This window comes from Paraburkholderia bonniea, assembly GCF_009455625.1.
Lineage (GTDB): Bacteria > Pseudomonadota > Gammaproteobacteria > Burkholderiales > Burkholderiaceae > Paraburkholderia > Paraburkholderia bonniea.
This window is the reverse complement of sequence record NZ_QPEQ01000001.1, coordinates 2,817,410-2,874,279: the sequence shown is the minus strand read 5'-3', so window position 1 is coordinate 2,874,279 and position 56,870 is coordinate 2,817,410. Positions and strand designations below refer to the sequence as shown.

Below are 56,870 nucleotides of genomic sequence, written 5' to 3'. Positions count from 1 at the left end.
TGTGAGGTGGAACTAGCCGCGTGCGGCACCGGCCTGAAGCCGGTCGAGCGCGAATTCCAGTGCGTACAGATAACCCTTCCAGCCAAAACCACAAATCACGCCTTCAGCCTGGTCAGATAAATACGAGTGATGCCGGAATGCCTCGCGGCGATGCACGTTCGACAGGTGAATTTCGACGAATGGAATGCCTACGCCAGCGAGTGCATCGCGGATCGCTACGCTGGTGTGCGTATAGGCGGCAGGATTAATCAGAATGAAGTGGGTTTGTTCGAGGCGGGCAGCTTGAATCCGGTCGACTAGTGCGCCTTCGTGATTGCTCTGGAAGGTGGTGAGCTCGACCCCGGCGTCGCCAGCCCGGTCAGAGAGCGCCTGATCGATTTGCGGCAATGTCACATGGCCATAGACCTCTGGTTCCCGGGTGCCGAGAAGATTGAGATTCGGGCCATGCAGTACCAGCAATCGCGTCATGGTGCTTCTGTTTTCGTGGAATTGGCCGCACTTTAGCGCTGTTTAGAGAAATTTGTCTAGTTTCACCGACGCTCCGCCCGGGTTTGGACGGGCGGAGCGGAGGCTAAAACTTTCCAACTTCTGGTAATGCCAGGTAAATTGCATCTAATTTATGCCGTTCAGCGGCCAATCTGGCTTGAAGTCACGATAAACAACTACAGCGCATCAAGGGTCTGTCTCAACTCTTTTTGCTGAATTTGTCCTAGTTTTGTTGAGCGAACGACGCCGTTGGCGTCGATTACGACGGTAAAGGGCAGGCCGCCGGCCTGATTGCCGAATGCCCGTGCCAGTTCAGCGCCGCCAAACCCTGTCACATACACCGGGTAATCCACGTTGACTTTTTGCAGGAAGGCTTTGACGTTTTGTTCTGAGTCGACGCCAAGCCCAATGAACTGCACGCCTTTTTTCGCGTACTCGTGATGTAGCGCGACCAGTTCGGGCATTTCCTCAACGCAGGGAGCGCACCACGAAGCCCAGAAGTTGACCACGACCGCGTGCCCTTTGAAGCGGCTCAATGACTGGCTGGCGCCATCAGGGTTGGTGACGGCGGCGGTCCATAACTGTTCGACCGCATTGGGTTGCGCCGGGGCGGTGGCCAGGTGTGCGCTGCGATTGAAGAACATATGGCTGGCGTAGCCACCGGCCAGGGTGGCGAGTACAGCGATGGCTGCTGCGGCCAGAATCCGTTTGGTTTTCATGGGGTTCGATGGATAGAAGTGCTAGTGGGAAGCCGGGTGGGCCAAGGGCTGGCTGGCATCCAGCAGAGCCTGCACTGCGCGCGCGTCGGCTCGGGCCTGGCGGCCACGGGCGTTGGCCCGGACTGCGCCGCGCAGATCGTCGGTGGTGTAAAGCGCAAGGTGGATGCCGACCGGTTCAGCGCCTGGTTCCGTTTGATTGGGTGTGCTGGCGGGACGCCAAAGGAAGCTCAGGGTTTCGACGTCGCCGCGCCCGGCGAAATGACGGGTTTCGGTGACGTCGTATTGAATTCTGGCGTTGAGAAGATAAATCGCAATTTCTTTGCTGTTGTCGTGAAACATCTGCAGATGCACATCCGAATGCACGCCCGCTGTGCCGCTTAACACCGCGCCGGTCAGATAGGGGTTGAAGGGCGCAAGCCGCTGCATCCAGTCGAGTGCGGCTTCGCGCAGCCGTCGCAGCAGCAAGGGCTGGCTCTCGCTTTGGAATAGCGCCTGATATTCGCGTATTTCTTCTTCAATCTGGTCGTTGCCGGGCAGCCATTCACCCGCTAGGCGGGCTTCTCCGGTTATCTGCCGGGCTGCTTTGCGTTTGGCTGTGGAGTAGTCGAGACCGTCTTCAGCGATCAGACGGGCCGCGGCGATGGCGATTTCTTCGCGCACGCGCTGGGGATCGAAATGTGATTTGCGCACCATCGGGCAATCATACTAGATCGCCCATCTGGCCCATGCGGTGCCCTTTCATCCCAGACGGTCGCCGCAGGGCCGTCAGTTACAATAGCGACCTTTGCGAAACGGCCACTCTGGGCCGCGCTGGCGTCGCCGCTGCTGTGTTTTTGCGGCGGCGCTTTTCCATGTCATCCCCCAATCTCAACGGCCCCCGTGGCATCACTGGCTTATGCATATTCACATCCTCGGCATCTGCGGCACGTTCATGGGCGGTTTGGCGGTTTTGGCGCGGGAGGCGGGGCACACCGTGACCGGATGCGACGCCGGGGTCTACCCACCCATGAGCACCCAACTGGAGGCCCAGGGCATTCGTCTGATAGAAGGCTATGGCGCGGAACAGCTTGAGCTGCAGCCGGATCTGTTTGTGGTGGGGAATGTGGTTTCGCGCGGCAATCCGCTGATGGAGGCGATTCTTGATCGCGGTCTGCCGTATACGTCGGGGCCGCAATGGCTCGGCGAACATGTTTTGAACGGCAAATGGGTGCTGGCAGTGGCGGGCACGCATGGCAAAACCACCACGAGTTCGATGCTGGCCTGGCTGCTGGACGATGCCGGGCTGAATCCGGGCTTTCTGATCGGTGGCGTGCCGCTGAATTTCGGCGTATCGGCACGGCTGACTGATTCGAGCTTCTTCGTGATCGAGGCCGACGAATACGACACCGCGTTTTTCGACAAGCGTTCGAAATTCGTGCATTACCGGCCACGCACCGTCGTGCTGAACAACCTTGAATTCGATCACGCCGATATCTTTGCCGATCTCGCTGCCATCGAAACCCAGTTTCATCATCTGGTTCGCACCGTGCCGGGCGTTGGCCGCATTGTCACAAATGGGCAACAGGATGCGTTAGAGCGGGTGCTTACGCGTGGCTGCTGGAGCGAGGTCGAGCGCTTTGGGGTGGCGGGTGGCTGGCAGGCGCTGGCGGCTGAAGATGGCGTGCCGGTCGACCAGCGTTTCGCGGTGTACTGGCAAAGCCAGCGTGTGGGCCACGTCGAGTGGCAGGTGCAGGGAGAACATAACCGGATGAATGCGCTAGCCGCGCTGGCGGCTGCCCGTCATGTCGGTGTGCCGCCAGCGCAGGCTGCGCAGTCGCTGGGCGCTTTTCGCAACGTGAAGCGGCGGATGGAGATTCGCGGCAGCGTGGATGGCGTGACGGTCTATGACGATTTCGCGCATCACCCCAGTGCGATTGCGACCACTATCGCCGGGCTGCGCACGCGGGTCGGACGTGAGCGCACGCGGATTCTGGCGGTGCTGGAGCCGCGCTCAAATACGATGAAACTCGGCGTGATGAAGGCTCAGTTGCCAGCTAGCCTGGCTGACGCGGACAAGGTGTTTGGCTATGGCGCGTCAGCGGGACGCGACGCGCTGGGCTGGGATCTGGCGCAGGCGCTGGCCGCGCTGGGTGACAAGGCCCAGGCGTTTCATCAGCTTGATGAGCTGGTCCACGCAGTGGTTGCGCAAGCGCAGCCAGGCGACCAGATTCTGGTGATGAGCAACGGCGGGTTCGGCGGCGTACACCAGAAGCTGCTCGATGCGCTTTCCGCGCGGCGTATCGGGAGAGAGCGAGGTGTCGCGTGATTCTGTATCTGCATGGCTTTCGCTCGTCGCCTGATTCATTCAAGGCGCGCGTGCTGGCCGCCCGGCTCGCTGCGCTGGGGCGCAGTGACGAATGGTGCTGCCCAATGCTGCCGGTGTCCCCGCTGGCGGCGGTGGAGCTGGTCGAAACGCTGGTCAGCGCGGCACCGGCTGGGCCGGTTAGCGTGATTGGCAGCTCGCTGGGCGGCTACTTCGCCACGTATCTGGCGCAAAAACATGGCTGGCCCGCTGCGCTGCTCAATCCCGCGATCGTGCCGCAACGCGATCTCACTGCATATCTGGGCGAACAGCCGCTGTGGCATGGCGGCGGCAGTATCGTCGTCGAGCCGCATCATCTGGATGAATTGCGCTCGCTTGAGGTCACCGCTATCACGCATCCAGAACGCTATTTTTTGCTGGCCGCCAAAGGCGATGAAGTGCTTGATTATCGAGATATGCTCGCGCGTTATCCGGGGGCGCATACCCGAGTGCTAGAGGGCAGCAATCACGCCATCAGCGAGTTCGGGCAATACGCTGACGAGGTGCTCGCGTTTTGCGATGCGGCTCCGCGCGTGCCGGGCGGGTAACGCTCGCGCGCTTGCGCCACGCTCGGCGAAATCCTTTTTATTTACCACCATCACGATCATCTGCGAGCTGCATGAGCTAAACCAGTGCAGCCGCCGATGGGCGTCAGAACGAGAGTATTTGAGTGAACGTTTTTTTTGAGGAATCGGGCAGTTTCAAGGCAGGTAGCGTCCTGTCGCGTCAAGGCGACGCGCTTCAGGTCGAGCTGCCGGGCGGTCGCCGCACCAAAGTGCGCACTAAAGACGTGCTGATCGAATTCGACCGGCCAGCTGCGGCCGAGCTGATGGAGCAAGCCGATGCGCTGGCTCAAGGGATCGACCTGGGTTTTTTATGGGAATGCGCCCCCGAAGAAGAGTTTCCGTTTGCCACGCTAGGTGCTGAATATTTTGGTGAAGCTTTTGGCCCAGTTGAACGCGCTGGGCTGATTTTGCGCATGCATGGCGCGCCAGTGTATTTCCGCCGGAAGGGGCGCGGCCAGTATCAACGCGCACCGCATGAGCAGTTGCAGATGGCGTTGGCGTCGCTCGAACGCAAGCGTCAGCAGGCGCTGGTTCAGGCTGAATACGAAAACGAAATGAAGGCTGGCCGGTTGCCAGAGGCATTCACAGGCAAGGTGCTGGGCTTGCTGACCAAGCCTGACAAAAACACGATCGAATACAAGGCACTGGAAGCCGCGGCGGCGGCGCGCGGGATGTCGATGGCGCGCCTGATGCTGGAATGCGGTGGCATCGCCTCGCCGCGCGCGTTGCACGAAGCGCGTTTTTTATCAGAGCAGTTTCCGCATGGCACGGCTTTCCCGCCAGTAACTGTTGGCCCGGTTCCCGACGATTTGCCGCAGGCCGCCATCGAAGCCTTCTCGATTGACGACATCACCACGACCGAGATCGACGATGCGTTTTCGGTTGAGCATCTGGCGGATGGCCGCGTGCGTATCGGCGTGCATATCGCCGCGCCAGCGCTGGGCATTGAGCGTGGTGATCCGGTGGATGCGATTGCGCGCGCGCGTCTGTCCACTGTGTATATGCCGGGCGACAAAATCACGATGCTGCCCGATGCCGTGGTCGAAGCTTTCACGCTGGCCGAAGGCGGCTTGCGCCCCGCGTTGTCGCTGTATGTGATCGTGAACCGTGAGACTCAGGAGATCGTGGCCAGCGAAACCCGTGCCGAGCGCGTATTCGTTAAACACAACTTGCGCCACAACACGCTTGATGAACTGGTGAGTGAAGAAAGCCTCGCAGCAGGCACTGGCGAGTATCCGCACAAGGACGACATCGCAGTGCTCTGGCCGTTTGCTCAGGCGTTGTTCGAAAAGCGCCAGCAGGCTCGGGCCGGTTATGGCTTGCGGCGCGAAGTGCAGCGCAATACCGATTTCAATTTTTATGTCGAAGGCGAGCACGTGACGATCACGCCACGGCGGCGCGGCTCGCCGCTCGATACGATCGTCGCTGAGCTGGCGATCCTGGCGAATTCATCCTGGGGGGCGTTGCTGAACGATCACGGTGTGCCCGGCATCTACCGCTCGCAACGTGCGTTTGGTGCGCCCAGCGGCCCGAAGCGCACGCGCATGCAGACCAGCGCGGCACCGCACGAAGGCTTGGGGGTCGAGCAGTACGCGTGGAGCACCTCACCGTTGCGCCGTTATGTTGATCTGGTGAACCAGTGGCAGTTGCTGGCCTGCGTACGCCACGGCGTGACGGCCAAGCTCGTGGCCCCCTTCAAGCCTAAGGATGCGGATCTGTTTGCCGTGGTTCAGGGCTTTGACGATACGTATTCGGCGTATGCCGATTACCAGCGGCGCATGGAGTACTTCTGGTGTCTGCGCTGGCTTAAGCAGGAAAACAAAAAGCAGGTGGCGGCTGCTGTGGTGAAGGATGACCTGGTGCGTCTCGAAGAGATTCCACTGCTGCTGCACGTGCCCGGACTTGGCGTGCATGCGCGCGGCACGCGGGTGCTGCTGGAAGTGATGGGGCTTGATGAGCTGACGATTGAAGCCTCCGTGCGCTTGCTGAACGTGATTGCCGCGCCAGCAGCCGTGACAGAGCATGACGCAGCCGATGAAGCCGCAGACGCAGACGCAGACGCAGACGCAGCCGATGAAGCCGATGAAGCCGATGAAGCCGATGAAAGCGCTGAGCGCGGCGAAGATGAGCCGGACCTCGCGGATGAATCAACTGAAAGCGAAGCGGAAGCCCAAGCCGAGGCCCAGACCGGCGTGGCATCAGCCGCAACAACAGCAATGGACGAAGCCACACCAGATCAGGCGGCTAGCACCTTGATACCTTCGACGCCAGGAAGCTGAAGCATGAGCCAGACGCATTTGCCTGACCGTTATGTGGTGATGGGGAATCCGGTGGAGCACAGCAAATCGCCGCGTATCCACGCTTTGTTCGCACAACAAACAGGTGAGCCGCTGGAATATGGCCGGTTGTGCCCCGCAGTCGAAGCTTTCGAGCAGGAGGCCCTGGCGTTTTTCGCTGATGGCGGGCGGGGGGCGAATGTCACTGTGCCGTTCAAACTGCGGGCTTTCGCGCTGGCCAGCAAGCTGTCGCCGCGGGCGATGGCAGCCGGTGCGGTGAATACCTTGCGTCAGGATGCCAGCGGCATTTATGGCGACAACACGGATGGCGTGGGTCTGGTCCGCGATATCGAAGTTAATCTGCAGCGGCCGCTTGGCGGGCAGCGGATTTTGCTGCTGGGCGCAGGCGGCGCGGCGCAAGGCGTGGTGCTGCCTCTGCTGGAGCGGGGCCCTGCGCAACTGACGATTGCCAACCGCACGGCAGCCACCGCGCAGGCGCTGGCCAGCCGTTTTGCCGCAGCGGCGGCTTCTGCAGCGCTTGCTGGAACAGCCGCAGCCGTTGCCGCTTGCACGCTGACCGGTGGCGGCCCGCAACAGATTGAGCCGCAAGCCTACGACATCATCATCAACGCGACAGCGGGTAGTTTGGATGGTGCTTTGCCGGAATGCGACGAGCGCGCGTTTGGTCCCGGCACGCTGGCTTACGACATGATGTACAGCGCCCAGCCAACGGTGTTTATGCAGCATGCGCGCGCGCTGGGTGCCCGGGCTGAAGATGGCTTGGGCATGCTGGTTGAGCAGGCGGCTGAAGCATTTTTTGTCTGGCGCGACAAACGGCCTGATAGCGCACCTGTGCTGAAGCTGTTGCGCGATGAGATGCGGGCCTCAGGCGGCGCTGTCTGAACGCACAGCATGTGGCCGCAGGCCACGCTTGACGCGTTTGAAGGTGGTCACGGTGGCCACGATGGTTACGGTGAATAGCCAACCGAATCCAGATACCAATCCAGATTGAACAGACTGAAACAACCATGACAGCAACCAAGCGTAGCCATCAGCCGGGTCTGGTGCGCTGGAGCTTCTACGTCGGCGCGGTGGTGGCCAGCGCATGGCTGGCGACTCAGGCGTTTTATTTCATCCAGATCGGCGTATGGAATTACGTCAATCCGCATTCGAGCGCGTTCATGCGCGCAGACGCATGGCGTCTCTCGGCCGACCGTCCTGATCTGGCGTTGCAGCACCAATGGGTGCCTTATGAGCAAATCTCACGCAATTTGAAGCGGGCGATTATTGCTTCGGAAGATGCCAATTTCGCCAATAACAACGGCTATGAAACCGACGCCATCCTGCAAGCTTGGGAAAAAAACAAGGCGCGCGGCAAGATTGTTTCAGGTGGTTCAACCATTACTCAGCAACTGGCGCGCAATCTGTTCTTGTCGCGCGAAAAGAGCTACATCCGCAAAGGCCAGGAACTCATCATCACGTGGATGCTTGAGACCCTGCTCGATAAAGAACGCATCTTTGAGATCTATCTGAATTCGGTTGAATGGGGCAATGGCGTCTATGGCGCGCAAGCCGCCGCAGGCTATTACTACAAGAGTTCGGCGGCAAAGCTCAGCAGTTGGCAGGCGGCGCGGCTGGCAGTGATGTTGCCGCGGCCGAAGTATTTTGATGCGCATCGCAACTCGCCGTATCTGGCATCACGCGCTGGCGTGATCGCACGGCGCATGGGCGCGGCCGAATTGCCACAGTAAATTGCCGCAGTAATATGCGCCACGTGCCAGGCCATGGTGGACGAGGAACTCCAGTGGCCGGGCGGGTGCTGCCAGCGTGTAAACTACGCGCCTTCCCGCTCACTGGCTCGCTGCGAGCTTCCCCCATGTCTTCATTCATCCAGATGTTGCGTCAGTCATGGCAGCAAACGAACTCCCTGTTGTGCGTCGGTCTTGACCCCGATCCGGCTAAATTCCCGGGCGCATTGGCTAATCGCACCGAAGCGATTTTTGCTTTTTGCCGCGATATCGTTGACGCCACTGCACCTTACGCGTCGGCATTCAAACCGCAAATCGCGTACTTTGCCGCGCATCGCGCTGAAGATCAGCTAGAGCAATTGATCGCGCATATTCATTTGCACCATCCTGGGTTGCCGGTGATTCTCGACGCCAAGCGTGGCGACATTGGCAGCACTGCGCAACAATATGCCCGCGAAGCCTTTGAGCGCTATCGTGCCGATGCCGTGACGGTGAATCCCTATATGGGTTTTGATTCGCTTGAGCCGTATCTCGAGCACGCTGGCAAAGGGGTGATTGTGTTGTGCCGCACCTCGAACCCGGGTGGTTCTGATCTGCAGTTTCTGGATGCCGGTGGCCGGCCGCTGTATCAGGTCGTGGCGCAACTGGCTGCGCAGCAATGGAACGCGAGTGGCGAGCTGGGGCTGGTGGTGGGCGCGACGTTTCCGCAGGAAATCGAAATCGTGCGGCAGATTACCGGCGACATGCCGTTACTGATTCCTGGAATTGGCGCTCAGGGCGGCGACGTCGAAGCCACCGTGCGGGCAGGACGCACGACGTCAGGGGCAGGCATGCTGATTAATTCATCGCGGGCGATTATTTATGCTGGCAAGGGCGATGATTTCGCTCAGGCCGCAGCGCTTGCCGCACAGAAAACCCGAGATCAGATCAACGCTTATCGCTGAAAGCGCTGAATAGCGTGGAGTGGTTTTTCAGCGCATGGCCGTTGTTTGTTGCGGCCATGCGTGGCCATGCCGGCCATGTTCTACCGGCGCAGCAGCCGTTCAGGCGCGCCGGGTTTCTCCGTCAATAGCCAAAGCCAATAGCACCAGCAGCTCACGCAATGCGTGCTCAGCGGCTTGCTGCCGAACCTGCTGCCGGTTGCCATCAAAGCGCACGGTTGCCACGCGTGTGTGGCGGCCGTAGCTCCAGCCAAATGACACCGTGCCAACGGGCTTTGCCTCACTACCACCCGAAGGCCCGGCAATTCCAGTAATAGCCAGCGAAGCCTGCGCCTTGCTGTGCCGTAAGGCTCCTTCGGCCATCGCCTGCGCCACCGGCTCGCTGACCGCCCCATGCGCTTCGATCAAACGGGCGGGCACGCCAAGCATCTCGCTTTTAGCCTGATTCGAATACGTTACGAAGCCGCGCTCAAACCAGCCGCTGCTACCGGCAATTCCGGTGATTGCGCTGGCGACCATGCCACCGGTGCAGGATTCGGCAGTAGCAAGCGTCGCGTGAGCGTCGAGCAAACGCTCGCCGACCTGTTGCGCGAGTTGATGCAGTGTGGCGTCAGTGGACATGGCGGGCTCTGGCGGTGGTAATGCGGAAAAACGCGGGGGAAAACGCAGAAAGAACAGATCACGCAGCGCGGCGTCACACCGGCACGCGCGTGCTCAGGTGTCAGGCCCACATGCGCCACAGCGCAATCACCAGCAGCGTGAAGAACGCCGCCACCAGATCGTCGAACATGATGCCGAAGCCACCTTTGAGCTTGCGGTCGAAATAGCGGATTGGGGGCGGCTTCAGCGCATCGAAGAAACGGAACACCAGGAACGCCCCCAACTGACCACTAAAGCTGACCGGCGACACCAGCAGCAACACGAGCCACATGGCGACGATTTCATCCCAGACGACAGGCGATGGATCGTCTGTGCCGAGCTTTTTCGCTGTAAAGCCGCAAATCACGATACCGGCAAAAAAACCAACTGCGATCAGCACACCCCATTCGATCACCGTCAGATAGTGGCTGAAGGCAGCGAAAGAGGCCCAGCCAAGCAGGGTGCCGAAAGTGCCCGGCGCAAAGGGGGCGAGCCCGCTGCCAAACCCCAGTGAAATCAGATGCAGCGGATGCGACAGCATGAAACGTGCGGTGGCGCGACGCGGTGCTCCAGGGGTGTTGGGCGATACGCTGGCTGGGTCGAGTGAGGGGTTAGTCGGCATGGAAATGATCGAAGCCTTGCAAGGTCAGGTTGAGTGGCGTGCCTGCTGCGTCCGTCCAGGTGATTCGGGAGGCAGGCGGCGTAATTTTGGCAGCGCGTATTGTACTGGCGGCATTGGCGCTGTTTCCGGTGCTATTGAGCGTGCCGATACGGGTGACGGGCACATTCACCTGGCGGCTTGCCGCCTCGATTTTTGCGCGTGCTGTGACAGGGGCGGTGAAGCACAGTTCGTAATCGTCACCGCCTGCCAGCGTGACCTGACGTTGAACCTCAAGCGGCAAGCGGCGCAGCGCAGAGGAGCGCGGCACGGCATCGACATCCACCTGGGCCCAAAGTTGTGAGCGCAGCAGGATATGGTTCAGATCACCCGCGAGCCCATCCGATAGATCCAGCGCTGCGTGAGCCAACCCGCGTAACGCCAGGCCCAGCGCAATGCGCGGCTCGGGCTGCTCAAGTGCATGGCGAAAGAGCAACGCATCGGCGGGCGCGGCTGACCATTCGCCGCGTAGCACGCCAAGACCCGCACGGGCATCGCCTAGCGTGCCGGAGATCCAGATATCGTCACCCGCTTGCGCCGCATCGCGCCGCATGGCCTGCTGTGGCGCGACGCTGCCGAACACCGTCAGGCACAGGTTGAGCGGCCCCGCCGTGGTATCGCCACCTATCAGCTCACAGCCATGGCGTTCAGCGAGTTCGAACAAGCCCGCGCTAAATGCCGCCAGCCAGCTTTCGCGCGCCTCGGGTAGCGCCAGCGCGAGCGTGAACGCCAGCGGGCGGGCACCCATCGCGGCGAGATCGGACAAATTAACCGCTAGCGCTTTATGACCCAGCGCGTGTGGCTCGGCATTGGCGAAAAAGTGCCGTCCTTCGACCAGCATGTCGGTTGAGACCGCGAGCACCTCGCCGCTTGGCGGCGCAAGCAACGCGCAGTCATCGCCGATTCCTAACAGCGCGTGACGGCTGGTTTGATGGCGGCGGGCAAAAAAACGCTCAATTAGCGAGAACTCGGAAAGCATGGTGGCGGCAGGTTCGTTAGAGGTTAAGTGAGCTGAATAAGCGGGGTGAATAAGCAGATTTAAGGCGGAGAGAAGCGCAAGCGGCGTCTGAATAGCGTGATGAACGGGGGCGAACGGGGCGAAGGAAAGTAGTCGGAACCGGGCCAGTTCGAGCGCTGTTTAAGGGTTTTACAAGGGCTTTGCAAGCGCTTCATCTGGCCCGGCAAAGTGTGCTTCTGGCGTGGTTTTGGCGCGATTTTTGTTGCAACAGTTGCACCTTGACCGGACGAATCTACGAGGGGATTGGGGCTACAATGCGGCCGAACGTCTATTCTAATCCGCACTTCCAAGCCCGCCTTATGTCGAATTCGTCTAACTCCAGCAATACCGATACCAAAAACAAGCTCCGCGACGCCGCGCTCGATTATCACGAGTTTCCTACTCCCGGGAAAATTGCGATTGCGCCGACCAAGCAGATGATTAACCAGCGCGATCTGGCGCTGGCGTATTCGCCAGGCGTCGCGTTTGCCTGCGAAGCGATCGTCGAAAACCCGTTGAACGCCGCCCGCTTCACGGCGCGCAGCAACCTGGTTGGCGTGGTGACCAATGGCACGGCGGTGCTTGGGCTAGGCAACATTGGGCCGCTGGCATCGAAGCCGGTGATGGAAGGCAAGGCGGTGCTATTCAAGAAATTCGCTGGCATCGACGTGTTCGATATTGAGCTGAACGAATCCGATCCGCACAAGCTGGTCGAGGTGATTGCCGCGCTTGAACCGACTTTCGGCGGCATTAATCTGGAAGATATCAAGGCACCAGACTGCTTCATCGTCGAGCGTGAATGCCGCAAGCGCATGAAGATCCCGGTGTTTCACGATGACCAGCACGGCACGGCAATTGTGGTGGCGGCGGCGGTCACCAATGGCTTGAAGGTCGTCAATAAAGATATCCGGCAAGTGAAGCTGGTCGCGTCCGGAGCGGGCGCTGCGGCGCTCGCCTGCCTGGATTTGCTGGTTGACCTGGGCTTGCCACTCGAAAATATTCTGGTCACCGATCTGGCTGGCGTGGTCTACAAGGGCCGCACGGAATTGATGGATCCGGACAAAGAGCGTTTCGCGCGGGAAACCAGCGCTCGCACACTGCTGGAAGCGATTGATGGCGCGGATATTTTCCTCGGTCTGTCGGCTGGCGGTGTGCTGAAGCAGGAGATGGTCATCAAGATGGCGGATAAGCCGCTGATTCTCGCGCTGGCCAACCCAACCCCCGAAATCTTGCCGGAACTGGCACTCGCCGTGCGTCCGGATGCAGTGCTCGCCACGGGCCGCACGGATTACCCGAATCAGGTCAACAACGTGCTGTGCTTCCCGTTCATTTTCCGTGGCGCGCTGGATGCGGGCGCGACGACGGTGACACGCGAAATGGAAATTGCCGCGGTCAACGCCATTGCTGAGCTGGCGCGCCAGGAGCAAAGCGACATCGTGGCTACGGCGTATGGCATTCAGGATTTGTCGTTTGGCCCGGAGTATCTGATTCCGAAGCCGTTTGATCCGCGCCTGATCGTGAAGATCGCGCCTGCGGTGGCGAAGGCAGCCATGGATTCTGGCGTGGCCACTCGCCCGATCGAAGATATGGAAGCCTACGAACAGCATTTGCAGCAGTTCGTGTATCACAGCGGCACGACGATGAAGCCGATCTTCCAGTTGGCGCGCAGCGTGGAAGCGGACAAAAAGCGCATTGTGTTTGCCGAGGGCGAAGAAGAGCGGGTGTTGCGTGCGGTGCAGATTGTGGTGGATGAAAAGCTGGCCAAGCCGATCTTGATTGGACGCCCCGCCGTTATTGAGGAGCGCATTGCCCGTTATGGCTTGCGCTTGGTGGCGGGCCAGGATTACAGCGTGGTCAATCCCGATCGGGACGAGCGTTACCGTGATTTCTGGCAGAGCTATTACAAATTGATGTCGCGCAAGGGCATCAGCGAGCAAATGGCGCGACTGGAAATGCGCCGCCGCACGACGCTGATTGGCTCGATGCTGGTTAGAAAGGGCGAAGCCGACGGGATGATCTGCGGCACGATTAGCACGACGCACCGTCATCTGCACTTTATCGACCAGGTGATTGGCAAGCGCGAAGGCTGCAGTGTTTATGCGGCGATGAACGCGCTGGTGCTGCCGGGGCGGCAGATTTTTCTGGTCGACACGCACGTGAACGTGGATCCGACGCCAGCCGAACTGGCCGAAATCACGATCATGGCGGCAGAAGAAGTGCGTCGCTTTGGCATTGAACCGAAGATCGCGCTAGTGTCGCATTCGAATTTTGGTACCAGCCATGCACCGTCCGCACAAAAGATGCGCGATGTGTTGGCCATTCTGAAAGAAAAGGCTCCCGATTTACAGGTTGATGGCGAGATGCATGGCGATGTTGCACTCGATGCGAACCTGCGCCGCGAGATACTGCCTGAATCGACGCTGGAAGGAGATGCCAATTTGCTCGTACTGCCGAACATCGACGCTGCGAATATCTCCTACAACCTGCTCAAAACCGCCGCTGGCAACAACATTGCGATTGGTCCGATGTTGCTGGGGGCCGCCAGGCCCGTGCACGTGCTGACCGCTTCGGCGACCGTGCGCCGGATTGTCAATATGACCGCGCTGCTGGTGGCGGATGTGATTGCTTCGCGCTAGGCACTGCTTGAACGCATAGCGCTGGCAAAAATCAGCGACGGCGAAAAAAAAGCGCACCCGGAGCCGGGTGCGCTTAGGGTGAGCAGGGGAGCGCCACCCTAAAGGCTGAATGGCGGTTTTTCAGGATGAAAGCGCTGGGGGACGGTAGGAGTATTTGCTGCCATGCCTGAATCTTCTTCGCCGGGATTATTTTATCTTGATCCAGATCAATAAATCTGTGCAAAGATTGTCAAGATTTGCTGCTGCTGCGCTATCCCTTGCCGGGAAAGCCTTTTGTCGGCAAGCCGACATTGATTCCCTGGGCCATTAGCGATACCCTTACGTCTTTCTGTGTCGTCAAACTCGTGGTCTGATAGTGGGAATGCTGATCCATGACACGCAACGGGTTACGCAATGGCGTATTGATGGTTGCTTTTGCCATTGCTAGTTTCGGTGCAAGTCACGTCACGGTTGGGTTTGCCCGGGATACGGGCACTGTAGGCCAGCTTCAGGATACGGTTACCACAGCGCAACTGCCGCGCGAAGCAATCAAGACATTGAGCCTGATTGAAGCGGGCGGGCCTTATCCGTATGAGAAGGACGGCATCGTATTCGGTAACCGGGAACGGTTACTACCACTGCGTCGGCGCGGCTTTTATCACGAGTACACCGTACCTACGCCCCGTGCCCGTAATCGGGGAGCAAGGCGTATCGTCTGCGGTGGTTCGTTACGGCAAACCAGCAATTGTTATTACTCGGATGACCACTACGCGAGTTTTAGGCACATTGCTGGATGACATCGGGATGAACGGTATGAGCGATAACATCTACGAGCACAACACCGGAGTCGCAGCAGACTTTTTCGCCGCCGGTGACGGCAATCTGTTCCGGCGCGTCATGCAAATGCGTGGCACCAGTCACGCTCAGGAAGTCCAAAACGAAGCCGGCACTGTGCTTTCATCGAACGAGGGGCCTATGAGTCTTTTCAGGACCGTACGACCAAACATCGTACAGTCGATTCGCGCGTTTCGCGTGCAGGATTTGGCCGATGAAGCGAATCGGCTGGGCCAGCATTTTCTCTATGCGCATTGCGCCAATGCGCAAACCAAAGTGGAAGTGCTGGAAACAATAGCGACATCGTTTCTGTTTCCCAAGCATTTCGGCAAGAATTACGACGCGCTTTACGACTGTTTGACCGATCTGGTGCAGAAGGCAGGCCCTCAGCCGGGGTTTGTGATCGTGCTGGATGCATTGCCGGTCGCGCAGAAGTTTGATAAGGAAGCCCGCGAAACCCTGCTCGATGTTTTCCGTGAAGCCGCTGAATTCTGGGCCGAACGCAAAATTGCATTCAGGGTGTTTTACTCATTTGCGTGATTGCATGTCTGGCTGATGGCGGCGTTGGGCGGCGCGGCGCTAACGCGCCAGGGTGCCGTGCCAGCCGGGTATGAAAAACTAAAGGCCTGCCAGTTAAATCTGGCAGGCCTTTAGTTTTGTGCAGCTAACTTGTTTTGTGTGCGCCGTAGTTATTGCGCGATGCGCTACCAGCCACCCCAGCGTGCGGCAAGCGCGGCAAGTACAGCGATACCGGCTGTTTCAGTGCGTAATACGCGCGGGCCGAGGCCAACTGCGGTGAAGCCGTGGTCGGTTGCCGCGGCTTCTTCGGCGGCAGAGAAGCCGCCTTCTGGCCCAACCAGTACGATGATGTGCCCTTGTGGCGGCGTGAATGGCAGCGCGGTAAAGCTAATGCTGGCGCGTGGTGACAGTAGCAGGCGCAACTCACCTTCAGCAGGCATTCTGGGCAGCGCACCTAGCCATGTGGCGATTTCTCTGACTGGTGCCACGTCGGGCAAGCGGTTGCGGCCGCATTGTTCGCACGAGGCGCGCACAATGCCTTGCCAGTGAGCATGCCGACGCTGCGCACGTTCCCCAGACAAACGCACGACACTTCGTGTTGTGGTCAGTGGAACAAAGTTTGATGCGCCCAGTTCGACGGATTTTTCGATCAGCCAATCCATCTTGTCGCCGCCCGCAATGCCTTGGGCCAGTGTTAGCCGGTACGGTGCTTCGGCGTCGATGTCGCGGAATTCATGAATATGAACGCTGGCGGCGCGGCGTTCGACCTCTATCAGCTCAGCGCTATATTCGCCGCCTGCGCCGTTGAACAACACGATGGAATCGCCAGCCTGCAAACGCAGGACGTGGATATGCCGCGTCACGTCATCTGGCAACTGAACGATGTCACCAGGCTGAAAGGGGATGCCGACGAAAAAACGAGGCATTAAAAAAATACTCATGGGCTCAGGAAATGTGGCGAGCGAGCGCCCAGCGATAGCCGTCCAGATCTTCTATCTGGGCAAACCGGTCGCCCCAGAACTGATCCTGAGGCTCACTCAGTGGTTTTGCGCCAGCGGTTAGCGAGCGCGCATATACCGCGTCAACATCATCGACATACAGATAAAACGACTGCGGTGCGGTTGCGCCTGCGCTTTGGGGTGTTTGTGCCGTTGAGCCGAACGCGCCTTCGGGGGCGAACATCACGATCAGCGAGTCTTGGTAAGTCATTTCGACGTGCATCACGACACCGTTATCCTGCACGCTATCGCGCACCTTAAAGCCGAACGCCGCCTCGAAAAAGGCAGTGGCCACGCGTGCATCACGCACAGTCAGATAAGGAGTGAGCCAGGGTACGCCAGTTGGACGGGAAGAGGCCATGGAAGTGTTCCGGATTGATACATCAGGATAGGTGGTGCACAGCCAGACGGCCATCATTCGTGCGGTGACCAGCGTCGGATTGTGCCAAATTGTTACTGCGATAGCTTTAAGAAAATACTTAGTTTGATCAGCCGAATTCAGGAACAAGCTTAAATATCAACGAAAATTGATGCAAATCGGCTCGGATAGGGCCGAATAATGAATCCAGGATAGAGGTGATTTGCATGAACACGTGGTTTTTAGCTTATGGCCTGGATGGTGCGGTACATCTGGCGAAGGGCTTGGGCCACGCCACAAGCTACGACGGCCGATGGGCCTTGAATGTGGCGGTTCATATGCGTTGCATGATCCGGGAGCCGTCAGGAACGAGGCCTTGATCTGCTAGAATGCCCCGCTTTGCAGCCGTTTCCGCTTAGGCTCTGCCCGTTTCGCGTCTACTGGCGCCGCATCGTGCGCCGGGGCGGCTGGTCGCAGTGCTTTTCCGGATGACGCCCGCTTTCTGCTTTTTGGCCCCGCTCTCCGGACTCGACATGACGATCCCGTCTACCTCACACCTTCCCGCTTCTACTTCCCTGATGGCCAATGCAATTCGTGCTTTGGCCATGGATGCTGTCCAGCAAGCTAACTCAGGCCATCCCGGCATGCCGATGGGCATGGCTGAGATTGGCGTTGCGCTCTGGTCACGGCATCTGCGTCATAACCCAGCCAATCCTCACTGGGCCGACCGCGACCGCTTCGTGCTGTCGAATGGTCATGGCTCGATGTTGCTGTACGCGTTGTTGCATCTGACTGGCTACGATTTGCCCATCGAAGAGCTGAAAAATTTCCGTCAATTGCATTCAAAAACGCCAGGCCATCCCGAATATGGCATTACGCCAGGCGTTGAAACCACCACCGGCCCGCTCGGGCAGGGCTTGGCCAATGCGGTGGGTATGGCACTGGCCGAAGCGCTGCTTGCCGCTGAATTCAACAAAGCTGAAGCCAAAATCGTCGATCACCATACCTATGTGTTTCTTGGCGATGGCTGCCTGATGGAAGGCATTTCGCATGAAGCGTGCTCGTTTGCCGGCACGCTGAAGCTGAACAAACTGATCGCGTTTTATGACGACAACGGCATCTCGATTGATGGCGAGGTCGTGAACTGGTTCCACGATGACACGCCAAAGCGTTTTGAAGCGTATGGCTGGAATGTGATTCCTGCGGTTAATGGTCACGACGTCGATGCTGTCGATGCGGCGATTGTGCAGGCCAAGCGCTCGGACCGGCCAACGCTGATCTGCTGCAAGACGGTGATTGGAGAAGGCGCACCCACCAAGGCGGGCAGCCATGATGCGCACGGCGCGCCGCTAGGCGATAAAGAAATCGCGGCGACGCGTGCTGCGCTAGGCTGGACATGGGGTCCGTTTGAGATTCCTGCTGAAGTCTACGCAGCGTGGGACGCCAAGCCGTCCGGCAAGCAAATCGAAGCGCAATGGAACGCCGCATTCGAGCAATACAAGGCGAAATACCCGCAGGAAGCTGCTGAGTTCGTGCGTCGCAGCACCGGCAAGCTGCCTGCTGACTGGGCGCAGCAGGCGCAGGAAATCATTGCTGGGGCGAATCAGCGGGCTGAAACCGTCGCCACCCGCAAAGCCTCGCAGCAAACGATTGAAGGGCTGGCCGCGGTGCTGCCCGAATTGCTGGGCGGCTCGGCCGACCTGACGGGTTCGAACCTTACCAACTGGAAGGCCTCGAAGCCGGTGCGCGCGGCGCATGATGGCGCGAGCGGCATTCAGTGGGGCAACCACATCAATTACGGCGTGCGCGAATTTGGCATGAGCGCGGCGATCAATGGCATTGCGCTGCATGGGGGCTATAAGGCTTTCGGCGGCACGTTCCTGACGTTTTCTGATTACAGCCGCAATGCGCTGCGCGTGGCCGCGCTGATGAAGTCACCGTCAATTTTTGTGTTCACGCATGATTCGATCGGTCTTGGCGAAGATGGTCCGACGCACCAGTCGATCGAGCATGTGTCGAGCTTGCGCCTGATTCCGCATCTGGATGTCTGGCGTCCAGCCGATACCGTCGAAACAGCCGTGGCGTGGACCCAATCGATTGAGCATCATGGTCCTTCGTGTCTGATCTTTAGCCGCCAGAACCTCGCGTTTTCGGCGCGCACCGATGCGCAGATTGCAAATGTCGCCAAGGGCGGCTACGTGCTGCGTGACTGGAACGATGAGATCGTTGCCCGCAAAGTTATCCTGATTGCCACCGGCTCAGAAGTCGAGCTGGCGCTGGGTGCCGTTGAAGCTCTCGCGAGCGAAGGCATTGCGGCCCGCGTGGTGTCGATGCCTTCAACCACGGTGTACGACCGCCAGGACGCTGAATACCGTGAACGTGTCTTGCCTAAAGGCGTGCGCCGGGTTGCGATCGAAGCCGGTGTGACCGATTTCTGGCACAAGTACGTTGGCCTTGAAGGCCGCGTGGTTGGGATCGACACCTTCGGTGAATCTGCTCCTGCTGGCGTGTTGTTCAAACACTTTGGCTTTACGGTTGAGCATGTTGTTGCCGCAGCTAAAGAGGCACTTGGTTAACTTGCGCCGTTTGCTTTGCCGGGTTGATGCCCGGCAAAGCTTGTCCGTCAGAACAGAATCGAACCTATTTTTTTCAGCTATCAGGAGATAGACCATGACGATTCGCGTCGCAATCAACGGCTACGGCCGGATCGGCCGCAACATCCTGCGCGCCCTGTATGAAAACGGCAAGAAACACGATATCGAAATCGTTGCGATCAATGATCTCGGTGATGCGAAGACCAACGCTCATCTGACGCAATACGACACCGCGCACGGCAAGTTTCCGGGTGAAGTGTCCGTGAATGGCGATTACCTCGTGGTCAATGGCGACCAGATCCGCGTACTGGCTGTCCGTAACCCGGCCGAATTGCCGTGGGCCGAACTGCGCGTCGATGTGGTGATGGAATGCACAGGTTTTTTCACCACTAAGGAAAAAGCGGGCGCGCACATCAAAGCCGGGGCGAAGAAGGTCATTATTTCGGCGCCGGGCGGCAAGGATGTCGATGCAACGATTGTTTATGGCGTGAACCATCACACGCTGAAGTCGGCGCACACCGTCATTTCAAACGCTTCATGCACGACGAACTGCCTGGCACCCCTGGTCAAGCCGCTGAACGACAAGATCGGCCTGGAAAATGGTTTGATGACCACAATCCATGCGTACACCAACGATCAGGTGTTGACCGACGTCTATCACGAGGACCTGCGCCGTGCGCGCTCGGCCACGCATAGCCAGATTCCGACCAAAACGGGTGCGGCTTCCGCAGTTGGCCTGGTGCTGCCTGAGCTGAATGGCAAGCTGGATGGCTATGCGATTCGCGTACCGACGATCAACGTGTCGATTGTCGATTTGTCGTTTATCGCCAAACGCGATACGACGGTAGACGAAGTGAACGCGATCATGAAGGAGGCCTCCGAGGGCTCGCTCAAGGGCATCCTGGGTTACAACACCGCACCGCTGGTTTCGATTGACTTCAACCACAATCCCGCTTCGTCGACCTTCGATGCCACGCTGACCAAGGTTTCGGGCCGCCTCGTGAAAGTATCGAGCTGGTACGACAACGAATGGGGTTTCTCGAACCGCATGCTGGATACAGCCATTGCGCTGGCGCATGCAGCTTAAGCTTTGATTGAATGCTGATTGAGCGCTGATTGAGCGTTAACTGAGCACGCCGGAAGTTGAACGGCGTTAAAAAGCCCCGCCTGGGTGTGCATTGCATGACTGCACTCAGGCGGGGCTTTTGTCTGGTTTGAAGCAGGGCGGGGCGGCTGATACTTCGCGCAGCACCAGGACTTACTTACTTGCGATGCGGGCAGTTCTCCTTGGTGCACATGCCATACAGTGCGAGTGCGTGTTCCTGCAGTTTGAAGCCGCGCTCTTTGGCAATTGCCTGCTGGCGGTTCTCGATCTCGATGTCGAAAAATTCTTCGACTCGGCCGCAGTCAAGGCACACCAGGTGATCGTGGTGTGAGCCTTCGTTTAGTTCGAATACGGCTTTGCCGGATTCGAAATTGCTGCGTGATAGCAAGCCTGCTTGTTCGAACTGCGTCAGCACGCGGTAAACCGTGGCCAGACCGATATCGAGTTCTTCGTGCAGCAGGTTGCGGTAGACGTCTTCGGCGGTCAGATGACGCACCGGACTATGCTGAAAAATCTCCAGAATTTTGAGGCGCGGTAGGGTCGCCTTGAGTCCGATATTCTTGAGATCGGCTGGGTTGGTCATGGCAAGGGATCCCTAGAGTACAATTCAGGGTTCTCATAGTAATGGCTTTTGGTTGGTCCAGGTCATCATTGTCAATCGACAAAACTCGCGCGGCTTGTCTGCAAGCCCGCATGGTGAGTGAAATGATTTCAAAATATCTATCGGTTTACTGGGGGCGTAGCGCCCTGTTCGCGGCGGTTGCCGTTGCGCTAGCGGGATGCGGCAGCTACGACAGCATCACGCAGCGTATCGCCCAGCGCATCACGCCTTATCGAATTACGGTGGTTCAGGGTAATTTCGTTTCGAGAGAGGCCGTGGCGCAGATGCGCGCTGGCATGTCTCGGGCACAGGTTCGCCAGGTGCTCGGCACGCCACTTCTGACTGACATGTTCCACGCGGATCGCTGGGACTACGTGTTTTATTTCAAACGTGGTTCGACCTCAATCGTGCAGCAGCGGGACTTCGTCGTGAATTTCTCCGGTGACGTGGTGACGAGCTGGAGCGGTGGCGAAGATCTCCCGTCCAATCTCGAACTGCTCGCTGAAATTGACGGCGACAAGAGCGGCAAAAAATCAGCACTCGCGGGTGGTGCCACTGCGAATCCCGCGCCGGTGCCTGAGCCTACGGTGCCAGATGTGGCCCGTTCGCCTGCAGACGATGCAGCAGGTGTGACTACGCTGCCGGTTACCGATGCCAACGCGCAGGCAGCTCAAGCGGCTAACCGTCTGACCAATGCGGTCCAGGCCCCGGCTCGCAATACCACGCCTTCGGTGCGCTCCAATACGCCAGCTTCCAATGGCGGCGTGCCTCAAGGATCAGCTTCACCAAGTCAGCCACAGTTTCAGTTCCATCGCTCGACGCCTCCGGTTGTCCAGGACAACAGCAGCGCGCCTCCGGTGGGGCCGACGGGCGAGTAACCGGTATCAAGGTGAACTCTTTGGTGTTCTATGCAATGACGGGCCGTATGGCCCGTCGTTTTTTCTAGTGGCTTGTGTCTGACGCTGCTCGGCACCGCCCGTTATTTTTCGAGTCGTTCCCATGAAAATTGCTATTACAGGCGCGTCTGGCCGGATGGGCCGCATGCTCATCGAAACCATTCTCAACGACAGCAGCGTGACACTTTCCGGTGCGCTCGACCGGGCGGGTACGCCCCAGCTCGGGCAGGATGCCGGAGCATTTCTGGGCAAACATACGGGCGTGATGCTGAGCGATGACATCGATCAGGTGTTCGCCGCAGCTGATTGCGTGATTGATTTCACCCGTCCAGAAGCCACGATGGCGCACGTGCAAGCGGCGCTGCGTCATCAGGTGAAGCTGGTGATCGGCACGACCGGGTTCGACGATGCGCAAAAAGCGCAGTTGCGTGAGGCGGCGGAACACACCGGTATCGTCTTCGCGCCGAACATGAGCGTTGGGGTCAACGTCACGTTGAAGTTGCTCGAATTCGCTGCACGCCAGTTCGCTCAGGGCTATGACATCGAAGTGATTGAGGCGCATCACCGGCATAAGGTCGATGCGCCCTCCGGCACCGCGCTAAAAATGGGCGAGGTGCTGGCCGGTGCACTGGGGCGCAATCTGGCTGACTGCGCGGTGTATAGCCGCGAAGGTGTGACCGGCGAGCGCGATCCGTCGACCATTGGCTTTTCGGCGATTCGCGGTGGTGACATCGTGGGCGATCACACAGTGCTGTTTGCTGGCACTGGCGAGCGTATCGAGATCACGCACAAGTCTTCCAGCCGTCTGTCGTATGCACAAGGTGCGCTGCGCGCAGCGCATTTTCTTGAGGGCCGGGCTAGCGGTCTCTTTGATATGCAAGACGTGCTTGGCTTGAACTGACGTTACGCCGGGCGATATTTTTCTTTAGTTTTTCTCGATCTAGATACACGGCGGGCTCAGATGGCAAGCACAGGCGTGATTCATTACCTGCAAACCGGCGATGCGGTTACGCATGGCGTCGCGTATGTGTTGCTGGCTATGTCGGTGGCGAGTTGGTGTTTTCTGCTGGCTAAAGGGTGGATGCTGGGCCGCGCAAAGCGTCAATCAGTGCGCGCCGTCGCTCAATTCTGGCAGACGGCGACGCTGACGGATGGCCTGGCCGTGTTGCGCCGGATAGACCGTGAGCGGGTCTTCGTGCCGCTCGCGCAAGCTGCACTGGATGCTGCTGAATCCGGCGCGCCTGGCATCTTGCTGGCGCGCGTCGAGCGTGGCGAAAGGGTGTTGCGCGCGTTGCGCCAGGCGCTCAGCACCTCACAGCGGCGGCTTGAGTTTGGTCAGGTGCTGCTGGCTTCGGTGGGCAGCACGGCACCGTTTGTTGGTTTGCTCGGCACTGTCTGGGGCATTTATCACGCGCTCGGCAGTATCGCTGCCAGCGGCCAGGCAATGATTGAAAACGTCGCGGGGCCGGTCGGAGAGGCGCTCATCATGACCGCGTTCGGGCTGGTGGTCGCCATCCCCGCCGTGCTGGCATACAACGTACTGGGCCGGCTGGCGCGGCAACTGAGCGAAGAGCTGGATGCGTTCGCTCATGATCTGCACGCTTACATCTGCGCTCAGGCAGATTGAGCCACGCGCGTACCGGAGGGCGAGATGGCATTTGGCGGACTTGAAAAAAAACCAGCAGCAGCACCGATGGCGGAGATCAACATGACGCCGCTAATCGACGTGATGCTGGTGTTGCTGGTGATTTTCATCATCACCGCGCCGCTGTTCACGCATGCCATCCGGCTGGAGTTACCCCGGGTGGCAGCCGCTCCGGCACCGCAGGAGCCGCACACCGTCACGCTTTCGATTGATGCCGCGAACCAGATTTACTGGGATGGCACGGCTATCACACTAGCTCAGATGCGCACCGATTTTGCGACTGCGGCACACAGCGACAGCCCGCCTGAGATCCAGTTACGAGCTGAACGTTCGACCCGGTACGAGGTGATTGCCCAGGTGATGGGTGCCGCGCAGCAAGCCGGGTTGGAGCGGATCGGATTTGTGACCGATCCGCCTGCCGCTACGGCTGATTCACATCAGATTCAATAACGTGGTTTATCGCTTTTGTTGGAAGGCGACGTTTCCTAAAAATCAGCCATATAAAAATCATCCACATTAAGTTCTTCTTTACCGATCATTTCAAAGTCCGCGTCTTCTTCTAGTGGGTTAATGCTGCTGTTTGTCTCAGCGTCATGCGTGGAAGATTCTGGCAGCAGGTCAGGGCACGAGTCGTCCACGGCCGTATTTTGAGGCGCTGATTCCGGGCTGGGAGCCTGGTTTTCCAGCGGAGAAGTAGGTGTGGCCGCGGTGTAGTTGTTGTCGATAGCGGCGTTGTCAGGGGCTTTATCAGCTTGGACTGCCAACTTGAGATCGACGATTGTTCCGATAATGGTTTTTTGTTCCGCTATTGGGTTGTTAACTCGCGGCTCTAATTCTGTCTGCGGAGTGCTAGCGGGTTTTTTCCCAAGCTGGCTTGTAGAGTCAGTTTTTTTATTTCCCTGCTTAGAGTGACTATGGAGACTATTTTTGTAGAGATTGTCGTTGGTGTATTTGGTTTTATTTCCTGGTGTTGCTGGGCGTGTCATAAAGTCTCTCAATATGAGTTTAAGAGTTATCCGTGCAGTCAGAATTCTGCGACGGGTTCGGTTTGCAGGCGCTCTCGCATTCTGTGCGCGTGTCCTGGCATGGTAAGTAACCGTCGCGCTCAAACGGTTCACTTTTTCGAAGCCCTCCTCAAGGCTCGTCGTCAGCCCTGTCAGGCGCATGTTTTGCCTACCTTCCGCGCTGTCGCGCAGCACGTACCAACACGCACTGGTGCGCGCGGCACCATGCGGCACAGGCCTGGCCGACCGGTATAATCTGCGTTTTGTTTTTCTCGCCTTCGGGGCAAACGTCCTCACTCATCAAGCAGCGCATCGGGCCCGCTCATCAGGCCTGGTCTGAGCGCATCACCCTCACCGACCCACCACACCATGCAAGAAAAATACGCTCCCTCCGACGTCGAAGCCGCCGTGCAAGGGCAATGGCGCGCCAGCGACGCTTACAAGGCGACGGAAACCAGCAGCAAGCCCAAATTTTTCTGCGTGTCGATGCTGCCCTACCCATCGGGCAAGCTGCACATGGGGCACGTGCGCAATTACACGATCAACGATGTGATGTACCGCTATCTGCGGATGAATGGTCACAACGTGCTGATGCCGATGGGTTGGGATGCGTTCGGTATGCCTGCCGAAAACGCGGCGATGGCCAACGGCGTGCCACCCGCTAAATGGACCTACGACAACATCGCCTACATGAAGCGCCAGATGCAGTCGATGGGCTTGGCGATCGACTGGTCACGCGAAATCGCTACCTGCGATCCGTCGTATTACAAATGGAATCAATGGCTGTTCCTGAAGATGCTCGAAAAAGGCATCGCATATAAAAAAACCGGCACGGTGAACTGGGATCCGGTTGACCAGACCGTTCTGGCCAACGAGCAGGTAATCGACGGGCGCGGCTGGCGCTCCGGCGCGCTGATCGAGAAGCGCGAAATTCCGATGTACTACATGCGCATCACGCAATACGCCGATGAACTGCTGAATGACCTCGAAGGCCTCGGCTGGCCCGAGCGCGTGAAAATCATGCAGCAAAACTGGATCGGCAAAAGCTTTGGTGTGAACTTCGGCTTTCCTTATGAAATCGATGGTGAGAAGAAGTTGCTGCGTGTTTTCACGACGCGCGCCGACACCATCATGGGCGTCACGTTCTGCGCGATTGCCGCTGAGCATCCGCTGGCCACGCGTCTCGCACAAGATCAGCCCGCGCTGGCAGCGTTCATCGACGAATGCAAGCGCGGCGGTGTCGCGGAAGCCGATGTCGCCACGATGGAAAAGAAGGGCATGGCAACCGGCTTCTACGTCACGCATCCACTGACGCAAGAGCAGGTCGAAGTCTGGATCGGCAACTACGTGCTGATGAGTTATGGCGAAGGTGCGGTGATGGGCGTGCCAGCGCACGACGAGCGCGATTTCGCCTTTGTGAAGAAATACGGTCTGCCGCTCAAGCAGGTGGTGGCGCATCCAGGCATGACCTTCTCGGCGGAGGCGTGGCACGAGTCATACGGCGACAAGACTAACGGCGTGTGCATTAACAGTGGCAAGTACGACGGTTTGGGGTTCGAGGCTGCTGTCGATGCCATTGCCGCTGATCTGAGTGCACTGGGTGTGGGTGAGCGTCAGGTCACCTGGCGCTTGCGCGACTGGGGCATTTCGCGTCAGCGCTACTGGGGCACGCCAATCCCGATCATTCATTGCCCGAGCTGCGGCGATGTGCCGGTGCCAGAAAAAGATCTGCCGGTGGTGCTGCCGGAAGATCTCGTGCCGGATGGCACGGGCAACCCGCTGGCGAAATCGGCGGCGTTCGTCAACTGCACCTGCCCAACCTGCGGTGCACCGGCCAAACGCGAAACCGACACGATGGACACCTTCGTTGATTCCTCGTGGTATTTCTCGCGCTACGCCGCGCCCGATGCCTCCACGATGGTTGATGCCCGCACTGATTACTGGATGCCAATGGACCAGTACATCGGCGGGATCGAACACGCGATTTTGCACCTGCTGTACTCACGTTTCTGGACCAAGGTGATGCGCGACATGGGGCTGATTAACTTCGGCGAACCAGCGAAGAACCTGCTGACGCAAGGCATGGTGCTCAACGAGACGTATTACCGCGAAAACGCGGCGGGCAAGAAAACCTGGTACAACCCGCTCGATGTCACCGTCACGCACGATGAGAAGGGCCGTCCGGTGGGCGCAACGCTCAATGCCGATGGTCAGCCGGTGGTGCTGGGCGGCATCGAGAAAATGTCGAAATCCAAGAACAACGGGGTTGATCCGCAATTGCTGATCGACCAGTACGGCGCTGATACCGCGCGTCTTTTCACGATGTTCGCCGCGCCGCCTGAGCAGCAGCTTGAGTGGTCGGGGGCGGGGGTTGAGGGCGCGAGCCGCTTTTTGCGCCGGGTCTGGGCCTTTGGCCAGGGCCATGAAGCGGCGCTTCGTGCCGCTGGCCGTATCGACCCGGCCCAGCTTGGCGAAGCCGACAAAGCGTTGCGCCGCGAGGTGTATCTGGTGCTGAAGCAGGCGGACTTTGATTACCAGCGTCTGCAATACAACACGGTGGTGTCCGCGACGATGAAGATGCTGAACGCGCTGGAAGCGGCAAAGGGCGCACAGCCCGCCGTGCTGCGCGAGACCTATGGGGTTTTGCTGCGGGTGCTGTATCCCGTGGTGCCGCATGCGACTTGCCAGTTATGGCAGGAGCTTGGGTACGTCGAAGAGTTCGGCCCATTGCTGGATGCGCCATGGCCGCAGGTGGACGCACAGGCGCTTGAGCAAGCCGAGATCGAACTGGTGCTGCAGGTGAATGGCCGTGTGCGCGGTGCGCTGACGCTGGCGAAAGACGCTTCGCGTGAAGTCATCGAGCAGGCCGCGCTAGCGCACGAGATGTGCGTGAAATTCAGCGAAGGCCGCGCGCCGAAAAAAATCATCGTCGTGCCGGGACGCCTTGTGAATGTGGTGGTTTAAGCGCGGATTGCAGTGCGAACCAGGAGCCAATGTGACTCGCAGATTCTTGTTGATGCTGGCCGGCAGTGTGTTGCTGCTGACGGCTTGTGGTTTTCAGTTGCGTGGCCAGCAGGACTACGCGTTCAAGCGGCTGGCGATCACCGGGGCCGGAGCGATGGTAGAGGCGCGCCTGACGCGCATCGTCGAGGGCGGCAGCGACACGGTGGTGGTGCAGCAGAGCGCCAACGCTGACGCCGTGCTGAACCTTTCCGAAACCAACAGCCGCAGCGTATTGACGCTGAATTCGCTGGGCGTGGTGGCGGAATACCAGATGAACTACGCGCTGGGTTACACGCTGGTTGGGGCGGACGGCACCGTGCTGATCCCGCCTAGCGCGATTGCGCTGAACCGGGCGATGACCTACAGCGACCAGTATTCGCAGGCCAAGGATGCGGAAGCCGACATTCTGAACGCCGATATGCAGCGCGACGCGGTGGATCAACTGGTTCGGCGGCTGGCGGTCGTGCGTTCGCTCCATCCGGCTCCGGGCGAGGAGGTGCCGCCGGTGGCACCGCGTGCGCCGTTACCGCCGCCGCCGCTGTGAGCGGGGTCCGGGCTATGTCTGCAGGGGCGGAGCGCTATGCAATTACGACCTGACGCGCTTGAGGCGCACCTGGCGAAGGGGCTCGCAGGGTTCTATGTGGTGTATGGCGATGAGCATCTGCTGGCCCAGGAGGCCTGCGACCGGATTCGTGCTGCGGCGCGCGGCGCGGGGTTTACCGACCGGGCGGTGTTTACAGTTGAACGGGGTTTCGACTGGAGCTCCATGCTGGGCGCGAGCCAGTCGATGTCGCTCTTTGGTGAGCGTCAGCTAGTCGATTTGCGGATTCCGTCGGGCAAGCCAGGCAAGGAAGGCGGCGAGGCGTTGAAGACGCTGGCTGGCGCGGCTAATCCTGATGTGCTGACGCTGGTGAGCTTGCCGCGTCTGGACGCCGCGACGCAAAAATCCGCGTGGTTTACCGCGTTAATCGGGGCGGGTGTCGCGCTGAAAATTGATCCGGTGGAACGGGCGCAATTGCCGAACTGGATTGGCCAGCGCCTGGCGCTGCAAAACCAGCGCACCGCGCCAGGCGAAGACGGGCGGCGTGCGTTGCAGTTTATTGCTGAGCGCGTCGAAGGCAATTTGCTGGCAGCACATCAGGAAATCCAGAAACTCGGTTTGCTTTATCCCGCAGGCGTGCTGACGTTTGAGCAAGTTCATGACGCAGTGCTCAATGTCGCGCGCTACGACGTGTTCAAGCTGAATGAAGCGATGCTGGCAGGTGACGTCGGCCGTTTGACGCGGATGCTCGATGGCCTGCAAGGCGAGGGCGAGGCGGCGGTGCTGGTGCTGTGGGCGGTGGTCGAAGAAGTGCGCACGCTGCTGCGGCTCAAACGCGGTGTGGCGGCGGGCAAACCGCTGGCGGTGCTGTTGCGCGAGAACCGGGTATGGGGGCCGCGTGAGCGGCTGGCTGGTCCAGCGCTGGCGCGTGTGAGCGAGGCTTCGCTGGAGCGGGCGCTGGCTTTCGCGGCGCGGCTTGATCGTCAGGTGAAGGGCTTATCGGGTGCCATGCCTGGTCAGCGGCACAACACGTTGCCGTCAGATGCCTGGCGCGGGCTGTTCGAACTGGCGATGACGGTGGCTTCGCCTGGCAGCGCAGTGAGCCCGGGTGTTGTGGCGTAGTGCGAAATGAGTGCGGAACGGGCGCAGAACAACGAGCACGGAATGAGGGCACTGGTGCTGCAAATTCCGCGCTCATTGCGTTGCAGCAGCAACGCATGGCGCTTCAAGCGTAAGCCGTACTGGCCTTGTTTATTTACGCCACATGACAAAGTTCAGAAGGCGGAGCAGAAAGCTAGTTGTCGCGGCTGACTGCTGAACGGTCTTTGGATTGCTCAATATTTCCCACGTGCCGATGCTTTCTTTGCGCGGCTGGATAAATGGCCGGCCGAGATCGATCGGTAGCGTGTCGCTGGGCGGAATGCCTTCGACGTTCCCGCCGACGTCTCCACTCTTCGCAGCCTGAGGTGCCGTCTCTGGGAGTGGCCGCTCTGGTTTGGTTTGGCCGGCGGTCTTGCCGACGGTTTTGCCGGCATTCGGCAGGCCAGGAAGGGCCCACAGCACCGCGAATCTCAGCAGGCGCGGGGGGGCCAGAATGATCTTTACCGTGTTTGTCACCGTGCTGGCGAGCGCATTGATCAGCGTATTTTTCTGCTGCTTCCATAGTTTGCCCAGCGGCGATTTGTTTTTGTACGCCGGTAAGGCAGCGGTGAGTTTCACCTCAACAGATTTTTCTGCTGGAGTTTGATCCTGCTGCGCTGGTGCTGGGGTTGAGGCAAGAGGCTTTCCTTGTGCCTTCACCTCGGCCTCTTTCAGTGCCGCAGTTTCCTGCCCGATCTGTTTGAGTTGCGCAATTTCAGTGAGTAAAAGCCGCCGTAGGTTAGCCGCGCCTTGCACTTCGTTCGCGTCACCCATTGAAATCAGGCCAAGCATGCGAGGCTTTCCGTACGCTCGGTCAGGCATGGGTATCCATGCTTGAGCGTCATCGGGTGCGTTATCCAGTTCCGGGCCGGGTTCCCGTTCCGGCATGGAGGCGGGCAGGCCGCCTTCGCTTTCGGATGCCTGCAAGGCCTGGCGTTCGATACCAGGGGCATCTTGCACATCGCGCTTGAGATTCAGTTCGCGTAATAAATCGGCAAATAACTGTTTGGCCTGGTTGATTCCGTCTTGATGCGGGCTGTTACTTGCGATCTGTTTCAGGTATTCGTCTGCGCCGAGCGCTCGCAATGACTGAATCTCACTGCCGCCCGAGACGAGCACGGCAAAGGTCAGTGCGTTGATCGTGTTCGCCTGGAAATCGTCGCGGCCGCTCAGGAGCGTTCGCTGTAAAAACCGTTTGACTAGCGCGGCATCAAAGAGTCCGGGCGTGTCGTCGAGGGCTGTCACATAGAAATCGTCACGGTTGGCGCATAGCGCCTCTTCAATCAGCATGAGCCACGCCTGATCTTGCCCGTCGCCCTGTGCGCTGGTGGCCGCAGCCTCCGCCGCTTTTGCGGCTTGAGGTGAGATCCGCTGCAGAGCCAGTTTTGTCAGCATGCCGACCATGCCGTGATCCGGGTCACCGCCAATGTTTTGTTCAATTTGTTGTAGCGATTCAGGATCGTTTTTCAGCGTGTGCAGAAAATTGAAAATCGCCTGATCCGGCTGGTCTGCAAACTCTTTTTCCAGCGTGTCATAGAACGCTTGCGCCAGTCTGTTGTCTGGCTGTTGTCCGAAATGCGCTTGATGATACTGGCCCGCCATAAAGGCTCTCGTGTGGAAAATTTCCAGCGGGGACAGCGATGGGCTCAACGCTGCGACGTGCGCCGAATATGTCGTGGCTTGCTCAATCAGGCTGGTTAGAACATTCGGCTGGTGCTGCTCCGTTGCGGCATTCCGGCGCTGGCCGAAAGTCAGGATCGTTCGCGCAAGGCTTTTCAGAAACACGGCCACTTGTTGTAGCAGGCCTGCTTTTGGTTTGACCGGCGGGGTTGGGGTGGCAGAAGTGGCGGGTGCCGCAGTGTTGCCAGGTACGGATGCGGTGGTGGAGGGGTTCAGCACGGCGGGTGCAACCTGCGTGGGCAGCATCTGTGAGGTTGCCCGTACAACAGGCTCTGCCAGCACCGGGGCGACGGGCTGTTGCACTGGGTCGGTATCTGCGTTCGAGCCAGACACGCGGGGCGTCTCTGGCGGGGTAGCCATTGACGCTGTTCCCAGCTCTTGTGCCGAAGTCTCGAAGGCGTGATCGTATTCAGCGTTTCGCGCCACACGGTGCTGTGTGGTCCCGATTTTTTTCTGCTGCTCTGTTTTTGCCGTGGATTTAGCCGGGGTTGCAGGAACCCAGAGTGGCGGGTTGCCAGCTCCTGCCGTTTTAATTGGTGCGCCCATACTCTTTTCAACTTGTCTTTAGATGTTGCAGCAAACACTGCTCGGTGCGCGGCCGGCTCCGGTCGCGCGTTTCCTCCTGCTCGAAGGCTTGTGGCTTAAGTAACCCGCCAGACTTGATGGTTCCTGGTTACCCGATAATGGCGGCAAAGGTTGGTGGGAATAGGCGCGGACTGGTGCAGGCAAGTTGCACCCGTGCGTCTGTGCTTTTTTTCGCCAGGCCACCGGACCGCCGCGAGTGGCGTGCTCAGGCATGGAGCAAAGCCTTAAGCCGACATACAATCACCGGTCTGCCTTATCACGCTGCGCCGTCCGCCGCATGGCCTATTCCGTTGTTTCGGGCCTGTGCGATCCCTGGCGGCACGAGAATCCCCATGAATATCGACGAATACATAACTGAGCTGGGCCGTCGCGCCCGTCACGCTTCACGTGCGATGGCGCGAGCCTCAAGCGCGGCGAAAAATACCGCGCTCCACGCTATCGCGCACGCGCTTGAGCGCGATAGCGCCATCCTCAAGGCGGCGAATGCCCGCGATGTCGCCAATGCCCGTGACAAAGGTCTCGACGCGGCGTTTATCGACCGCCTCACGTTGTCCGATAAAGCGCTGCAAACCATGATCGAAGGCTTGCGCCAGGTTGCCGCGCTGCCTGATCCGATTGGTGCAATCAGTAATCTGAACTACCGCCCAAGTGGCATTCAGGTTGGACAAATGCGCGTGCCGCTCGGCGTGATCGGCATCATTTACGAATCGCGCCCCAACGTCACGGTGGACGCTGCCGCGTTGTGTCTGAAATCGGGCAACGCGACGATTTTGCGCGGCGGCTCCGAAGCGCTCGAATGCAATACCGCGCTGGCCAGGTTGATTGCCGAGGGGCTCGCCACGGCGGGCTTGCCGCAAGAAGCGGTGCAGGTGGTCGAAACCGCCGACCGCGCGGCCGTGGGCGCGCTGATTACGCTGACCGAATACGTCGATGTGATCGTGCCGCGTGGCGGCAAGAGCCTGATCGAACGGTTGATCGCGGAAGCTCGGGTGCCCATGATCAAGCACCTCGATGGCGTGTGCCATGTATATGTCGATGACCGCGCCGATCTGGCGAAAGCGCTGACGGTTTGCGATAACGCTAAAACGCACCGTTATGGCACTTGCAACACGATGGAAACGCTGCTGGTCGCGCAAGCCATTGCGCCTGAAGTCTTGCCGCTGCTGGGGCGGCGCTACCGCGACAAAGCCGTTGAACTGCGGGTGGATGCCGCAGCGCACGCGGTGTTGCAGGCGGCGGGCATTGGCCCGCTGGTTGCCGCCACCGAAGCCGACTGGCGCACCGAATATCTCGCGCCCGTGCTGGCAATCAAGCTGGTTGAGGGGCTGGATGAAGCCATCGAGCACATCAATACCTATGGCTCGGCGCATACGGATGCGATCGTTACCGAAGATCACGACCGGGCGATGCGTTTTTTGCGCGAAGTCGATTCGGCCAGCGTGATCGTCAATGCGTCCACGCGTTTTGCGGACGGCTTCGAGTACGGTCTTGGCGCGGAGATCGGCATTTCCAACGACAAGCTCCATGCGCGCGGCCCGGTGGGGCTCGAAGGCCTGACCTCGCTGAAATACGTCGTGCTGGGCCACGGTGAAGCCCGTCAATAAACGCTCAACGCTTGCTGCTGATTAATCAGGGGTCGCTCTCATGCTGATGCTTTGGATCAAAACTTTTCATATCGTTCTGATCGCCGGGTGGTTTGCCGGTTTGTTTTATTTGCCGCGTCTTTTCGTCAATCTGGCGCTGGAGACACAGCCCGTCGCCATCGACCGTTTGCTCATCATGGCGCGCAAGCTGTACCGCTTTATGTCGTTTATTGCTGTGCCTGCTTTGTTGTGCGGGCTCTGGTTGTGGCTGGGCGTGGGGATCGGGCGGGGCCAGGGGTGGATTCACGCGAAGCTTGGCGTGGTGCTGTTGTTGATCGGCTATCACCTGATTTGCGGCCGCATGCTGGCGACGTTTGAGCGTCACGAGAACCGGCGCTCGCCGCGGTTTTATCGCTGGTTCAACGAGCTGCCCGTGCTGGGCATGCTGGCGGCGGTGGCGCTGGTAATCATCAAGCCGTTTTAAGTTTTAACGCTTCGCTGCTTTACGCTGCTTTAGCGCGGTGCCAGATCGTCGATCCGGCGCCGCCGCAACACATCTTTTGCCTGCGCTAGCTTGTCGAGCCGCTCTGGCCCGAGGCGCAGCGCCACCCCTACCGCCAGAATGTCGCCAATCGCCAGATGCGAAACGCGTGACGTCATCGGCGAAAAGATATCCGCGTCTTCATCCACATTGGCAAAGAGGCCGACCGTCGCCAGACGTGCGAGCGGTGAGTGGCCATGTGTGATTGCGATGACCTTCGCGCCCGCATTGAGCGCGGCTTGCGCGGCATCGACGATGTCGCGCGTGCGTCCGGTATTCGAAATAGCTACGACAACATCACCCTCTGCCAGCAGCGCGGCGGACATCAAGAACGTGTGAGGGTCGGCGTAAGCCACGCTGGGCATGCCGAGGCGAAAGAACTTGTGCTGCACGTCGAGCGCAGCGATACCCGAGCCACCCGCACCATAAAACTCGATACGCCGTGCCTGGCTGAGCAGCGTTAGCGCAGCTTCGACGCTATCTGCCGACAAATTGTTGCGAACCTGGATCAGCGCGCTAATGGTGCGGTCGAGCACTTTCGCCGCGACCCCGGGCGTGGGCTCATCCGGGCGGACGTCGCGGTATACCGTGGGCACCTCCGCGACAATCGCCTGGGCCAGCCGGATCTTGAATTCACGAAACCCGGAAAACCCCAGAGCGCGGCAAAAACGCGCGATGGTGGGCTGGCTCACGCCAGCGCGCGCGGCGACTTCGGTCATCGACAGATCGAGCACTTCGCGTGGCGTATCGACGATGTAATTGGCCAGTTTGCGCTCCGAAGGACGCAACTCGCTGTGCATGGCTTTGATCTGGGACAGCATCATCAGGGAACTCGCACTATGCTGAAAGATCCATCGACTATAGCCGAAGTTGCGTGGGGTGAGGCTACAAAAACTACATTTCGTAATTGAGAGCGGATTGCGTCACGCCGTGAATGCCAAGTGAAATGTTTATTAAACAAGCGTTTTAAGGCGATTTACGGTTTGCATCTGCAAGATTGATTCGTTGCTATGCGCTGTTGCAGTTATGTAGTTTTTCTACTAACATCGTCCGTCCGTGCCCTGCATAGACCTCACAACACCCGCCTGGCACCCCGCCCCCTGCATTTCAAGCCAGAGACGAAGGAGCTTCGATGGTTTCCCCGCATCCTCAACTCATCAAGGTCACGCAGCGCGTGATTGAGCGCAGCAAGCCCACCCGCCAAGCCTATCTGGCTCGTATCGAGCATGCCCAAGGCAAGTTCCCGGCCCGTGGCGCGCTGTCCTGCGCGAATCTGGCGCATGGCTTTGCTGGCCTCGAAGGCCGCGACAAGCTGGCCATCAAGGCGATCCGCGAACCCAATATCGGCATCGTGTCGTCGTACAACGAGATGCTGTCGGCGCATGCGCCGTATAAAAATTACCCTGACCTGATCAAGCAAGCCGCCCGCGAAAACGGCGGGGTCGCGCAGTTCGCCGGTGGCGTGCCCGCGATGTGCGATGGCGTGACCCAGGGCAATGCCGGGATGGAGCTTTCGCTGTTTTCACGCGAGGTGATCGCCATGAGCACGGCGGTGGCGCTCACCCACAACATGTTCGACGCGGCGCTATGCCTTGGGATCTGCGACAAGATCGTGCCGGGCCTGCTGATCGGCGCGCTGCAGTTTGGGCATCTGCCAACCATCTTCGTGCCGGCTGGCCCGATGTCGAGCGGCTTGTCCAACAGTGAGAAAGCGAAAATCCGGCAGCAGTTCGCCACTGGCCAGGTGGGCCGCGAAGCGCTGCTCGAAGCCGAGTCGGCCGCTTATCACGGCCAGGGCACATGCACGTTTTACGGCACGGCCAACAGTAACCAGATGCTGATGGAAGTGATGGGCCTGCATTTGCCAGGGGCGGCCTTTGTGCATCCGTATACCCCGCTGCGCGACGCGCTGACCGCCCAGGCGGCGCGCCGGGTGCTCGATCTGACAGCTGAGCGCGGTCAGTACACCCCGATTGGCCATGTGGTCGACGAGAAGGCGATCGTCAACGGCATCGTCGCGCTGCTGGCTACGGGCGGCTCCACTAACCACACGCTGCATCTGGTGGCGATTGCGCGGGCGGCGGGCATCGTGATCGACTGGGATGATTTCGACGTGCTGTCGCAAGCCGTGCCGCTGCTGGCCAAGATTTATCCGAACGGCAAGGCTGATGTGAACCACTACCATGCAGCCGGTGGCATGGCGTTCCTGGTTCGCAACTTGCTTGAAGGCGGTTATCTGCATGAGGACGTCAATACGGTTGCGGGCAAGGGGCTGGGGCATTACACCGAAGAACCCAAATTGCTTGATGGCGTGCTGAGCTGGGTGCCGGGCCCGCTTGTCAGCCAGGACACCAGCGTGCTGCGCAGCGTGCACGAGCCGTTCCAGGCCGATGGCGGCTTGCGGCTGATGCAGGGCAAGCTTGGCCGGGGGGTGATCAAGATTTCATCGGTGGCACCGCAGCACCGTGTGGTGAAGGCACCCGCGCTCGTGTTTGATTCGCAGGAAGCGGTGCAGGCTGCGTTCGACAATCAAGAGTTGCAGCGCGATTTTGTCGCTGTGGTGCGGTTTCAGGGCGCACGCGCTAACGGCATGCCTGAGCTGCATCGTCTGACGCCGCTGCTGGGCGCGTTGCAAGACCAGGGCCACCAGGTCGCGCTGGTCACCGATGGCCGCATGTCGGGTGCCTCGGGCAAAGTTCCAGCGGTGATCCACGTCTCGCCCGAAGTGCTGCTGCAAGGGCCGCTGGGCAAGGTGCAAACCGGGGACATGATCGTGATCGACGCCGAAGCTGGGCTGCTCGATATCGACATTGATCCGGCTGTCTGGGCCGCGCGGCCGGTCGCGCAGCCTGAACATCAGGCAGATAACGAAGCCGGTTTTGGCCGTGAATTATTTGGTGTGTTTCGTGCGGCGGCAGCCCCGGCGGAACTGGGCGCTTCGGTGTTCGGCCCGATGGTGGGCGAGCAGACGCCGGCAGGGGGCGGCACGCATTCCATTCAAGCAAGCCAGACGCTACTACAAGGAGTCTGATTATGACGAAGCAGGTAAGCGATATCGTGCGGCTCGGCCCGGTGATTCCGGTCCTCGCGTTTGAATCAGTTGAGCAGGGCGAGAATGTTTCGCGCGCGCTTCATGCGGGCGGGGTGAAGGTGCTTGAAATCACGTTGCGCACCGAGGCTGGCCTGAAGGCGATCGAGCGCGCCAGCCAGCTCGCGGAAGACATCGTGGTGGGCGTTGGCACCATCACCCGGCCCGAACAATGCGCACAGGCGAAAAAAGCGGGCGCGCAGTTCGGCGTGTCGCCGGGTCTGACGAAAGAGCTGCACCAGGCCGCGCAAGATGCGGGCTTGCCTTTGCTGCCAGGAGTGATGACGCCGACCGATATCATCGTGGCGCTGGAACTCGGCTACGAAATCGTCAAATTTTTCCCGGCGCAACCTGCTGGTGGCGTGCCGATGCTGCAGGCGTTTCATGGTCCGTTCCCGGCGCTCAAGTTCTGTCCGACGGGCGGCATCACGGCCGAACTCGCGCCACATTTTCTGTCGCTGCCGAATGTGGTTTGCGTCGGCGGTTCGTGGCTGACCCCGAAGGCCGTGGTCGCCGCGCAAAACTGGGAAGAAATTACCCGTCTGGCGCGTGCCGCCAGCGAACTGGCCGCTCCCGCTCACTAAACCAGCCCAGCGCGCTGGTTAAAAAGCCTCGTTGTGCCAGCCTCTGGCGGCTGTGCAACGGGGCTTTTTTGCGTATGGCGCGTCTGCTTGTTATCTGCTTGTTACCCGTTTTTTACCCGCTTGCTACTCACTCGCTCCCCGCCAGCGGATGAACGAATAAAGAGACAGTAGAATCCAGCGTTCGCGCGGCGGGCCTGTTCAAAGGCCGAGGCGGAGCCGCGAACGACTACCCGCTACGAGAGAACCCCGCACAGCGTTGCCCCCGATTCGCCCGACAAAAGCACTACAACGACTAAACGTCAGGAGGACACAGATGGAGCCCGTTCAAGGCAGCATGCTGCTGATTTACGCAGTGATCGCAGTTGCCGCGCTGATTTTGATGATTACGCGCTACAAGATTTATCCGTTTCTGGTGCTGATTATTGTTTCGCTGCTGTTAGGGCTGGCGGTGGGTATGCCGGTGGGCACTATCGTGAAAGCGTTTGAAACCGGCAATGGCAATACGCTGGGGCATATCGCCATCGTGGTCGGGCTGGGGACGATGCTCGGCAAGATGATGGCGGAATCGGGCGGAGCGGAACGCATTGCGACATCGCTGATCGGCTGGTTTGGTGAGAAGCATATTCACTGGGCGATGATGTGCGTGGCGATTATCGTTGGCCTGCCAGTGTTCTTCGAGGTGGGCTTTGTTTTGCTGATTCCGATCGCGTTCAATGTGGCGCGACGCACGGGCAAATCACTGCTGCTGATCGGGTTGCCGATGGTGGCGGGCTTGTCGGTGGTGCATGGGCTGATTCCGCCGCACCCTGCAGCACTGCTCGCGGTGCAGGCGTATCACGCGGATATCGGCAAAACGATTGCGTATGGCTTGATCGTTGGCGTGCCGACGGCAATTGTTGCGGGCCCATTGTTCGCGCTTCTGATTCATCGCCATATCAAGCTGCCTGAGCACAATCCGCTCGCGGCGCAGTTCATTGCCTCGGCTGAATCGAACGCGCCACGTGAGTTGCCAGGCTTTGGCATCACACTGCTGACGATCTTGCTGCCTGTGTTGCTGATGTTGCTTGGGAGCTGGGCGGATCTTCTATTTACACCCCACACCACGCCGAACGATCTGCTGCATTTTGTCGGCACCTCGGATGTGGCGTTGCTGATTGCGGTGCTGGTGAGTTTCTGGACCTTCGGCGCGCAGCGCGGCTTTAACCGCGAGCAGATTCAGAAATTTTGCGCGGACTGCCTCGCGCCGATCGCGGGCATCACGCTGATCGTCGGCGCGGGGGGCGGTTTCGGGCGCGTGCTGATGGATAGCGGAATCTCACAGCAGATCGTGCAGAGCGCGACTTCCGCGCATATCTCACCGTTGTTGCTGGGCTGGTTTGTCGCGGCGTTGATCCGTCTGGCGACGGGGTCGGCGACGGTGGCGATGACCACTGCATGCGGCATCGTCGCGCCGATTGCGGCGGCCGGTGGCGCGCAGGTTCAGCCGGAGTTGCTGGTGCTGGCCACTGGCGCGGGTTCGCTGATTTTTTCGCACGTGAATGACGGCGGCTTCTGGCTGATTAAAGAGTATTTCGGCATGACGGTAGGGCAGACGTTTAAGACCTGGTCGTTGTGCGAAACCATTATTTCGCTGCTGGGGCTGGGCTTGACCTTTGCGCTAGCGGCCGTGCTTTGAGAGGCCGGTGATGATTCTGATCGTGATGGGGGTTTCAGGCGCAGGCAAGACGCTGATTGGCGAATTGCTGGCACAGCAGTTGCATTGCAGCTTTACCGATGGCGATGCATTTCACAGCGCCGCGAACAAGGCAAAGATGCATCAGGGCATTGCGCTGACCGACGAAGATCGCTGGCCGTGGCTGCAAGCGATTCGTGATGCGATTGAAGCAAAGCAGCGGGCGGGGGAGACGGCGGTGTTCACCTGCTCGTCGTTAAAGCGGGCGTACCGGGATGTGCTACGCGGGGGCGGCGATCACGACGTGTGCTTTATCTATTTGCACGGTACGCCGGCGTTGTTGCAGCAGCGTCTGCAAACCCGCACTGGGCACTTTTTTGATCCGTCGCTGCTGCAAAGCCAGCTCGATACGCTTGAGGTGCCGGGAGCTGATGAAGCCGTGACGGTGAGTATTGAGCCAGCGCCGCAAGAGATCGTGCGGCAGGTGCTGGGGTTGATCGAGATGCGCGGCAGGAGGGCTTGAGGGGCTCCATTTCTGGCCTCATGGTTTGCTTTGGAGGGGGCTGGCTGCGCTTTGTGGTTTTGTGGTTTTGTGGTGAGCGTGGCTGCGATGCTGGCCTGAGTGATGCAGCGAACTAGTTTGAGGCTCGGCGCGCGCCACCTCAGCCCCACATCACTCAGGCACACATCTTCAGGCCTTACTTAATCCGCTGTGCCAGCTCAGCCGCCATCCCGACATACGAACCCGGCGTCATCTCTAGCAGTCGCGCTTTCGCCTCGTCAGGAATCGCCAGGCCGCTTACAAACGTTTGCAGCGCCTCACGGGTAATTCCTTTACCGCGTGTCAGCTCTTTCAGCTGTTCATACGGATTCTCGATGCCGTAGCGCCGCATCACCGTTTGCACGGGTTCGGCCAGCACTTCCCAGCAGCGTTCGAGATCATCGTTGATACGTGGCGCGTTGACTTCCAGCTTGTCGAGCCCGCGAATCAGCGCGTCGTAAGCCAGCAGCGAATAACCGAAGGCCACGCCGATATTGCGCAGTACCGTCGAATCCGTCAGGTCGCGCTGCCAGCGCGAGACTGGCAGCTTGTCTGCCAGATGGCGCAGCGTGGCATTCGCCAGCCCAAGGTTGCCTTCTGAATTTTCGAAATCAATCGGATTGACCTTGTGCGGCATTGTCGATGAACCAATCTCACCAGCTTTGGTTTTCTGCGTGAAATAACCCAGCGAGATGTAGCCCCAGATGTCACGGTCCAGATCGAGCAGGATCGTATTGGCCCGTGAGATCGCATCGAAGAGTTCCGCCATGTAGTCGTGCGGTTCAATCTGGATCGTGTACGGGTTGAAGGTGAGTTTCAGGCGGGTTTCGATGACTTCGCGTGAAAACGCTTCCCAGTCGAATTCCGGATACGCCGACAAATGCGCGTTGAAGTTGCCCACCGCGCCATTCATCTTGCCCAGCAGTTCAACCTTGTCGATGCGGGAGATTGCGCGCTCAAGCCGGGCTGCGACGTTGGCCATTTCTTTGCCCAGCGTGGTTGGGCTGGCGGGCTGGCCGTGGGTGCGCGACAGCAGCGGTTGTTGCGCATGGGTGTGCGCTAGTGCCACGAGACGCTGATGCACTGCGCGCAGCGCAGGCAGGATCACGTGTTCGCGGGCACCGGCCAGCATCATGCCGTGCGAGGTGTTGTTGATGTCTTCCGAGGTGCAGGCAAAGTGGATGAACTCGCTGGCGCGCTCCAGTTCAGCCTGGCCTTTGACCGACTCTTTGAGCCAGTATTCGACGGCTTTCACGTCGTGATTGGTGACGCTTTCGATTTCTTTGATACGGGCGGCGTCGTGCGCGGTGAAGCGTTCGACGAGTTGCAGCAGAAAATGCTCGGCACCATCGGAAAAGCGCGGTATTTCAGCAAAGCCCGCACGCGACAGCGCGATCAGCCAGTGAATTTCAACGCTCACCCGATGCCGCATAAACGCAGCTTCTGAGAGCCAGTCCCGCAAGGCTTCGGTTTTCGTGGCGTAACGGCCATCAAGCGGAGACAGCGCGGTCAGCGCGAACAGGGTATCGGGGCGGGTATCGGACATGGTGGCGATGAGACGCAAGGTGAGGAGGGGCGGAAAACAAATATAAGACAGCGCAGCGGCGCGGATTTTACCATCGCCACAGCGTTGAAATGCATGACGGATATGGCGGTTTGGGGAGGTATCGGGCCTGGAAGAATAGATCGTGGTGAGCCGCCCGCCTGCATTGGGCTTGATGTGGGGGCCAACGGATGCTCGAAGCCCGAAGCCCGAAGCCCGAAGCCCGAAGCCCGAAGCCCGAAGCCCGAAGCCCGAAGCCCGAAGCCCAAACCTCAAACCTCAAACCTCAAACCTCAAACCTCAAACCTCAAACCTCAAACCTCAAACCTCAAACCTCAAACCCCAAACCCCAAACCCCAAACCCCAAACCCCAAACCCCAAACCCCAAACCCTGGCGGCGCGCGCCCCGCTAGAATGCGGACCTGTCCAATGTTTGCCACTGCCGCCGGGGCCGTATGGAACTGAAATGGCTTGAAGACTTCGTTTCGCTTGCGGAAACCCGCAGCTTCAGCCGCTCGGCTGAATTGCGTCACGTGACACAACCCGCGTTTTCGCGCCGGATTCAGGCGCTTGAAGCTTGGCTCGGCACGGAATTGATCGATCGCTCGGTGTATCCCACGCGCCTGACGGCGGCTGGGCGGGTGTTCTATGAACAGGCGCTGGTGATGCTGTCGCAGTTTCATGAGGCGCGTGCGGTGCTGCGCGGTCACACGGCGACGCCTGCGGCAACGATTGAATTCGCCGTGCCTCATACCCTCTCGCTCACATATTTTCCGCGCTGGCTGCAGCGGGTCGAAGCGCAGATGGGGCAGGTGCATACGCGTTTGCGTGCGCTCAATGTGCACGATGCCGTGCTGTCGCTCGTAGAGGGCGGCTGTGACCTGGTGATGGGTTATCACCATCCGAGTCATCCGGTTGGGCTGGACCCTGCACGCTACGAAATGCTGACGCTCGGGCTTGAGCCCATCAGCCCGTTTTCCGCGCCGACCCGGGCTGGCCGCCCGCGGCATACGCTGCCGGGCACGCCGGACGCACCTGCGCCTTACTTGTCCTACACGCCAAACGCTTATCTGGGCCGCATGACCGAGGTCATCATCGCTAACGCGCCGGGGCGGTTGTCGCTGGACCGGGTGTACGAAACCGACATGGCCGAGGGGCTGAAAGCAATGGCGATGGCAGGCCACGGCATCGCTTTCTTACCCTATAGCGCGGTTGAAGAAGCCGTGGCCGAAGGCCGTCTGATTCGCCTCGACCGGGCCGCGCGCGGCACGCCAGAGGGCCAGTACACGCTGACGATGGAAATTCGCCTGTACCGCGACACACTGGCCGATCACGGTGATGATCCGCGTCAAGCGCTGGTGCGGCAGTTATGGGATGTGGTCCGTGCCGAAGTGGCTTCTGGTGCGGGCGTGGCCTAGCTGCAAAAGATAGGCCGCTGAAGATTATGCAAAAAAAGCATGAATGAATAATCAAACGGCATTGGATTTTGCCTTGACCTTTTTCGACAATGTCGCCATTCGTTTAAAGCCAGTTTGCTGGTTGATCCCTCGCGTTTGATATCCCTCGCCGGAGCATTTTCATGTCATCACAACCGTCACAACCCAAGTCCGCGGCCCCGCACCACGCCATTCCGTCGTACCTGAATAGCGAAGCGCTCGGCCCCTGGGGCAACTACCTGCGCCAGGTTGATCGCGTCGCCCCCTATCTTGGTTCGCTGTCACGCTGGCTCGAAACGCTCAAGCGGCCCAAGCGGATTCTGATCGTCGATGTGCCTATCGAGCTGGATAACGGCACGGTGGCCCACTTCGAAGGCTACCGGGTGCAACACAACGTATCGCGTGGCCCAGGCAAGGGCGGCGTGCGTTACCACCAGGACGTGACGCTTTCAGAAGTGATGGCGCTGTCAGCGTGGATGTCAGTCAAGAACGCGGCAGTCAATGTGCCTTACGGCGGTGCGAAGGGCGGGATCCGGGTTGATCCGCGCACGCTGTCGCGGGGTGAACTGGAACGCATCACGCGTCGTTACACCAGCGAGATCGGCATCATCATCGGACCGAACACCGATATCCCCGCGCCGGACGTGAACACCAACGAACAGATCATGGCGTGGATGATGGACACCTACTCGATGAACCAGGGCCAGACGGCCACGGGCGTCGTGACAGGTAAGCCGATTGCGCTGGGTGGCTCGCTGGGCCGTCGTGAAGCAACTGGCCGTGGCGTGTACGTGGTTGGCTGTGAAGCAGCGCGCCGTATTGGCTTCGACATCGAAGGCGCGCGGATTGCGGTGCAAGGCTTTGGCAACGTCGGCGGGATCGCCGCTCGTCTGTATCAGGACGCTGGCGCGAAGGTGGTCGCAGTGCAGGACCACACCGGCACGATTTTCCGCGAGTCCGGCATTGATGCGATTGCGCTGTCCGAACACGTGGCGCAGACCGGTGGCGTAGGCGGTTTTGCTGGTGCTGATGCGATTACCAGCGATGAGTTCTGGACGGTCGAATCCGACATCCTGATTCCAGCCGCGCTGGAAAACCAGATCACCGAAAAGAACGCCTCGAAGATCAAAACGAAGATCGTGGTGGAAGGCGCAAACGGCCCGACTACGACAGCCGCCGATGACATCCTGCACGACAAGGGCATCCTCGTGATCCCTGACGTGGTGGCGAATGCGGGTGGTGTGACGGTGTCGTACTTCGAATGGGTGCAGGACTTCTCCAGCTTCTTCTGGACCGAAGACGAGATCAACCAGCGTTTGGAGCGCGTGATGCGCGAAGCGTTTGCGGCGGTCTGGCAGGTATCGAGCGAGCAGAAGGTGTCGGTGCGCACGGCGGCGTTTATCGTCGCGTGTACGCGGATTCTGCAGGCACGCGAAATGCGCGGCCTGTACCCTTGAGCGCGGCGGTTGCGCATCTGGGTCGATTCATTGCTGTGTGAGGGTGCCTCCAGGCGCATGGCCTGGCCCGGCATCAGGCGGTAACAGCAGGTAGTAAGCAGCAGATAAGCGGTAGATAAGCATCAGGCAGTACCAGGCGGGCGGCATCGTGATGATGCCGCCCGCTTTTGTTTGGTGCGCCGTTTGGTGCGCCCGGGTCAGGCTATTGGCTTCTCATGACCGCTGCGCCTAGCGCAAGCGAGCCGTAATAGATATACAGGCTGACCACACTTTCGTCTGAATTAGTTTGATATAAACTGGCGGCGTTTCTTGCCAAGGAGATCACACATGAAAGTTAAAAAAACCGCATTACTGCTCGCCACACTCGGTCTGTTTACGATTGGCGCGCATGCGCAGGAAACGGGCACGCTCAAGAAAATCAAGGATACGGGCGTGATTTCGCTGGGGCACCGTGAATCGTCAATTCCGTTTTCGTATTACGACGAGAAACAAAAGGTAGTGGGTTATTCGCAGGAATTTGCCTTGAAGGTGGCCGATGCCGTCAAGCAGAAACTGAATATGCCCAATCTGAAAATCAAACTCATCCCGATTACTTCACAAAACCGGATTCCGCTGGTGCAAAACGGCACGGTTGATCTGGAGTGCGGTTCCACCACCAACAATCTTGAACGTCAGCAGCAAGCCGCATTTTCGAACACGATTTTCGTGATCGGCACACGTCTGATGACCAAAAAAGATTCGGGTATCAAGGACTGGGCTGACCTGAAAGGCAAGACGGTGGTGACAACGGCAGGCACCACCTCCGAGCGTCTGCTGCGCAAGATGAACCAGGACAAGAGCATGGGGATGAGCATCATCAGCGCCAAGGATCACGGCGAATCATTCCTCACGCTGTCCACTGGCCGTGCTGTGGCGTTCATGATGGATGACGCGCTGCTGGCAGGCGAGCGGGCCAAGTCGAACAAGCCAGCGGACTTCATCATCGTGGGTGAACCCCAGTCACATGAGGCTTACGGCTGCATGATGCGCAAGGGCGACCCTGAGTTCAAGAAGGTCGTGGACGATGCCATTGCGAAGGTCGAAACCTCAGGCGAAGCCTCGCAGATTTACAAAAAATGGTTTGAATCACCGATTCCTCCAAAGGGCCTCAACCTCGATTTCCCTGAAAGCGATGACATGAAGGCGCTTTACAAGAACCCCAATGACAAGGCGATTGATTAATTGCAGGGCTGGTTAAATGCATCATTAATCAGGCAATGCGCGGGTTAATGCGTTAAATGAAACGGGAGGGGCCAGGCGTCTCTTCCGTTTCTTTTTGCTGGAGTTTTCGTCATGTCATATCACTGGAACTGGGGCATTTTTCTAAGTCCGGTTTCCACCGGCGAACCGACAACCTATCTGGGCTGGCTGATATCTGGCTTTTGGGTAACGATTACCGTTTCGCTTGCGGCATGGGTTATCGCACTGATTGTCGGGTCATTTTTCGGTGTGTTACGCACGCTGCCAAACAAGTGGCTTTCCGGAGCTGGAACGGCTTATGTGGCGGTTTTTCGGAATATCCCATTAATCGTTCAGTTTTTTATCTGGTATCTCGTCATCCCTGAGCTTTTGCCAGCCGCGGCGGGAAACTGGTTCAAGCAGTTACCACCTGGGGCGCAGTTTTATTCCTCATCAATCCTCTGCCTTGGCTTGTTCACCGCTGCGCGGGTGTGTGAACAGGTGCGCTCGGGCATCAACGCGCTGCCTCGTGGCCAACGCGCTGCGGGCCTTGCGATGGGCTTCACACAGTGGCAGACCTATCGCTATGTGCTGTTGCCGGTGTCGTACCGGATCATCGTGCCGCCGCTCACTTCTGAATTTCTGAATGTCTTTAAAAATTCAGCCGTGGCATCGACGATTGGCCTGCTGGATCTATCGGCTGAAGCGCGGCAACTGGTTGATTACACGGCCCAGACCTACGAATCGTTTATCGCGGTAACGGTTGCGTATGTGCTGATTAACCTCGTCGTGATGCAGCTGATGCGCTGGGTCGAACGCAAGAGCCGGCTGCCCGGCTATATCGGAGGCAAGTGATGCACCATTTCGACTGGAGTGGTATTCCGGGCGCACTGCCTACGTTGTGGACCGGCGCGATTGTCACCTTCAAGATCACGCTGCTGGCGATTGTCGTGGGCATTGTCTGGGGCACCGTGCTGGCCATTTTCCGGCTGTCGCCGTTCAAGCCGCTCGCGTGGTTTGCACAAATTTACGTGACGGTGTTTCGTTCAATCCCGCTGGTGATGGTGCTGCTGTGGTTCTTTCTGATCGTGCCGCAGGTGCTGCAAAACGTGCTGGGCCTGTCGCCTGATCTGGACATCCGGCTGGCGTCGGCGATGATCGCGTTCTCGATGTTCGAGGCCGCGTATTACTCGGAAATTATCCGTGCCGGGATTCAGGCCGTGCCTCGCGGCCAGATTCAGGCTGCGTCGGCGCTGGGCATGAATTACGCCCAGGCGATGCGTCTCGTGGTGCTGCCGCAGGCGTTTCGCGCGATGGTGCCGCTGTTGCTGACTCAGGCGATCGTGCTGTTTCAGGACACGTCGCTGGTCTATGTGATTAGCCTGGCTGATTTTTTCCGCACGGCCGCCAACATCGGTGACCGCGATGGCACGCACGTCGAAATGATTCTGTTCGCCGGGGCATGCTATTTCGTGGTGTGTGTGATTGCGTCGAGCCTCGTCAAAGCTCTTCAGAAAAAGGTCGCAAGATGATCTCTCTAAAAAATGTTTCGAAATGGTACGGCCAGTTTCAGGTGCTGACCGATTGCACGACGGAAGTCAAAAAGGGCGAAGTCGTGGTGGTGTGCGGTCCGTCAGGATCGGGCAAATCGACGCTGATCAAAACCGTGAATGGCCTGGAGCCGTTCCAGAAAGGTGAGATCGTGATTAACGGCCAATCGGTGGGCGATAAAAAAACGAATCTGTCGAAGCTGCGCGCCAAGGTCGGCATGGTGTTTCAGCACTTTGAGCTATTCCCGCATTTGTCGATTACCGAGAATTTGACGCTGGCGCAAATCAAGGTGCTGGGCCGCTCAAAAGAAGAGGCCGTGGCCAAGGGTATGAAGCTGCTGGACCGCGTCGGCTTGCGCGCACATGCCGACAAATATCCTGGGCAGTTGTCAGGTGGCCAACAGCAGCGAGTGGCGATTGCCCGGGCGCTGTCGATGGACCCGGTGGCGATGCTGTTCGACGAACCCACTTCGGCGCTCGATCCAGAGATGATCAACGAAGTGCTCGACGTAATGGTGGAGCTGGCGCAGGAAGGTATGACGATGATGTGCGTCACGCACGAAATGGGCTTTGCGAAGAAGGTCGCGCATCGCGTGGTGTTTATGGACCGTGGCCTGATCGTGGAAGACGTGCCGAAGGACGAATTCTTCGCCAATCCGAAGTCAGACCGTGCCAAGGAGTTTTTGGCCAAGATCCTGCACTGAGCTAGCTGAACACCCAGGTCTGGCCGCAGCGCCTGGTTTCGTGAGCCAGGCGAAAAAAACCCGCTAACACGCAAGTTCATGCGTTTAGCGGGTTTTTTGTTTTTGTCTTTTCTCGACCTGGCAGGCTAGCGGCCAGGCGGCTTTTTTTGCCGCTGCTCAAGCGCTATGTCAGGACTCGAACGCAGCGGCGGCCAGCGTTTCACTCAGAACGGCAGCGCTGCTGCGCTTCATCGTCGCGGACGCGGATGGATCAGATGCTGGATTGCGGGCTTTTTCGAGTACCGCAGGCGGCACGGGAATATTCACCTGACCGATCACCTCACCGTGCTGGAACATCAGCAGGTCACCGGGTTCGAACGCGCTCCATACTTCGTCGTCGGTTAGCGGCTGGGTGGCGATCACGGCGACGCGATCTTCAGGCGTGGTGTATTTGGCGAAGTCGATTGAAACATCCGCGTCGACTAGATGCGCGGTGGAAAACGGCCAGCGGCGCACCAGATAGTGCAGGTGCGTTGAGCAATGAGCGAATAGCGCCTGGCCGTTCGACAGCAGGAAATTGAAGACGCCGTACTGGGTGATGTCGCGTGTGAGGCGCTCTAGTGTGGCGAAGAGTGCTTCAAGCGGCGGTTGCTGCGTGCCCGGAAACGCTTCGCGCAAGCCTTGCAGTACCGCGCAAAAAGCACGTTCGCTATCGGTATTGCCCACTGGCTGATACACCCCGTTTAGCACCGGCTGGTAGTTTTGCAGGTCGCCGTTGTGGGCAAAAATCCAGTGACGGCCCCAGAGTTCGCGCATGAACGGGTGGCTGTTTTCCAGCAGGATGTGCCCCTGAGTGGCTTTGCGAATGTGCGCAATGGTGTTCTTCGACTTGATCGGATAACGCTTGACCATCTCGGCGATGGGCGAGGTGGCTGACGGTTGATGGTCGATAAAGAGACGGCAGGCTTTATCTTCGAAGAAGGCAATTCCCCAGCCGTCGGCGTGATGATCGGTGACGCCGCCGCGCGCCGCAAAGCCGGTAAATGAGAACGTGACGTCGGTTGGCGCGGCGCAGTTCATTCCGAGAAGTTGGCACATGATGCTGAGAACTGGATGCTGGGAGGGGGCGGGAGAACGGGGGTGAGCCGTTACAATGCGGGTTTGCCAAGCATACACTGAGCCTCGCGCGGCTAGCTGCAATTTGACGGTGCTTCAGATAGCGCGTTGTGGTTTATCCACGGCGCACGCCCAGAGCGCTCCCCCTGCCGCTTGAGCTTCCCTCATCCGCTTCATGCTTGCTTAAGACCCGCCTCTTCTGCCCACTTCCGCCGTCTTCTGCCCCAATCCTGTGATGACCACTGCCCAATCTTCTTCTGCCGCATTGACGCTCACCCGCCCTGACGACTGGCATCTTCACGTGCGCGACGGCGCGATGCTTGCCGCCGTGCTACCGCATACCGCGCGCCAGTTTGCCCGCGCGATCATCATGCCGAACCTGAAACCACCGGTCACCACCACGGCCCAGGCCGAGGCATACCGCGCACGGATCGTTGCAGCGCTTCCACCAGGCGTGCAGTTCGAACCGCTGATGACGTTATATCTGACCGATAACACGCCCGCCGACGAGATTCGCCGGGCCCGCGCGAGCGGCGTGGTGCATGGCGTCAAGCTGTATCCGGCCGGGGCGACGACCAACTCGGATGCGGGCGTGACCGACGTGATGAAGTGCGCGAAAACCCTCGAAGCGATGCAGGACGCTGGCATGCCACTGCTGGTGCATGGCGAAGTCACGGATAGCGCGATTGATCTGTTCGACCGCGAAAAAGTATTTATTGAACGTGTGATGGAGCCGTTGCGGCGCGCGTTTCCGGCACTCAAGGTGGTGTTCGAGCACATCACCACCAAGGACGCAGCAGATTACGTGCGCGATGCCGATGCGGCTCCTGGCTTGCTGGGCGCGACGATCACCGCGCATCACCTGCTGTACAACCGGAACGCGATGTTTATCGGCGGAATTCGTCCGCATTACTACTGTTTGCCGGTGCTCAAGCGTGAAACGCATCGCCTGGCACTGGTCGAGGCCGCGACCTCGGGTAATCCACGTTTTTTCCTCGGCACCGACAGCGCGCCGCATCCAAAAGGGCTTAAGCAACAGGCGTGCGGGTGTGCGGGCTGTTACACCGCGCTGCATGCCCTTGAGCTGTATGCCGAAGCCTTCGATCAGGCGGGCGCGCTTGAGCGGCTTGAAGGGTTCGCCAGCTTTTTCGGCGCGGATTTTTACGGCTTGCCGCGCAATTCAGAGCAAATCACGCTGGCGCGCGAATCATGGACGCTGCCGGATGAACTGATGGTCGGCGACGCATCCGTGGTGCCGCTGGGCGGCGGCGAAGCGATTGGCTGGCGCTTGCGCTGACCTTGTGTGTCGACGTTGCGGCAGCACCTATGCGACCGGTGACCAGCCTTCATCCTGCGGCCGCTGAGCATCCCGCTCCAGCGGCGTCATTTGCTGCGATTGACTGGCAGAAGCCATGGTTCGCACCGTTTGCACCGCGTGGTGCCCGCTGGCAGCGCGCGGCGCTGGCCGGCGAGCAAAACTGGCTCCAGGTGCTCAATGCCGATGCGCAGCAGTCAGGCCAGAGCACCGGCCGTGGCCTGCCGCTGACGTTTGTCGCACAGCACATGCTGGCACCCGGCAGCGCTTATGAGGCGCATATCGCCGCCACCGGGTGTGTACCGACGCGTCACAATCTCCATGATTTTTTCAATGCGCTGGTCTGGTTCCGGTTTCCGCAGATCAAAGCGGTGCTAAACGCACGTCAGGCACACGCGATCGAGACGCAAGGCATTGGACCCACTCGTGGCAGCAAACGCGATGCGCTGACCCTGTTCGACGAAAACGCACTGCTGTTTGTTTCGAGCGACCCGGCTTTGAGCGCGGCGCTCCGGGAGTTTGACTGGTCGAGGTTATTCACCACGGAACGCACTGCCTGGGGGCAGCGCTGCGAAGCACACAGTTTTGGCCATGCGCTACTGGAAAAGCTAGTGACGCCTTATAAAGCCTGCACCGCCCATACGTGGATCGTGGAGGCACCTGCGGTTTACTTTTCATGGCCGCTTGGCCAACGGGACGCATGGCTGGACAGCACCGTTAGCGCGGGCCTCGCGGCGCTTCCCACATTGACCAGCCGAATGTTTGCGCCACTACCCGTGCTGGGTATTCCGGGCTGGTGGGCGGATAACCAGTGCCCGTCCTTTTATGCCGATGTGGCGGTGTTTCGCCCGGGCCGTCGCAACGGCGGCCGGTAAGCGTTTGTGCAATCTGCCGCCCTGGTACTCAGGCGGCATGGCATGTCAGGCCGAAAAATTGCCACGATGAGACGTTTTGCCTTGAGGTGTTACCTAGTTAACGTCTCCGGGGTCTCTGGGCCTGTTCATGGTGTGATTGGCTCGATCGTTAACTAAAAAACTAAAACTATTTATGAGTAATTTTGTTAATAAAACTTCATCTTTTAATAACCAGGGTAATGTTGTCGATCTTTCGCTGGTTAATGGAACCAGCGGAGTCGAGCAGGTTGAGGCGAAAAATCCTGTTGCTGCAGGGCATCAACAAACAATACAGTCAGGGCAGGGAAGTTATAATTTTCTTGCGCTAAAAAATGAATTGTCGTTAATAGGTGATTTGTCTTCGAGCTTTAGCGGCGAGTTGTCTTATTATAAAAATGAAATAGATGAAAGGCTGGAGGAAGGTCGCAGGGCTTCGGGCATTAAGAAAAAACTTGTTGAACCGATTTACGATAAAAATAATCAGGTAAATAATGGAATTATCCTCAGTAATAATCTGAATCTGGAGACTGTGGCCAGTCTCAGGAAAGAGTTTTGTGACGTTGTAGATGAATTAAACCAATCGCGCTGGGCTGGAATTGAAAAAACAGGTTTTTCTGTTGGTGAATTAAAAAATCCTGAGTTAATCGCGCGGGAAAAACTGGTTTCGATGTTGCAGAATCTCAGATTCGTTGCTTATCAAGACAAGTCACATTATGCAGAAAATGTGCGGGCCAATAATCAAGTTTCGCTTGGAAATTTGCAATCTGGGGAGATGAGGCCACGGGCTAGCGCGGGTGCGCAAAATCCGCTCGCGCTTTGTCTGGGTAATCAGGATAAAGTTTTATTTGCGCCTGAAATCGCCCAGTCATTGGGTGATCTGGTGGCTTTAATTGATGAGATGTTTGGCGTGGAGAAAACCGTCGATGTTGAGATCAAATACGGGAAAATCGGCTGCCTCCCTACTAATATGGTCAATCTGGCCCGCTTCACAAAATGGAATGTAGATAAATTGGCGCTCTGGCTGAAAGATGAGCGCAATCAGGTAGATTTTAAAAATCAGACTAATGAAGAATTCAAGACCTTGCTTAGGACGCTAGGCCAGAATTTTGTGATTCTGGATAACGAGATGGTTGATATTATTGGCGATGACGCGAGAAATATCCTGTTCGTGCTTGATTCCATGCGGAATAATAACGCTTGCCTACCTGCTGTTGAGCCGCAGGGGGACGCCGGGCTGACCCCGGCTGCTTTTAAAAGGCAATTTGAAGTATTGCTCCCTGGGGCTGATAAATCATCAAAATCCTGGTCGATATCCGAAATGAAAAAAGACATTAATTCAATGCTGAGAGCATGTGATGATAAATATAAAATGCTTCACGTGGTTTCGTGGAGGCAATATAATCAATATATCTCAAAAATGGTGCTTGAATATTTAAGATCTTTTATGCTGCCGGGGTATTCTGGTTCGCATGAGGCGAAAATTTCGAAAGAACGGTGCCTTGATATTCTGAATATGCTTGTAGATTCGGACTGGGGGTCGCTGCTGCCAGAATTAACTGGGATTAATAAAGTTGGAGTGTTTGCCCCGCGCGGCCCGGAAAATGCAATTGAAAAACTATTTATGCGCAGATTTGTGTCACCTGAAAATCTGCTTTCGATCAAGCCGGGTTTTGTGCCTGCGGCCCATGAGCTTCCGTTGGCGGCAATCAATCGGGCCTCTCTTGCTGACCAGCAAACAAACTTGCTTACCAATATCCGGACCCTTAGAGCTTATTATTGGGCCAGAAATTCCTTTATTTTGCCTGGTATCAGGACAGTAAAAGATTTAAATTCTGAAAATTTTGCGGGCTTGACCAGCCATTTGTATCGCCTCAGTGAAGCTGGCGATTCGGTGGCCACAGCGGCCTTGCTGATTAGTAAGGCGCGGCATTTTATTCCAGATGGCAAGCTAAATGTTTCATACGAAGAGGTAAAAAAATACGCGGGTAACGCCGCGATGGCGCAAATTATGACCGGCTGGGATTTCTCCGAAATGGTTTACTCTATTGCACATGATTTTATCTCGGTGCTTTCGGAGCTAAAACCAGAGGAAAGAGAGCGCAGCCGTAAAATCATCGCGCTTGGGCAGGAGGCAATTGACTCCCGCATTCTTGATGGGCTTTTTACCCGTAAAGAGCTTTATTTGAAAATTATTGATGAAATCAGTGAGTTTGAAAAAAGCAGAGCGTTGTCTGGCGAGCACAAAGATTTTATTGAAAATATGAAAAAAGCCTTTGTTACGCAACTGAATGGGACGCTCGCGCTCACTGCGGATATTCCGCTGGCTCCAGAGAAAATTAAAAGCAAAATGGAACTTAAAATGGAAATGTACGGCATCGTAATGAATCGTTTTGGCTGGCTTATGACAGAAGATGGACAAGAGATTTCTTCTGAGGATTTTGCCAATTTGCCTAATCTGTAACCATGAGCAACATCTTTTCCTGACAGGACGCTCGCCTCACAACCGGACGCTCGCACCGATTCAATCCATTTGATTGGCTCCTCCGGCACGGTGTTAGAATCGCGCGCAGCAAAGCAAGTCAGGCAGTCGCGGCTGCGTCAGCTCAGGCTGACGTGGGCGAGGAAAGTCCGGACTCCACAGGGCAGGGTGATGGCTAACAGCCATCCGTGGCGACACGCGGAACAGGGCAACAGAAAGCAAACCGCCGATGGCCTGGCGCAAGCCAGGATCAGGTAAGGGTGAAACGGTGCGGTAAGAGCGCACCGCGGCTGCGGCAACGTAGTCCGGCAAGGTAACCTCCACCCGGAGCAATTCCAAGTAGGCAGGCGCGCATCTTCGAGATGCAGGACGGGGCCCCTGTTTCGTCTGCGGGTAGGAAGCTTGAGCGTGTCAGTAATGGCACGCCTAGAGGAATGGCTGCCACGCATGCTGCACGTCAGTGCTGCGTGTGCACAGAATCCGGCTTATCGACTTGCTTTGCCTCCCAACAAAAAATGCTGGCATCCATCAGGACGCCAGCATTTTTTTGCGTGAAGCATTTTGCGTGACCAGCCACAGAACAACTCGGGCTAGCTAGCCAGACATCGCCTCAGACCGGGACGATCTCGAACGAATGAGTTAGCTCGGCGGTTTTAGCCAGCATGATCGACGCGGAACAATATTTGTCCTGCGATAGATTCAGTGCCCGTTCGACGGTTGCGGGGTTTAGATTTTTGCCCGTCACGGTGAAGTGAAAATGAATTTTCGTGAACACCTTGGGATCTTCGCTGGCACGTTCCGCCTTGAGCGTGACCGTGCAGTTGACGATTGCCTGGCGGCTCTTTTTCAGAATCATCACGACGTCATAGGCCGTGCAGCCACCTGTGCCGAGCAGGACCATTTCCATTGGACGCGGTGCCAGATTGCGTCCACCGCCTTCCGGCGCACCATCCATTGCGACCAGATGGCCGCTGCCAGTTTCGGCCGTAAATGCCATCCCGTCTTGCCCCATCCAGCTTACTTTGCATTCCATGCTTGACTCCGACCCGCTTTGCTTAAAATTTGAGACGGCATTGTAGCTTGCCGATGAATTGTCTACCCGGTACCAAACCGGAGGTTCCGTCGCAGGCGCAGGCCCTTTTATTTTGCGCAATGATGCGTTTGCATTATGCGAAAAACATAGAGTGGATTGATTAACGGAATCCTGACGATTTTCTAACGAAAGCCGCAATTGTGAATTAAGTGACTGATTTAGAATAAAAAAATTAATCACTATGGTTGTTAAATATTTTGCCTGACGATATATCGTTTCGTTATGCAACACTTTCTTGCATGATGCGATGCTGGCTCATATAATCAACGACGTTATTTAGTGTTTTATTGCATTGTTGTATGTCTCCTCCACCTCCTCCATCGGTGGATTAAACCCGAACCAGGCGTTCGGGTTTTTTTTCATCTGCGTGCGCTTAGGGCATCGTTGCCCGGTGCGGGATGGGTTAATCGGTTTTAACCGGAATTAACGGCTGCGGCTTGATTGGGACATAGAGGATTGCGCCCGACACCGGCGCGACTTCACGAAACAGCGTGTGATAGTCGAGATCGTTTCCCACATCAAGGCTGTCGAGGCCTAAGCGGTTGATGCGATAGGGCGTTACATAAGAAACCACCGCACGTCCGCGCGCATCGGTGCGAGTTGCTAGCTGGCCGTCTACGCTGATATCCGGAAAGCCCGGCGCGTCGAGGATGGCGATGGTGTCTCCCAGCGATTGCCCTAGTACGACCCCATCTTTGTAGCCAATCACGCTGCCTGCAATGCCCATGTCGATCTTGCGGTAATCCCGGCCTTGGCCATAACTCACATCCACCCGTCCTGCATCGGCCTGATAGGACACGCTAGCGGTACCTTCGGCCCCTGCTGATTTGGACTGCTGCTGGCTTAAGGTGTAATTCAGCCGGTAATCGCGCAGCGCTGAGCCAGAGAGCTTGTTGCCCCACTTCAGGCCGTCGTCGTCGCGTGAAGCCGAGGCTTCGTAGCGTAGGGTCTGTTTGCGTTTTCCCATCGACAGCGGGATCGACACGCTGACCTGAAACGTCGTGCTATTTATTTTGGCCGTCCGGCTGACGCCCGCCTGGGCATCTATGTCGAAGTGGCCGCCGTACCAGGTGCCGCCCACCTGCAGCGAGCCCCGGCCAGCGCGCTTGCCGCCAAAGCGGTTGTTGATGAGCGTCGCGTAGACATTGCCGGTATCGCCAACGTTCTGCTGGATGTCCAGACGAAGCGCGGTGCGCGGCGGCACTTCGGGTGCCATTGATTTGGCGATGGTGCCGTCGTCGTCTCCATCGTCGCCCAGGAGCTCGCGCCAGTAGCTGATATCTGCGCGCCGCTGGAGCATGTCTGACAGCGAGCGGAAATGCCCGCCGAGGTAACGCCGAAAGTCGAGATTGAGCCCGGTGCCCGTTGATGCAAATGATTTGGCGTAGCGCACGCGCACCCGGTTGCCGACCGGGTTGTCGGTGAGCGAGGCGTCCTGCACGTTCGAGCGGGTGACATCGAGCGAGAGCGAGCCCGCTTTCGCCAGATCCCAGCCTACTCCAGCTGCAATGCTGCGATAGTCCCGCGCGTTTAATACGCCGGCGAAAGTGCTGATGCGGTAGGGCAAGCCGATACCCGCCGTGGCCTGAAAAAACTCTGGCTGAGTAAAACCCTGGCTGCCCGAGGCACGGCGATAGCGGCCCACGTTGAGCGCGTATTTCACGACCTTTTTGTGAACCAGTAATGGCATCGAGATGTAGGGGACGATCGACACGTGTTCGGTGCCATCCGCTTCACGGACGGTGACGGTGATGTCGCCGCTGCTAGCTGGTGGCCGCACGTCATACAGCGTGAAGGGCCCAGGAGCCACGACGGCCTGATAGAAACGGATGCCGTGCTGGCGCACGAACACTTCCGCGGTGCTTTTTGCGACCCCTCGAACCACTGGCGTGAAAGCCGCGAGATAGTCGGGCAGCAAGTTGTCTTCGGTCATCAACTGCGCACCGGTGAACGGCATGCTGTCGAACAGCAGGCTATCCGTGACGCCTTCTCCGGCCAGCAGCTTGCTGCGCCACGGCACGATATCGCGCTGGATGTAGGTCGAAACGCGCTCCCATTTAGGCTTGCCAGTGGTTTCGCGCGAATAGTTCTGCTCTGAGCGAAAGCGCCACGGACCGAAGTTCGCTCCGAGATCGAAGCCGCCATAGAACGTGGCGTGATGTTCCGCACTGGCGTAGTTGTTGCCGGTGCTCTGCGAACCGTTGATCTGATAGCCCAGCCGTACTGCGGGCATGCCGTAGGCCAGCCGCCATGGCGGCACGGTGTCCCGGGAGCGGCTCATCATCGACTCGTCGATACGCACGGTTAGCTGCTGGCGCAGCTTGTCGTAGTGCAAGTGGGCTGCTTCCGGGTCGCTATCGTCATCGTCGCTGTCTGCGGGCTCGACTACGTCCTTGCGTGGCGGGCGCTGCGGAATCATGCAGTGTGGATTGTCCGTGTCGTCTTCATGGACGAACTTGACGATAGACGTGACGCCCCATGAGAGCCAGTCAGAAACCTCCGCGCACGGACGGCCATCTTCTTTCAGCGTGAGCCATGAATAGCCGCTCCAGTGCCCATTGGCATAGACCGCAACTTTGATCGTGGCAT

General features: G+C 58.5%; 49 protein-coding genes and 1 other RNA gene (1 of these 50 cut by a window edge). 34 read left to right on the top strand and 16 right to left on the bottom strand.

Annotated elements, in window-relative coordinates; all coding sequences use genetic code 11:
* Positions 1 to 12: 12 nt before the first annotated feature.
* The 3 genes from aroQ to GH656_RS12595 form a co-directional block, all read right to left on the bottom strand.
* A complete protein-coding gene (gene aroQ / locus GH656_RS12605) occupies positions 13 to 468 on the bottom strand; it encodes a type II 3-dehydroquinate dehydratase (protein ID WP_153076257.1) in 456 nt (151 codons plus the stop codon).
* Between the two features lie 194 nt (positions 469 to 662).
* Positions 663 to 1,205, bottom strand: coding sequence for a TlpA family protein disulfide reductase (locus GH656_RS12600; protein ID WP_153076256.1), 543 nt, complete (start codon positions 1,203 to 1,205; stop codon positions 663 to 665).
* Positions 1,206 to 1,226: 21 nt separating this feature from the next.
* Positions 1,227 to 1,898 (bottom strand): UDP-N-acetylmuramate--alanine ligase, encoded by a 672-nt coding sequence (locus tag GH656_RS12595; RefSeq protein ID WP_153076255.1) that lies wholly within the window; start codon positions 1,896 to 1,898, stop codon positions 1,227 to 1,229.
* Positions 1,899 to 2,100: 202 nt separating this feature from the next.
* Here GH656_RS12595 and mpl point away from each other — a divergent pair, with 202 nt between their 5' ends.
* The 6 genes from mpl to pyrF all read left to right on the top strand — a co-directional run bounded on the left by mpl (position 2,101) and on the right by pyrF (position 9,080).
* A complete protein-coding gene (gene mpl / locus GH656_RS12590) occupies positions 2,101 to 3,510 on the top strand; it encodes a UDP-N-acetylmuramate:L-alanyl-gamma-D-glutamyl-meso-diaminopimelate ligase (protein ID WP_153076254.1) in 1,410 nt (469 codons plus the stop codon).
* Positions 3,507 to 4,094 (top strand): YqiA/YcfP family alpha/beta fold hydrolase, encoded by a 588-nt coding sequence (locus GH656_RS12585; RefSeq protein WP_153076253.1) that lies wholly within the window; start codon positions 3,507 to 3,509, stop codon positions 4,092 to 4,094. The genes mpl and GH656_RS12585 overlap by 4 nt, the downstream gene beginning before the upstream one ends.
* Positions 4,095 to 4,216: 122 nt before the next feature.
* The gene (locus GH656_RS12580; RefSeq protein WP_153076252.1) at positions 4,217 to 6,391 is read left to right on the top strand and encodes a ribonuclease catalytic domain-containing protein; all 2,175 of its coding nucleotides are present in this window, start codon (positions 4,217 to 4,219) and stop codon (positions 6,389 to 6,391) included.
* A 3-nt stretch (positions 6,392 to 6,394) separates the two neighbouring features.
* Entirely contained in the window at positions 6,395 to 7,291 is an 897-nt protein-coding gene (aroE, locus tag GH656_RS12575; protein ID WP_153076251.1) for a shikimate dehydrogenase, read from the top strand.
* A 125-nt stretch (positions 7,292 to 7,416) separates the two neighbouring features.
* Positions 7,417 to 8,139 carry a monofunctional biosynthetic peptidoglycan transglycosylase gene (gene mtgA, locus GH656_RS12570; RefSeq protein WP_153076250.1) on the top strand — a complete coding sequence of 241 codons (723 nt, stop codon included), beginning with the start codon at positions 7,417 to 7,419 and terminating at the stop codon, positions 8,137 to 8,139.
* A 125-nt stretch (positions 8,140 to 8,264) separates the two neighbouring features.
* Positions 8,265 to 9,080, top strand: coding sequence for an orotidine-5'-phosphate decarboxylase (gene pyrF, locus GH656_RS12565; protein ID WP_153076249.1), 816 nt, complete (start codon positions 8,265 to 8,267; stop codon positions 9,078 to 9,080).
* A 99-nt stretch (positions 9,081 to 9,179) separates the two neighbouring features.
* Here pyrF and GH656_RS12560 read toward each other — a convergent pair whose 3' ends face one another.
* The 3 genes from GH656_RS12560 to thiL all read right to left on the bottom strand — a co-directional run bounded on the left by GH656_RS12560 (position 9,180) and on the right by thiL (position 11,353).
* The gene (locus GH656_RS12560; RefSeq protein ID WP_153076248.1) at positions 9,180 to 9,698 is read right to left on the bottom strand and encodes a CinA family protein; all 519 of its coding nucleotides are present in this window, start codon (positions 9,696 to 9,698) and stop codon (positions 9,180 to 9,182) included.
* 100 nt (positions 9,699 to 9,798) lie between these two features.
* Positions 9,799 to 10,338: a phosphatidylglycerophosphatase A family protein gene (locus GH656_RS12555; protein ID WP_153076247.1), complete on the bottom strand. Its 540-nt coding sequence runs from the start codon at positions 10,336 to 10,338 to the stop codon at positions 9,799 to 9,801.
* Complete coding sequence (thiL, locus tag GH656_RS12550) at positions 10,328 to 11,353, bottom strand: thiamine-phosphate kinase (protein WP_153076246.1); 1,026 nt, start codon at positions 11,351 to 11,353, stop codon at positions 10,328 to 10,330. Before thiL ends, GH656_RS12555 begins: the two co-directional genes overlap by 11 nt.
* A gap of 293 nt (positions 11,354 to 11,646) precedes the next feature.
* Here thiL and GH656_RS12545 point away from each other — a divergent pair, with 293 nt between their 5' ends.
* The 3 genes from GH656_RS12545 to GH656_RS12535 all read left to right on the top strand — a co-directional run bounded on the left by GH656_RS12545 (position 11,647) and on the right by GH656_RS12535 (position 15,360).
* Complete coding sequence (locus tag GH656_RS12545; protein WP_153076245.1) at positions 11,647 to 14,007, top strand: NADP-dependent malic enzyme; 2,361 nt, start codon at positions 11,647 to 11,649, stop codon at positions 14,005 to 14,007.
* A gap of 371 nt (positions 14,008 to 14,378) precedes the next feature.
* Entirely contained in the window at positions 14,379 to 14,783 is a 405-nt protein-coding gene (locus tag GH656_RS12540) for a ribonuclease domain-containing protein (protein WP_153076244.1), read from the top strand.
* A gap of 16 nt (positions 14,784 to 14,799) precedes the next feature.
* Positions 14,800 to 15,360 (top strand): barstar family protein, encoded by a 561-nt coding sequence (locus GH656_RS12535; RefSeq protein WP_153076243.1) that lies wholly within the window; start codon positions 14,800 to 14,802, stop codon positions 15,358 to 15,360.
* Between the two features lie 164 nt (positions 15,361 to 15,524).
* Here GH656_RS12535 and GH656_RS12530 read toward each other — a convergent pair whose 3' ends face one another.
* Both GH656_RS12530 and GH656_RS12525 read right to left on the bottom strand, forming a co-directional pair.
* Positions 15,525 to 16,265: a 16S rRNA (uracil(1498)-N(3))-methyltransferase gene (locus GH656_RS12530; RefSeq protein ID WP_153076242.1), complete on the bottom strand. Its 741-nt coding sequence runs from the start codon at positions 16,263 to 16,265 to the stop codon at positions 15,525 to 15,527.
* Between the two features lie 19 nt (positions 16,266 to 16,284).
* The gene (locus GH656_RS12525; RefSeq protein ID WP_153076241.1) at positions 16,285 to 16,698 is read right to left on the bottom strand and encodes a VOC family protein; all 414 of its coding nucleotides are present in this window, start codon (positions 16,696 to 16,698) and stop codon (positions 16,285 to 16,287) included.
* A 530-nt stretch (positions 16,699 to 17,228) separates the two neighbouring features.
* Here GH656_RS12525 and tkt point away from each other — a divergent pair.
* Both tkt and gap read left to right on the top strand, forming a co-directional pair.
* Complete coding sequence (gene tkt / locus GH656_RS12520) at positions 17,229 to 19,271, top strand: transketolase (RefSeq protein WP_174769751.1); 2,043 nt, start codon at positions 17,229 to 17,231, stop codon at positions 19,269 to 19,271.
* Positions 19,272 to 19,365: 94 nt separating this feature from the next.
* On the top strand, positions 19,366 to 20,376 hold the full coding sequence (gene gap / locus GH656_RS12515; protein WP_153076239.1) for a type I glyceraldehyde-3-phosphate dehydrogenase: 1,011 nt from the start codon (positions 19,366 to 19,368) through the stop codon (positions 20,374 to 20,376).
* 175 nt (positions 20,377 to 20,551) lie between these two features.
* Here the strand turns inward: gap and fur are convergent, their stop codons facing one another.
* Positions 20,552 to 20,977 (bottom strand): ferric iron uptake transcriptional regulator, encoded by a 426-nt coding sequence (gene fur, locus GH656_RS12510; RefSeq protein WP_153076238.1) that lies wholly within the window; start codon positions 20,975 to 20,977, stop codon positions 20,552 to 20,554.
* Between the two features lie 122 nt (positions 20,978 to 21,099).
* Between fur and GH656_RS12505 the strand changes: the two genes are divergently transcribed.
* From GH656_RS12505 to GH656_RS12490, 4 genes are all read left to right on the top strand, one after another.
* On the top strand, positions 21,100 to 21,873 hold the full coding sequence (locus GH656_RS12505; RefSeq protein ID WP_153076237.1) for an outer membrane protein assembly factor BamE: 774 nt from the start codon (positions 21,100 to 21,102) through the stop codon (positions 21,871 to 21,873).
* Between the two features lie 121 nt (positions 21,874 to 21,994).
* A complete protein-coding gene (gene dapB / locus GH656_RS12500; protein WP_153076236.1) occupies positions 21,995 to 22,792 on the top strand; it encodes a 4-hydroxy-tetrahydrodipicolinate reductase in 798 nt (265 codons plus the stop codon).
* A gap of 60 nt (positions 22,793 to 22,852) precedes the next feature.
* Positions 22,853 to 23,518, top strand: coding sequence for a MotA/TolQ/ExbB proton channel family protein (locus GH656_RS12495; protein ID WP_153076235.1), 666 nt, complete (start codon positions 22,853 to 22,855; stop codon positions 23,516 to 23,518).
* A 24-nt stretch (positions 23,519 to 23,542) separates the two neighbouring features.
* A complete protein-coding gene (locus GH656_RS12490) occupies positions 23,543 to 23,986 on the top strand; it encodes an ExbD/TolR family protein (protein WP_153076234.1) in 444 nt (147 codons plus the stop codon).
* 35 nt (positions 23,987 to 24,021) lie between these two features.
* On the opposite strand, the gene GH656_RS12485 is transcribed toward GH656_RS12490, so the two are convergent.
* Positions 24,022 to 24,522, bottom strand: coding sequence for a RodZ family helix-turn-helix domain-containing protein (locus GH656_RS12485; protein ID WP_153076233.1), 501 nt, complete (start codon positions 24,520 to 24,522; stop codon positions 24,022 to 24,024).
* A 387-nt stretch (positions 24,523 to 24,909) separates the two neighbouring features.
* On the opposite strand from GH656_RS12485, the gene leuS reads away from it, so the two are divergent.
* The 3 genes from leuS to holA are packed head-to-tail and all read left to right on the top strand — an operon-like array spanning position 24,910 to position 29,206.
* Entirely contained in the window at positions 24,910 to 27,504 is a 2,595-nt protein-coding gene (gene leuS, locus GH656_RS12480) for a leucine--tRNA ligase (protein WP_153076232.1), read from the top strand.
* Between the two features lie 31 nt (positions 27,505 to 27,535).
* Positions 27,536 to 28,087 (top strand): LPS-assembly lipoprotein LptE, encoded by a 552-nt coding sequence (locus tag GH656_RS12475; RefSeq protein ID WP_153076231.1) that lies wholly within the window; start codon positions 27,536 to 27,538, stop codon positions 28,085 to 28,087.
* Between the two features lie 36 nt (positions 28,088 to 28,123).
* A complete protein-coding gene (holA, locus tag GH656_RS12470) occupies positions 28,124 to 29,206 on the top strand; it encodes a DNA polymerase III subunit delta (RefSeq protein WP_153076230.1) in 1,083 nt (360 codons plus the stop codon).
* Positions 29,207 to 29,335: 129 nt separating this feature from the next.
* Here the strand turns inward: holA and GH656_RS12465 are convergent, their stop codons facing one another.
* Positions 29,336 to 31,264 carry a hypothetical protein gene (locus GH656_RS12465; protein WP_153076229.1) on the bottom strand — a complete coding sequence of 643 codons (1,929 nt, stop codon included), beginning with the start codon at positions 31,262 to 31,264 and terminating at the stop codon, positions 29,336 to 29,338.
* 557 nt (positions 31,265 to 31,821) lie between these two features.
* Here GH656_RS12465 and GH656_RS12460 point away from each other — a divergent pair.
* Positions 31,822 to 33,093: a glutamate-5-semialdehyde dehydrogenase gene (locus GH656_RS12460; RefSeq protein ID WP_153076228.1), complete on the top strand. Its 1,272-nt coding sequence runs from the start codon at positions 31,822 to 31,824 to the stop codon at positions 33,091 to 33,093.
* A gap of 40 nt (positions 33,094 to 33,133) precedes the next feature.
* Entirely contained in the window at positions 33,134 to 33,556 is a 423-nt protein-coding gene (locus tag GH656_RS12455; protein ID WP_153076227.1) for a CopD family protein, read from the top strand.
* A gap of 29 nt (positions 33,557 to 33,585) precedes the next feature.
* Here GH656_RS12455 and GH656_RS12450 read toward each other — a convergent pair whose 3' ends face one another.
* Entirely contained in the window at positions 33,586 to 34,437 is an 852-nt protein-coding gene (locus GH656_RS12450; protein ID WP_153076226.1) for a MurR/RpiR family transcriptional regulator, read from the bottom strand.
* A 308-nt stretch (positions 34,438 to 34,745) separates the two neighbouring features.
* Between GH656_RS12450 and edd the strand changes: the two genes are divergently transcribed.
* The 4 genes from edd to GH656_RS12430 all read left to right on the top strand — a co-directional run bounded on the left by edd (position 34,746) and on the right by GH656_RS12430 (position 39,480).
* On the top strand, positions 34,746 to 36,644 hold the full coding sequence (gene edd, locus GH656_RS12445) for a phosphogluconate dehydratase (RefSeq protein ID WP_153076225.1): 1,899 nt from the start codon (positions 34,746 to 34,748) through the stop codon (positions 36,642 to 36,644).
* A complete protein-coding gene (gene eda / locus GH656_RS12440) occupies positions 36,644 to 37,285 on the top strand; it encodes a bifunctional 4-hydroxy-2-oxoglutarate aldolase/2-dehydro-3-deoxy-phosphogluconate aldolase (protein ID WP_153076224.1) in 642 nt (213 codons plus the stop codon). Before edd ends, eda begins: the two co-directional genes overlap by 1 nt.
* Before the next feature lie 313 nt (positions 37,286 to 37,598).
* A complete protein-coding gene (locus GH656_RS12435; RefSeq protein WP_153076223.1) occupies positions 37,599 to 38,960 on the top strand; it encodes a GntT/GntP/DsdX family permease in 1,362 nt (453 codons plus the stop codon).
* A gap of 10 nt (positions 38,961 to 38,970) precedes the next feature.
* Positions 38,971 to 39,480 carry a gluconokinase gene (locus GH656_RS12430; protein WP_153076222.1) on the top strand — a complete coding sequence of 170 codons (510 nt, stop codon included), beginning with the start codon at positions 38,971 to 38,973 and terminating at the stop codon, positions 39,478 to 39,480.
* A 175-nt stretch (positions 39,481 to 39,655) separates the two neighbouring features.
* Here GH656_RS12430 and purB read toward each other — a convergent pair whose 3' ends face one another.
* Positions 39,656 to 41,044 (bottom strand): adenylosuccinate lyase, encoded by a 1,389-nt coding sequence (purB, locus tag GH656_RS12425; RefSeq protein ID WP_153076221.1) that lies wholly within the window; start codon positions 41,042 to 41,044, stop codon positions 39,656 to 39,658.
* A 452-nt stretch (positions 41,045 to 41,496) separates the two neighbouring features.
* On the opposite strand from purB, the gene GH656_RS12420 reads away from it, so the two are divergent.
* The 6 genes from GH656_RS12420 (at position 41,497) to GH656_RS12395 (ending at position 47,406) form a co-directional block, all read left to right on the top strand.
* Positions 41,497 to 42,459 carry a LysR family transcriptional regulator gene (locus GH656_RS12420; RefSeq protein WP_153076220.1) on the top strand — a complete coding sequence of 321 codons (963 nt, stop codon included), beginning with the start codon at positions 41,497 to 41,499 and terminating at the stop codon, positions 42,457 to 42,459.
* Between the two features lie 161 nt (positions 42,460 to 42,620).
* Positions 42,621 to 43,934: a Glu/Leu/Phe/Val family dehydrogenase gene (locus tag GH656_RS12415; protein ID WP_153076219.1), complete on the top strand. Its 1,314-nt coding sequence runs from the start codon at positions 42,621 to 42,623 to the stop codon at positions 43,932 to 43,934.
* A 327-nt stretch (positions 43,935 to 44,261) separates the two neighbouring features.
* The gene (locus GH656_RS12410; protein WP_153076218.1) at positions 44,262 to 45,155 is read left to right on the top strand and encodes a glutamate/aspartate ABC transporter substrate-binding protein; all 894 of its coding nucleotides are present in this window, start codon (positions 44,262 to 44,264) and stop codon (positions 45,153 to 45,155) included.
* A 111-nt stretch (positions 45,156 to 45,266) separates the two neighbouring features.
* Positions 45,267 to 46,007, top strand: coding sequence for an amino acid ABC transporter permease (locus tag GH656_RS12405; RefSeq protein ID WP_153076217.1), 741 nt, complete (start codon positions 45,267 to 45,269; stop codon positions 46,005 to 46,007).
* The gene (gene gltK, locus GH656_RS12400; protein WP_153076216.1) at positions 46,007 to 46,684 is read left to right on the top strand and encodes a glutamate/aspartate ABC transporter permease GltK; all 678 of its coding nucleotides are present in this window, start codon (positions 46,007 to 46,009) and stop codon (positions 46,682 to 46,684) included. The genes GH656_RS12405 and gltK overlap by 1 nt, the downstream gene beginning before the upstream one ends.
* Entirely contained in the window at positions 46,681 to 47,406 is a 726-nt protein-coding gene (locus tag GH656_RS12395) for an amino acid ABC transporter ATP-binding protein (protein WP_153076215.1), read from the top strand. The genes gltK and GH656_RS12395 overlap by 4 nt, the downstream gene beginning before the upstream one ends.
* A 168-nt stretch (positions 47,407 to 47,574) precedes the next feature.
* Here GH656_RS12395 and GH656_RS12390 read toward each other — a convergent pair whose 3' ends face one another.
* Positions 47,575 to 48,483 (bottom strand): class II glutamine amidotransferase, encoded by a 909-nt coding sequence (locus GH656_RS12390; RefSeq protein ID WP_153076214.1) that lies wholly within the window; start codon positions 48,481 to 48,483, stop codon positions 47,575 to 47,577.
* Between the two features lie 253 nt (positions 48,484 to 48,736).
* On the opposite strand from GH656_RS12390, the gene pyrC reads away from it, so the two are divergent.
* From pyrC to rnpB, 4 genes are all read left to right on the top strand, one after another.
* Positions 48,737 to 49,798, top strand: coding sequence for a dihydroorotase (pyrC, locus tag GH656_RS12385; RefSeq protein WP_153076213.1), 1,062 nt, complete (start codon positions 48,737 to 48,739; stop codon positions 49,796 to 49,798).
* 29 nt (positions 49,799 to 49,827) lie between these two features.
* Entirely contained in the window at positions 49,828 to 50,691 is an 864-nt protein-coding gene (locus GH656_RS12380; RefSeq protein ID WP_153076212.1) for a DUF3025 domain-containing protein, read from the top strand.
* A gap of 172 nt (positions 50,692 to 50,863) precedes the next feature.
* On the top strand, positions 50,864 to 53,170 hold the full coding sequence (locus GH656_RS12375; RefSeq protein WP_153076211.1) for a hypothetical protein: 2,307 nt from the start codon (positions 50,864 to 50,866) through the stop codon (positions 53,168 to 53,170).
* A 110-nt stretch (positions 53,171 to 53,280) separates the two neighbouring features.
* Positions 53,281 to 53,692, top strand: an RNA gene (rnpB, locus tag GH656_RS12370) — RNase P RNA component class A.
* A gap of 106 nt (positions 53,693 to 53,798) precedes the next feature.
* On the opposite strand, the gene GH656_RS12365 is transcribed toward rnpB, so the two are convergent.
* Both GH656_RS12365 and GH656_RS12360 read right to left on the bottom strand, forming a co-directional pair.
* Positions 53,799 to 54,221 carry an OsmC family protein gene (locus tag GH656_RS12365; RefSeq protein WP_153076210.1) on the bottom strand — a complete coding sequence of 141 codons (423 nt, stop codon included), beginning with the start codon at positions 54,219 to 54,221 and terminating at the stop codon, positions 53,799 to 53,801.
* Positions 54,222 to 54,684: 463 nt separating this feature from the next.
* A protein-coding gene (locus GH656_RS12360; protein WP_153076209.1) for a fimbria/pilus outer membrane usher protein crosses the window boundary here: on the bottom strand, positions 54,685 to 56,870 show its 3' portion. The gene runs 388 nt beyond the window's last position; only the last 2,186 of its 2,574 coding nucleotides appear in the window; its start codon lies off the right edge, out of view; its stop codon occupies positions 54,685 to 54,687.

What these genes read in the sequence shown, in the direction of transcription:
- aroQ (WP_153076257.1), bottom strand. Translation starts at nt 468, where the DNA reads ATGACGCGATTGCTGGTACTGCATGGCCCGAATCTCAATCTTCTCGGC.
- GH656_RS12600 (WP_153076256.1), bottom strand. Translation starts at nt 1,205, where the DNA reads ATGAAAACCAAACGGATTCTGGCCGCAGCAGCCATCGCTGTACTCGCC.
- GH656_RS12595 (WP_153076255.1), bottom strand. Translation starts at nt 1,898, where the DNA reads ATGGTGCGCAAATCACATTTCGATCCCCAGCGCGTGCGCGAAGAAATC.
- mpl (WP_153076254.1), top strand. Translation starts at nt 2,101, where the DNA reads ATGCATATTCACATCCTCGGCATCTGCGGCACGTTCATGGGCGGTTTG.
- aroE (WP_153076251.1), top strand. Translation starts at nt 6,395, where the DNA reads ATGAGCCAGACGCATTTGCCTGACCGTTATGTGGTGATGGGGAATCCG.
- mtgA (WP_153076250.1), top strand. Translation starts at nt 7,417, where the DNA reads ATGACAGCAACCAAGCGTAGCCATCAGCCGGGTCTGGTGCGCTGGAGC.
- pyrF (WP_153076249.1), top strand. Translation starts at nt 8,265, where the DNA reads ATGTCTTCATTCATCCAGATGTTGCGTCAGTCATGGCAGCAAACGAAC.
- GH656_RS12560 (WP_153076248.1), bottom strand. Translation starts at nt 9,698, where the DNA reads ATGTCCACTGACGCCACACTGCATCAACTCGCGCAACAGGTCGGCGAG.
- GH656_RS12555 (WP_153076247.1), bottom strand. Translation starts at nt 10,338, where the DNA reads ATGCCGACTAACCCCTCACTCGACCCAGCCAGCGTATCGCCCAACACC.
- thiL (WP_153076246.1), bottom strand. Translation starts at nt 11,353, where the DNA reads ATGCTTTCCGAGTTCTCGCTAATTGAGCGTTTTTTTGCCCGCCGCCAT.
- GH656_RS12545 (WP_153076245.1), top strand. Translation starts at nt 11,647, where the DNA reads ATGCGGCCGAACGTCTATTCTAATCCGCACTTCCAAGCCCGCCTTATG.
- GH656_RS12540 (WP_153076244.1), top strand. Translation starts at nt 14,379, where the DNA reads ATGACACGCAACGGGTTACGCAATGGCGTATTGATGGTTGCTTTTGCC.
- GH656_RS12535 (WP_153076243.1), top strand. Translation starts at nt 14,800, where the DNA reads ATGAGCGATAACATCTACGAGCACAACACCGGAGTCGCAGCAGACTTT.
- GH656_RS12530 (WP_153076242.1), bottom strand. Translation starts at nt 16,265, where the DNA reads ATGCCTCGTTTTTTCGTCGGCATCCCCTTTCAGCCTGGTGACATCGTT.
- GH656_RS12525 (WP_153076241.1), bottom strand. Translation starts at nt 16,698, where the DNA reads ATGGCCTCTTCCCGTCCAACTGGCGTACCCTGGCTCACTCCTTATCTG.
- tkt (WP_174769751.1), top strand. Translation starts at nt 17,229, where the DNA reads ATGACGATCCCGTCTACCTCACACCTTCCCGCTTCTACTTCCCTGATG.
- gap (WP_153076239.1), top strand. Translation starts at nt 19,366, where the DNA reads ATGACGATTCGCGTCGCAATCAACGGCTACGGCCGGATCGGCCGCAAC.
- fur (WP_153076238.1), bottom strand. Translation starts at nt 20,977, where the DNA reads ATGACCAACCCAGCCGATCTCAAGAATATCGGACTCAAGGCGACCCTA.
- GH656_RS12505 (WP_153076237.1), top strand. Translation starts at nt 21,100, where the DNA reads ATGATTTCAAAATATCTATCGGTTTACTGGGGGCGTAGCGCCCTGTTC.
- dapB (WP_153076236.1), top strand. Translation starts at nt 21,995, where the DNA reads ATGAAAATTGCTATTACAGGCGCGTCTGGCCGGATGGGCCGCATGCTC.
- GH656_RS12495 (WP_153076235.1), top strand. Translation starts at nt 22,853, where the DNA reads ATGGCAAGCACAGGCGTGATTCATTACCTGCAAACCGGCGATGCGGTT.
- GH656_RS12490 (WP_153076234.1), top strand. Translation starts at nt 23,543, where the DNA reads ATGGCATTTGGCGGACTTGAAAAAAAACCAGCAGCAGCACCGATGGCG.
- GH656_RS12485 (WP_153076233.1), bottom strand. Translation starts at nt 24,522, where the DNA reads ATGACACGCCCAGCAACACCAGGAAATAAAACCAAATACACCAACGAC.
- leuS (WP_153076232.1), top strand. Translation starts at nt 24,910, where the DNA reads ATGCAAGAAAAATACGCTCCCTCCGACGTCGAAGCCGCCGTGCAAGGG.
- holA (WP_153076230.1), top strand. Translation starts at nt 28,124, where the DNA reads ATGCAATTACGACCTGACGCGCTTGAGGCGCACCTGGCGAAGGGGCTC.
- GH656_RS12465 (WP_153076229.1), bottom strand. Translation starts at nt 31,264, where the DNA reads ATGGCTACCCCGCCAGAGACGCCCCGCGTGTCTGGCTCGAACGCAGAT.
- GH656_RS12460 (WP_153076228.1), top strand. Translation starts at nt 31,822, where the DNA reads ATGAATATCGACGAATACATAACTGAGCTGGGCCGTCGCGCCCGTCAC.
- GH656_RS12455 (WP_153076227.1), top strand. Translation starts at nt 33,134, where the DNA reads ATGCTGATGCTTTGGATCAAAACTTTTCATATCGTTCTGATCGCCGGG.
- GH656_RS12450 (WP_153076226.1), bottom strand. Translation starts at nt 34,437, where the DNA reads ATGATGCTGTCCCAGATCAAAGCCATGCACAGCGAGTTGCGTCCTTCG.
- edd (WP_153076225.1), top strand. Translation starts at nt 34,746, where the DNA reads ATGGTTTCCCCGCATCCTCAACTCATCAAGGTCACGCAGCGCGTGATT.
- GH656_RS12435 (WP_153076223.1), top strand. Translation starts at nt 37,599, where the DNA reads ATGGAGCCCGTTCAAGGCAGCATGCTGCTGATTTACGCAGTGATCGCA.
- GH656_RS12430 (WP_153076222.1), top strand. Translation starts at nt 38,971, where the DNA reads ATGATTCTGATCGTGATGGGGGTTTCAGGCGCAGGCAAGACGCTGATT.
- purB (WP_153076221.1), bottom strand. Translation starts at nt 41,044, where the DNA reads ATGTCCGATACCCGCCCCGATACCCTGTTCGCGCTGACCGCGCTGTCT.
- GH656_RS12420 (WP_153076220.1), top strand. Translation starts at nt 41,497, where the DNA reads ATGGAACTGAAATGGCTTGAAGACTTCGTTTCGCTTGCGGAAACCCGC.
- GH656_RS12415 (WP_153076219.1), top strand. Translation starts at nt 42,621, where the DNA reads ATGTCATCACAACCGTCACAACCCAAGTCCGCGGCCCCGCACCACGCC.
- GH656_RS12410 (WP_153076218.1), top strand. Translation starts at nt 44,262, where the DNA reads ATGAAAGTTAAAAAAACCGCATTACTGCTCGCCACACTCGGTCTGTTT.
- GH656_RS12405 (WP_153076217.1), top strand. Translation starts at nt 45,267, where the DNA reads ATGTCATATCACTGGAACTGGGGCATTTTTCTAAGTCCGGTTTCCACC.
- gltK (WP_153076216.1), top strand. Translation starts at nt 46,007, where the DNA reads ATGCACCATTTCGACTGGAGTGGTATTCCGGGCGCACTGCCTACGTTG.
- GH656_RS12395 (WP_153076215.1), top strand. Translation starts at nt 46,681, where the DNA reads ATGATCTCTCTAAAAAATGTTTCGAAATGGTACGGCCAGTTTCAGGTG.
- GH656_RS12390 (WP_153076214.1), bottom strand. Translation starts at nt 48,483, where the DNA reads ATGTGCCAACTTCTCGGAATGAACTGCGCCGCGCCAACCGACGTCACG.
- pyrC (WP_153076213.1), top strand. Translation starts at nt 48,737, where the DNA reads ATGACCACTGCCCAATCTTCTTCTGCCGCATTGACGCTCACCCGCCCT.
- GH656_RS12380 (WP_153076212.1), top strand. Translation starts at nt 49,828, where the DNA reads ATGCGACCGGTGACCAGCCTTCATCCTGCGGCCGCTGAGCATCCCGCT.
- GH656_RS12375 (WP_153076211.1), top strand. Translation starts at nt 50,864, where the DNA reads ATGAGTAATTTTGTTAATAAAACTTCATCTTTTAATAACCAGGGTAAT.
- GH656_RS12365 (WP_153076210.1), bottom strand. Translation starts at nt 54,221, where the DNA reads ATGGAATGCAAAGTAAGCTGGATGGGGCAAGACGGGATGGCATTTACG.